We start from the raw sequence: 57671 nt of genomic DNA, 5'->3' as shown, positions 1-57671 counted from the left end.
TCATTTTGTGCATCACCAAAAGAAATACAGTCTGATGCATTATATCCGATTTTTTGTAAAGCTATATCTAAACCTTTTGCTTTATCTATCCCTAACATAGTATATTCATAATAGAAAGGTGCAGTAAACATACAGTTTAAATCATCAAATGGTTCTTTCATTTGAGAATAGACTTTTCGGAGATATTCCGGCTGCCCGCTGGTCAGTACTTTATTTGTTTCCCAGTCTAAATATGCTTCTAAATTATCTACCTCAATCATATTTAATCCGGCCAGTTTTGCTTCATGGTCTGCCATATAAGCATTCCTGTCTTCTACATAAAGATTATTTTCTTTATAAACCATTGGATTAACATCAAACTTTTTAACATGATGTAAGACTTTCTTTGCTTTTTCTATAGTCATTGGAGCATTAAATAAAATCTCCTGATTCGTTAAATCAATGATCTGACTTCCATTAAAGCAAAGAAGAAGTCCATAATATTTTTCCATTTCTAATTCTGAAGCAATGTAATAAAGACCGCTAGCCGGTCTACCGGAAGCTAAAACAAGGATACATCCTTGTTTTTGCGCTTTCATCAATGCCTCTTTAGTAAGAGGCATTATTTCTTTATAATCATTATAAAGTGTTCCATCTATGTCTAATACTATTATCTTTGGTTCTTTCATGCTCTCTCCCTTATATTCATAATCATAATAATTGTTCCTATTATACTTAATATCATCCCTATCATTAATGTTGTATGAATATTAAGTTTCTGGATCATAAAGCCTCCTGACAGGGAAGCGATTGTTCCTGCAACAGTCGTTGCTGTAGGAACAAGTGACTGTCCCTGTGTCGTATCTTCTTTATCAAATAATGCATTAACATAATAGACTGAAGCAGGAATAAATAGTGCATATGCAAAAATTTGTAAAAACTGAGCCAGATACAATACTGTAATAGAAGAAGCAAAAAATGTAAGTATATGCTTAACTGTAAACATCACTGCTGATATTTTTAATAAGGCAGTTATTTTAATTGTCTTAGAAATTCTTTCAAATAAACTCATAGCCGGTAATTCTACAAAGGCTGCTATAAATACTGCCTGTCCCATCTGGCTTGATGTTCCATGTAAATAATCAATTTCATAAATCATAAAATTATTAATGATAATATGAGGTATAAAAACCAAAATAAATCCTATTAAAAAGATCATAAAGTAATGATATTTACTAAAAAAATTCACTTTCTTGAGTTCTTTTTTTTCCGGATTATCAATTTTAATAGTAAATGATTTAATCACCGGAATAATGGTTAGGAAGATCATCATATAATATAAAGGAAGATATCTGACATCTGTTAGCTGGATGATATAGCCTAATAATAATGATGTGATTGCATATGAAAAGCTTCCTGCTCCCCTGGCTAATCCAAATGATAGATGAATATTCTGTTTCTGATAACTAAAAGCTAATGAATTAGCAAGAGGAATAAAGCCATGAACTAAAGCAATCATCAGAATAAATAGAAAAGCAGCCAAAATATAAATCTGATGAAATAAATAAAGTGCTAATGCAGCTATGGATGATATTCCCATGAGAGTTATTAATAATGAACCAATAGAAATATGTTTCTTATCTACTAATGCAGCAAGAGGAGGCTGAATCAAAGTAGAGGCTAAATTTCCTAATGAAAGAATCATACCTATAAGCCCTGCTTCAATACCAATTCCTTTAAAATAATTAGATGAAAAGCCTAAAAGCATACAATAGGTACTATAAAATAGTACCTGAATAAGAATATATTTTTTATTTAATGATTTTTCCATAAAATTACTTGGTTTTCTCTATTCTGCTATCACAATAGTAACAGCGATATATACGTTTAGAAGCATTTGCCAGATAGAATTTCTGATCCAAATGATGTTCTTTAGAAGTAATGCATCGAGGATTCTTACATTTTTCTATATTAATAATCATTCGAGGAAGATTAAGATGCATCTTTTTTTGTGTTTTCTGATCTTTTATAAATGAAACTGTAATACTTGGATCTATATAACCTAATACATCAAGATTAATATCTATTTCATGATCTATTTTTAAGATATCTTTTGATCCCATTTTCTGACTCTTAACATTCTTTAAGATCGCAATTGAACAATTCAGCTTATCTAATTCTAAAGCATCATAGACTTCCATAACCTTGCCTGCCGGAATATGATCAATCACAATACCATTCACAATACTATCTATTTTCATAATCTTTCTACCTCATGATCTAATCCTAATAAGCTTAATATTAAAGCCATTCTTATAAAACGTCCATTCTTTGTCTGTTTAAAATAACAGGCTCTCGGATCTTCATCCACTTCAGTCTGTATTTCATTAACACGCGGTAAAGGATGAAGGATAGACAAATCTTTCTTTGCAACTTGCAGTTTCTTTAAATCAAGAATATAAGTATCTTTGAGTCTAATATAGTCTTCTTCATTAAAGAATCTTTCTTTCTGTACTCTTGTCATATAGAGAACATCTAATTCACCGATTACTTCTTCTAGTGTTTCTACTTCTTTATATTGAATATTCATTGGCTCTAAAAGATCTTCTTTTAAATATTCCGGGATCCTTAATTCTTTGGGAGAAATAAAAATAAACTTAACGTTTTCATATCTTGACATAGCTTTTAAAAGCGAATGAACTGTTCTACCAAATTTTAAATCTCCGCAGAAACCTATTGTCATATGATTTAAGCGTCCTTTTTCATTTTGGATAGTTAATAAATCAGTAAGTGTCTGAGTAGGATGATTATGTCCTCCATCACCGGCATTAATTAAAGGAACTTCACATTTCTCACTCGCAACCATTGGTGCTCCTTCTAAAGGATGTCTCATAGCAATAATATCACAGTATCCTGAAACAACCTGTATTGTATCTCTGACTGTTTCTCCTTTAGTTGAGCTTGAAGAAGCGGCTTCACTAAAACCTAAAACCTGCCCTCCCAATGAAAGCATCGCACTTTCAAAAGAAAGTCTTGTACGTGTACTTGGTTCAAAGAAAAGCGTAGCCATAATCTTATGATTACAGATATCCTGATAGCGAGTTCTATCTTTCTTAATATCATTTGCAAGTAAGACTAAATCGTCAATCTCATCAACTGTTAAATCAATTGGATCAATTATATATTTATTCATAGAATACTTCCTTTCATGATTATTATAGTATAAATAAAACCAAAAGCAAAAAACTTTCCTAATATTAGGAAAGTTTATTTACCGCCCGGTATATATCTGCCAATTGTACCGGCAAGAGAGCTGATAGGCATCGTCTGAATAATGATATGCCCCGGTCCGGTTACTACCGTATTGAATAATCCTTCTCCACCTAAGAAGATATTCTTCATACCTTTTATTCTTTGTATATCCATTTTACAAGTATCGCTCATAGCAGCTAAATAACCGCTATCAATAATCATCTGCTGACCGGCAGCCAAATCATATTCAACAGCCGTTCCATCAATCTCTAAGAATAATAATCCCGGACCAATATATCTGCTCATAATAAATCCTTCACCGCCAAATAATCCGGTACTGAATTTTCTTGAGAAGAACACTTCTCTTGAAACACCAGTTGTAGAAGCTAAAAATGCAGATTTCTGTAACACAATTCCTTGTCCCGGCTGCAACTGAACAGCTCTAATTTCTCCGGGAAAACTTGAAGAAAAAGCAATCTGACCATCAGCCATAGCAGTATATTTATTAATAAATAATGTTTCTCCGGAAAAAGCACGACCCAAAGCCTTTCCTACACCGCCATTAGATGTCGTTTCCATCTGAATCCCGGGCGTCATCCAAGCCATTGCTCCGCTATCTGAAAGCATAGACTCTCCCTGATTTAGATTAAGTAATACTGCAGGAAACGGACTTCCTTTAATCTCATATTTCATAATTATTCCTCCTAAGAATATTCTATCATAAAATAAATAGTTCGACTATATTTTTATTTATATATTTAATTGTTCCAGTATTTCAGCGATACCATCCTGATCCGGATCATTAAAGAAGTATGTTCCTAGTGCTTTTACTTTGCTAGGTGCTTTTTTTGAAACAACTGATGTGTGACATATTTCAAGCATCTGATAATCATTCATACTGTCACCAAAGCCAATTGTCTCTTCTATATCTCCATGAAGATAATCAAGAATTCTTTTAACGCCATGAGCCTTTGTACATGATCTTAATATCAGTTCTCCATTAATAAAATCATCATCAGGTGATGAAAACGTGACAATATTAAAATAAGCACTTAAATATTTTACAATATCTAAGAATTCAAATTTATTAACCGCAATAAACTGTACCTTAGCAACTGTTGTCTTATTAATATTAAAATCATTAATAGACAATCTATTTTCTGCTCTTCTCTTTAATTCAAAAAATCTTTGTAATTCTACATTTTCACCAAATTCTCTATGATGTTTCATATCAAAGAATTCGTTCACTCCCGGACTCTGGTAAATAGCTTTTTCAGTTTCTAAAGCATAAAGAACATGATGATTCACAAATAAGGTTAAAACTTCCTGTAAGATATGAGGATCAATACTATTTCTAAATATCATCGTATCTCCTATCTTAATATAGCCTCCTGCACTCGCAATAAAGCCATCAGAGGGTACATCTTCTAAAGATCCTCCATTAATGCTTGTAGGTGCTCTGCCTGTACAGATAAAGATATGATGCCCTTTATTCTTTATTTCAAAAAGCTTATCCAATGTTTTTCTGGTAATCTGACGTGACTTTCCAATCAAAGTTCCATCAATATCAAAAAATAAGTATTTCATTTTCTTTACTCCTTTGCTAGATTATATCAAAATCATCTTATGACTTTCATTAAAAGTGCAATAATTGAAAAAAGCTTTTAAACAAGAATATCAACTTAAATAATCTCTTAATAAACGAAGACAAATGAAAGATTCAAAGTATCAGGATATTATCTAATACTAACAATATAAACATGATATAAGAGTCAGTATAGCAAGACCGCCTTGCACAAACAAAATTTTAGGCTGACTTGTAATACTTCCATATAAAGCTACAGCTATAATATAGCCCATTAATGACATCATCATTATCTTATCAGCAAAGATAAAGACAGATAAGATAATCAACACAGAGATTAATCCATTATAGATTCCCTGATTTTTTAAAAAGAACATTCACAGAATCTCTTTGAAGTTCTTTTTGGCTCATATTAAAGACCTGTGATGTCTTTAATGAAGATGTTGCGATTGTTTCTAAATACATAATATATAAAAACTCACAAGCGACTAAGATAGCTAATATTTTTGTAATAATACTCATTTTTATCCCTCTTTCTTAATTGACTATTATTAACATGAAAAGAATGAATGTCAAATGAATTAAACTGAGATTATTTCTTATTTAATTGTTTTAGAATACCTTCTTTTTCTTTAATGAGATTTTTATTCTCAGGATGAGTAAGTTCCATAATAACAGAAACCTCATCATAGGCTTCTAATGCTAATAAAGATTCCATAATATTAATCTTCCATAAATCAATCGCATTTTCATTAGCTGAAAGAGTTTGTATCTGCATTAATTGATTCAATAGTAAAGAAGCATCATGATTATCATGATAAGCATAAACAGCCTGATTCATAGCATCAATAAACTGCTGATCCTGTTTTCTGCCGATAAGAAAGATAATCCATCCACATATCAACAGTAATCCAATTAATGTGGCTACCAGTAAAAAAGTTAATGCAAACAGATTTTTTATTGTCATAATTAATAGAATGACTATGATTCCATAGATGCCTATAAGATAATAGCTTAATTGTTTCCCTTTTTTAGCTGCTGTTTCTCTATTTTCTTCTAAAGACTCAATCTTCTTTAAGATATCTTCTATTTTTATCATATAGCCTCTCTTTCTTTAAAAGTATCTGATTTAAACTGTTCAGCAACATACTTTGCATAAGTCTTATGACTCTTAACCAATTCTAAATGATTTCCGCTGCCGGTAATCATACCTTTTTCTATAAAATAGATTCGATCACTATCTACAATAGTAGATAAACGATGAGCAATCACTAAAACCGTTCGGCCTTTCATCAATTTTTCTAAGGCTTTTTGAACCATTGCTTCTGATTCTGAATCAAGGTTTGCTGTTGCTTCATCAAGCATGAGAATTTTAGGATTCCTTAAGAATGCTCTTGCGATAGCTAACCTTTGCTTTTGCCCTCCTGATATTTTGCTTCCTCGTTCACCGACTTCAGTTTCCAACTGATTAGGCATTTCTTCTACAAATGTCTTTGCATAAGCCATTTCTAAAACATCCCAAAGCTGTTTGTCACTATAATATCCTTCTAAGCCATAAGTAAGATTATCACGAACTGTTCCAGCCATAATCGCTGAATCTTGTGAAACAAAGCCGATCTGAGAACGATAATAAGAAAGATTAATACCTTCTATATTATAATCTCCCAGTTTAATAACTCCATTAACAGGTTGATAAAAACGTTCAATAAGACTGAATATCGTTGATTTACCGCCACCGCTGGGACCGGCAAAAGCAATCACTTCATTAGGCTTAACTTCAAATGAAATATCTTTTAAAATAAGCTGAGAAGGATCATCTTGGTAATAAAAATGAATATATTCTGCTTTTAATGAAAGTCCTTTAATATCAATTATTTTCCCTGATATATAATCCTCATTTTCTGTTTTTAACAGTTCTACAACTCTGCTTGTGGAACCGGCAGCTTTTGCCAGTTCTGAAAAAAGAGTTCCTATCATTGGCATAGCTCCCATCAGATTAAAAAGATACATAAGAAAACTCATCAGTATACCAATCGACATTTCTCCTTTGGCTATACGTGCCATCCCATAAGCTAATAATCCAAACATCATAGACATCATAGCCAGAGTCATAATTGGTTGCATAGCAGCATCAAAAATAGCCTCTTTTCTACCTAGTCGATAAAGATTTCCAGTCTCCTTATCAGCACTTTCCTGTGCCTGTTTTTCTGCATTAGAAGTTTTAACCAATCTGATTTCATTAAGTGTTTCTGTAATGATGCCATTAAAACGGCTCATCGCATCTTGTCTGGCATGACTGATTTTTATACCAAATCTAATAATAGGAATAAAGATTAAGAGTACTGAGGGAACAGTAATAACCATTAATAAACTCATCTTCCAATCCATAAGAAACATCATATAGACAGTCCCTACTACAGTAATAACACTGGCAATTGTATGAGGAAATGTTGATGAAACAAGCTGTTTAATCTGACTTGTATCATTAGTTACTCTACTTGTCAATTCTCCTGACTTAATACTGTCAAAGTAAGGAATCCTTAATAAGATCAATTGATGCCAAAGTTCTATTCTTAAATTTCTGATAATCCGTTCACCAAAGATTCCTAATACTGTACCTCCTATTCCTGAAAACAATGCTGATACTAAAAACAATCCTACTACCCGGATCAATAATTCTTTATCTACTCCTTTTTGAAACTGATTAACTAAAGAAGATGCTATTTTTGGAACATAAACCTGTATAGCTGATGAAATAATCAGGCAGATAAGACCTATGATAAATAATAAATATTTAGGATGTGTTCTTCTAATCAGTCTTAAAAGTTCTTTTAATGAGAATTTTACTTTATTTTTTTTATCATCCATATTCATAATCCTCTCTTTTCTAAAAATACTCTTTAAAAATATACTTGTCAAAAAATATCTATTAAGGTACTGCTAAAAAAGAGAATTCGTACGAATTCTCTTTTTTTGATTATTGAATTTTCCAGCTAATCGCTTCTACACGCGATTCTATAAATTTCTTATAAAGACCTTCTTCCTTAATCAGTTCTTCATGTGTGCCTTTTTGAATAATTTGTCCTTTATCAATCACAAAGATACAATCTGCATGACGAACAGTTTTAAGACGATGGGCGATCATAAGAATTGTTTTCTCTTTAGTGAGTTCATAGATTGCTTCAATAAGCTCTTTTTCATTTTCAGGGTCTACATTGGCTGTTGCTTCATCTAAGATAATGATAGGAGCATCTTTCATAATTGCTCGAGCAATAGACAATCTTTGTTTCTCACCGCCCGAGAGACTGTCTCCTCCCTCACCAATAACTGTATCATATCCTTGAGGAAGTGACATGATAAATTCATGACATCTGGCTTTTTTTGCTGCCCTGATAACGTCTTCCGTATCGGCATCATCTTGTCCGAATTTAATATTATTTGCGATTGTATCATGGAATAGATAAACATTCTGGAAAACAAAGCTATAATTTTTCATCAATGAATCCATGCTATAATTCTTAACATTTCTATGATCAAGTGTTACACGTCCTTGATTAACATCCCAGAAACGAGCAGCCAGATGACATAAAGTAGTTTTACCGCCGCCGCTGGGACCAACAAAAGCAGCTGTTGTATGTTCTTTAATAGAAAGATTGATATTATTAATAATCTTTTTAGTATGATATGAGAAATCAACATTTTCCATAGCAATATCATAAGATTCGGGAATTATATTCTGTCCGTTAATATCCATAGGCTTCAATTCTAAAATCTCATTAGCTCTATTCATAGAAAGATCAGTAACTCGTAGCAAAGCAGAATAGCCTCCGGCAGAATCTAAGGCATTGAAGATCATAAACGATGATATAATCATAACTACAGCAACAGAAAGAGTCATTGTATGATTTAAATAGAAATATAGTGAAGAACAGAGAATTGCGATACTGCACATCTTAATTAGCCAATTCTGTAAGCTGATTAAAGGAACAAAAGCCATTTCCATTTCAATATTAATATTACTTGCACGATCAATAGCTCGGTTAGCTTTTTCATTGCTTCTGCCAATGTTATAGTTTTTGATTTCAGCAATACCTTGAATATATTCTAAGACTTCTTCAACAATTTTTGTATCAGCTTCTACTTTCTTATGAGAAAGAGCTTCAGATTTTCTTTGTATAAGTGAATTTGTAATAAAGAAGAAGATAATTCCAATAACTGTAATTATACCAATACGCCAATCAAAAAACAAAAGGTATACAGCAATCAAAGATGCATTAATAATCCCTTGTGTTGTCATCATGACCACACGTGTAGCAATATCAGCTAAGCCTTCCATTGTATTGGTTGTAATACTGGTAATAGAACCTAGAGAGTTTTTATTAAAATAGCCCATAGGTAAATAACGTAAATGTAAAGCAATTTCCATACGTTTTGAAGCACATGTCAAATAACCTGCTTCTGTTTGAAGCATTTTAGATTTACCGGAGATTATCATTTGAATCACAATACCCAAAACAAGTAATCCAAAAGAAAATAAAACAGTCTGTAATGTTAGTGTTTTATTAATCATACCATCAGCTATTAAATAAATAGCAGGAATTCTTAATGCCAGTGCAAATGCTTCAATCGCATTTAAAAACAATGATAATTGCAATTTTTTACGATTTTCCGGACCGGAAAACACAAAGAATTTCTTTAATATCTTAATCATGATAAACCTCCTCATCGCTATCTTTACCATCAATATGAGCAAGCCACATTTTCTTATAAAGCCCATTCATTGCTAAAAGTTCTTCATGCGTACCTCTACTATCAACCTGACCATTATTAATAACAATAATCTGTGAAGCATCTCTAATAGTAGATAATCTATGTGCAATCACAATCAATGTTTTTCCTGAAGTTATCCGAGCCAGAGACCTTTGAATAAGAGCTTCATTTTCAGGATCTGTATAGGCAGTTGCTTCATCCAGAATAATAATAGGCGCATCTTTAAGCATTGCTCTCGCAATACTGATTCTTTGACGTTCACCACCGGAAAGATGTCCGCCGCTATTTCCTACCAATGTTTCATAGCCACTTTCAAGACTCATTATAAACTCATGGCAACCACATTTTTTTGCTGCTTCTTCAACTTCTTCATCACCGGCATTTTTATTTCCCATACGAATATTTTCTCTAATAGTTGTATTGAAAAGATAATTATTCTGAGAAACATAAGCAATCTGCCGATTATAATCTTCTAAACTCATATTTTTAATATTAACACCGCCAATTTCAATTATTCCGGAATCAGCATCCCACAATGAAGCAATCAGTCTTGCGATTGTAGACTTGCCTGAGCCGCTGGGGCCAACAAAAGCATTAACAGTATTAGGTTTTATTTCAATATCAATACCATGTAGTATTTCTTTATCCTTTAAATATGAGAAATGAATATCTTTTAAAGAAATAGACGTATCTTTAGGATAATCAAGAGATTGCATCGGACGACTAAGATCTTTCATTTTTAATATACCATCTATTTCTTCAAATATTGTATTTGCCTTAGTAAGATCATCGCCATAAGACATTACAGTAATTAACGGAGTCATCAAACTCATCGCAAGAATAATCACAACAATAAATTCTGTAGATGCTAAATGACCATTGAGATACATAATTCCCCCAACAGGTATAACCGCCAGCAATGTAGCAGGAGCGATCGCCATAGCAGCAGTAAAATAAATAATAGTTGCTTTCATCCAGTCAATAAAACAGTAGGCACCTTCTTTAGCTGCTTTGGTAAAGCTCTCATAGGATGATTCGCTTTTCCCAAAAGCTTTGATCACTTCAATACCATTAATATATTCAACAGCTGTATCATTAAGGTTTTTAGTTTTTACGACACAATTTTCCCATCTTTCTGCTGAATCTTTCATTACTGCCGCCATACATAAGAAAGCAACAGGTAAAGTTATTAAAGAAGCTAAAGCCAGTTTCCAGCTGATTGTACAAATATAAATAAACAACAGAAAAGGTGCTGCTAAATTAGCAGTGAACTCAGGTACAATATGGGCAAGAGTCGTTTCCATTGAATCTACTCTTTCTACAATAATATTTTTTAAAGATCCTGATGAGATACTCATAACATCACCTAAGGGTACTTTCATTAACTTAATCAATAAAGCTTTTCTGATATTCGCAAGAACTGTAAAAGTTGCTTTATGAGAAAGAGCTGTAGAAAAAGAATGAAAAATAATACGTAATGTCCAGAAAATAAAAATATTAATAATATCCATTTGATAACCGGATAATTGATTAACCCCGTTAATCAGTTTTTCAATGATTCTGCCCGTAAAATAATAAGGTATAAGTGAGCATATGACCCCTAAAAAAGCAAAAATCACACTGGAAATATAATAATTCTTCTTAGATGCTGAATATTCAGTTATCCAAGATAATAAGGATTTTTTAGTTGTTTGACTATCCATAAGTTTCCTCCTTAAAAGTTAGTTTATTCTAACTATCAATAGTATATCACTACTCCTTCTGCTATAAAAGAAAAAACTGATGAAATTTATAATTTCACCAGTATACAAACTTATTTTAAATCCTCAGCTGTCAGCAGAGCTTCAATTAATTTTGGTCTTTCCACTTTCTCTTTAGAAAAACGATAAGCGTCTAAAATTTCTTTTCTAAGTTCTTCTTTTAATCCGTTATTGGTATGAACCGTTAGTAAAGAATCTCCCTTTTTTACATAATCTCCTATCTTTTTATGGAGAACAAGACCAACACTATAATCTATCTGATCTTCAATTTTAGCACGTCCTCCTCCTAATTTCATAGAAACAAGACCTAACGACAAGGCTTCTAATGAAGAAATGTATCCTTCCTCTTTACTATAAACTTCAATCTTTTCTTTAGCTTCCGCAAATAATTCAGGATGTCTGATATATTCCGAAGCTCCTCCCTGTGACTGAACCATTAAAGCAAGAGATTCTAAAGCTTTCCCATTATCAATAACTTCCCGAACCATTTTTTGAGCTTCTTCTAAGGAAGAAACCTTTTTAGCCATGAGAAGCATTGTTGATGCAGCTTCATAACATAACTCTCTGAAATCTGTCGGTCCATTTCCTTTTAATGTTTCAATAGCTTCCTTAACTTCTAATGAATTGCCAATCGCATTTCCTAAAGGCTGATTCATATTGGAAATCGTTGCTCTGGTATCTTTGCCAAGATGAGAACCAATAGAAATCATCGTTTTTGCTAATGTTTTTGCTTCTTCTACCGTTTTCATAAAAGCTCCATCACCATATTTTACATCTAATAAAATAGCATCAGTTCCGGCCGCCAGTTTTTTTGACATAATAGATGAAGCAATTAAAGGAATAGAATTAACCGTACCTGTCACATCTCTTAGTGCATACATCTTCTTGTCCGCAGGATCTAAACTTCCGGTCTGTCCGATAATCGCAATTTTAATATTATTAACCTGCTGAATAAAATCTTCTTCACTTACTGAAACACTTAATCCCGGTATAGATTCCAGTTTATCAAGGGTACCTCCGGTATGCCCCAGACCACGTCCGCTCATTTTTGCGACCGGAATACCGCATGCTGCTACGATAGGTCCTACCGCAATAGATGTCTTATCCCCAACACCTCCGGTAGAATGTTTATCAACTTTAATACCTTTAATAGCACTTAAATCTAAAACATCACCGCTATGAAGCATCTCCTGAGTTAAGATGGCTGTTTCCAGTGATGACATACCATTAAAATAAACAGCCATCATAAAAGCACTCATCTGATAATCAGGAATAGACCCTTTGGTATATCCGTCAATTAAGAAATGAATCTCCTCTCTTGATAATTCTTCATTACATTTCTTCTTTTCAATAATATCTACTACTCTCATAACAATTCTCCAAAAACTTCTCCTGTTTCAAACATACATTGACCATTCATGTAATCTTTAACAGTCATTCGCTTTTTACCTGCTATCTGTAATTCTGTAATTAAATAAACGCCATCCATTACCTTGACACCGATAGCATCTTTAAATAACTTAATAATGGTACCATTTGCTTCATGCCCATGATGAATTATTGCATTCTGACAATGATGAATCTTACCGCCCCATATTTTCACAATCGTTCCATGATAAACCGTATAACTGACAGGCCATGGTACTGTTCCCCTTACTCTATTATAAATAGCTTTAACCGGTTGATTCCAGTCTAATCGTTCATCTTCTCTTTTGATAATAGGTGCATAAGTAACATATCTTTCATCCTGTGCATAACGATTATTTGTTCCTTTTAAGATAGACGGTAGAGTTCTTGATAATAATCTAGCTCCTACATGTGATAATCTGTCATATAAAATACCTGTATTATCATCTTCTTCAATAGAGACTATCTCTTGTGAAATAATATCTCCGGCATCCATTTTTTCAGCCATATACATGATTGTTACTCCTGTTTTATCTTCACCGTTAATAATAGCATAATGGACAGGTGCTCCTCCTCTTAGTTTAGGAAGCAATGAAGCATGTACATTAATACATCCTAATTGAGGAGCTTCTAATATTTCCTTAGGAACAATCTGTCCATAAGCAGCTGTAATAATAAGATCAGGCTTTAAAGCTAAAACTTCATCAAAATCATTTTTGATTCGTGATGGCTGAATCACCGGAATATCATGTGCTATTGCCAGCTGTTTCACTTCCGACATCGTTAATATTTTCTTACGTCCAACATAACGATCAGGCTGAGTCACAACTCCCACAATATTATAATTCTCTTCTAAAAGCATTTTTAATACTTCCAAAGAAAAAGAAGCCGTTCCCATAAATACTATTCTTTCATTCATTATTTTCACTCGCTTTCCTGCTTAATTATTATATCATATTCTTAATATTATGTGATAAAAATATTTTTTGTATTTATTCTCTATAAAACAAAAAATTACTGTCGCAACTGGCTTTAGAATTCTTGAAGTCTTTTTATAACCTTATTATTTACTAGTATAATATATCTTCATTCTGATAAAACATATAAAACGTCATTTTCGATAGTCTCTACATAGTAATTTCTTTTTCTTTCATTATTCATTTTATTTTCTTCATATTAATCTTTATCCTATACACATTCTTAATACTATGTGATAAAAAACTATTGCATTCATGTGTTCTTTTTGGTATTATGGTTCGGTAAATGAAAGGATAAGGTGAAAAAAATGGCACATATGAAACAGCAGATTAAACGCTATAAAAACGATTATAAAAAACATTTAATAAATGCTGCATTTAAATCTGCATTAAAAACTGAAATTAAAAAAGTTCTTGCTGCAATAGAAGCCGGTAATAAAGAAGAAGCATTAAAAGCTTATAATTCTTGTGTAAGTAAGTTAGATTCATCAGTATCTAAAGGTATTCATCATAAAAACTATGCAAGCAGACAAAAATCAAGATTACAAAAGAAAATTAACTCTATTGGCTAAGCTAATGGAGTTTTCTTTTTGACTTTAAACTCATAGAATAATAAAATGATTCCAGGAGGTTTTTATTATGGAAAGAAATGAAGTTGAATTACAATATAAATGGGATTTATCACTTATCTATAAAAATCAGAAAGAATTTGATAAAGACTTAAATAAAGCAAAAAATATATTAAAAGTATTAACTGATATGAAAGATAGCTTTACAGATACAAAAGAAAATTTTTTAAAGTTTAATCAGGAATCTGTTCATTTATCTCGTCTACTTAATAAAACATATGTCTATGCACATTTAAATACTGATGTTGAACCTGAAAATCAGACATATCAGTATTTATTGTCTTCAATATTAGCTTTTTCTCAGCAGGTTTCTAATGCATTAGATTTTGTCGAATTAGAGATTATTAAAAATAAAGAACAGGTTAAAGACTACTTAACAGATGATCAATTAAAAGTCTATCAATTTAACATTGAAAATATTCTAAGAGAAGAAAAACACCTTCTATCACAGGAGATGGAAACTCTATTAAGCAAGGTTTCTTCTATCAGTAATACTGCTGAAAATGTTTTTGAGGCTTTTCGTTTAGATTATGAAGATGTTCTTGTGGATGGAGAAAAGAAAACATTAAATAGTGCAACATTAAGTGAATTCTTAAAAAATAAAGATCCCAAAGTAAGAGAAATGGCTTATCATAATTTTTTTAAAGAATATAAAAAATATGAAAATGTCTTTGCCGCTATGCTTTCCGGTCAAATGAATAAAGATGCATTCTATGCAGATGTGAGAAAGTTTCCTACTCCCTTATCCGCTTCTCAATGGAATGATGATGTCCCGGAAGCATTATTCTATAAAATATTAGAAAAAGCTAATAAACAGTATCGTCCTTTATTCCATCGTTATAATGTCTTAAAAAAGAAAATATTAAAGCTCGATACCTTACATAATTATGATTTAAATGTTCCGCTAACAGATGATATTACTAAGAAATATACAGTTGAAGAATGCTGGGATATTATCTTAGATGTTGTTAGTGTGTATGGAGAGGAATATATAAATATTATCAAACAGGCAAGACAAGAAAGATGGATAGATTTTTATCCTACTAAAGGAAAAAGAATTGGCGGTTATAGCAGCGGATGCTATGATACAAGACCTTATATTTTACTAAATTTTATTGGTGAATATGATTCTTTAAGTACCATGATTCACGAATTAGGACATAGTGCCCATACTTACCTTTCAAGCAAATATCAAGATCCGGCTAATAGTGATTATCGTATCTTTGTTGCTGAGGTAGCTTCTACAGTTAATGAAACATTATTAATTAATTATATGCTTGATCATGCTTCTTCTAAAAAAGAAAAAGCATATTATATCTATGAATTCTTAGAAAATTGTGTCGGTCTTATCTTTAGACAGCCTATGTATGCAGAGTTTGAAGATACATTACATAAGTGGGCAAGCAATCATGAACCAATGAACGCTTCTCGTATTACTGACCTTTATGCTTCTTTAAATAAAGATTATTATGGCGAAGCAGTAGAATTAGATAACTTAGCCGGTCATTCATGTTTTTATATTCCTCATTTTTATTACAATTATTATGTTTATAAATATACTTTAGGTATGACTGCCGCTTTAGCAATAGTTTCCCGAATCAGAAATAAAACAGAACATCAAATAGAGAATTATTTATCTTTCTTAAAGAGTGGAGGCAGCATGACACCTGTTGAATTACTAAAAAAAGCAGGTATTGATCCATTAGAGGATAGTATCTATGATGATGCTTTTCATTATTTTGAAGAATTATTAAATACATTTGAAGAACTTATGGAGGACTAGTATGCTTAGAAATCAGACACGCAGTGTTCATGTTGGACCATTGACTATCGGCGGTAATGATCATGTAGTCATTCAAAGTATGTGTAATACTAAAACTAAGGACATAGAAGCAACAGTCAGACAAATTCATGCTTTAGAAAAAGCAGGATGTGAATTAGTCAGGGTAGCTGTATTTGATCAGATAGATGCTAAAGCTATTAAAGATATTAAGGAACAGATTTCTATTCCTTTGATTGCTGATATTCATTTTGATTACCGTCTTGCTTTAACTGCCATCCAATCAGGAATTGATAAAATTAGAATTAATCCCGGTAATATTGGTTCGGTAGAAAAAACAAAAGCTGTTGTTGAAGCATGTAAAGAAAAGCATATTCCTATTAGAATAGGTGTTAATGGCGGATCATTAGAAAAAGATATCCTTAATAAATATGGTAAGCCAACGGCTCAAGGTATGGTTGAAAGTGCTCAAAGACATGTTAAGATACTTGAAGATTTAGATTTTCATGATATTGTGATTTCTTTAAAATCATCACATACACTTTTGACTATTGAAGCTTATAAGCTTGCCAGTGAAACATTCCCTTATCCTTTACATATAGGAGTCACTGAAGCAGGAACCGCATTAGGCGGTACAGTAAAAAGTGCCTTAGGTATTGGTACTCTCTTATATCAAGGTATTGGTGACACAATCAGAGTATCTTTAAGCGATGAACCTGTAGAAGAAATAAGAGTTGCTAAAATCTTATTAAAAGAGCTTAATCTTATTCATAATATTCCAACTCTTGTTTCCTGTCCTACCTGTGGTCGTATTCAATATAATATGATCCCTATTGCTCAAAAAATGGAAAAATGGCTGGAAGAAAACGTCCATACAGATATAACTGTAGCAATTATGGGATGTGCTGTTAATGGTCCGGGAGAAGCTAAAAATGCTGATATTGGCATTGCCGGCGGAGTTGGTGAAGGGCTTCTGATCAAGAATGGCGAAATTATCAGACGTGTTAAAGAAGAGCATATGCTTGAAGAACTGCAAAAAGAAATACTAAAGCTGGTAAAAGAAAGAGTCTCTTACTAATAAATCACCGGCTATTGTAATATCCAATTTTATGGATCCACTGCAATAGTCGGTGATATTTAATTTGTATTGGAATTTCTTATTATCTAAACATCCTTTTAAATAAAGAAAAATTTTAGAAACAAATATTAGCTGCAACAAATGATCTGATAATTACGCTATCTCTTTATTATATTTTTCATGGGATAAAGCCACATAAATATAAAGACATTGATAAAAATTAAAAATTTTCTATTAAATTCCTTACCTTTAATAACCTATTATCTTCTATATGATTAACAGTATATCAGGTTTTAATTTTCTTTACTATCGTTATTTCTTTTTCTAACTTCAAAAGAGAATCTAATTACAGATGAAAGTAATATTTGTATTTTATAATTAACTATGCTACTCTAACGATAGGTGGGAAATATGAATCAGAGACAAACTAAAATATTAGAATATTTACTAAAGCATCAAAAAGTAGAAGTAGTCAGACTTGCTGAACTCTTTAAAGTTTCTCAGGTGACAATCAGAAAAGATCTTACTTTTTTAGAAGCTGAGAATATGATTATTAGAGAGCATGGTTTTGCCAGACTTAATAATAATGATGATCTGAATACCAGACTTGCTTATCATTATAATGAAAAACAGATGATTGCTTTAAAAGCTATTGAAAATGTAAAAGATGGTGAAACTGTAATGATTGAATCCGGATCTTGCTGTGCATTGGTTGCTAAAGCATTAGCTGTTCATCGTAAAGATATTACTATTATTACTAATTCGGCTTTTATTTGTGATTATGTTAGAAAAGAAAGTCTTTCTCTTATTCTTTTAGGAGGACAATACCAAAAAGAATCACAGGTAATGGTAGGACCTCTTACTAGAGAAAATGTATCACATTTCTTTGTTGATAAATTATTTATTGGTACTGATGGCTTTACAAAGCAGTCAGGATTTACAGGCAAAGATTATTTAAGAAGTGAAACTGTAAAAGATATGTCTAAACAAGCAAAAGAAGTTATTATCGTTACAGAAAGTGAAAAGTTCGGTTTACAGGGAACTGTTAATCTTATTGCTTTATCAAGAATTTCTAAAATTATTACTGATAAATTTATTTCTAATGAATACAAAGATTATTTTTTATCAAAAACTATAACAATTATTGAATCTTAGGAGATTATTATGAATTTTGATCAGCTAAAAAGAAAAGCTTCAGAATTATTATCTAATCAGAGTATTAGAATCAGTTTTCTGACAACCCTTATCATTTGTGCCCTTATCCAGTATTTACCTGGTATTATTTTTTATAGAAAGAATAATACTGAAAATATTCTTTTTTCAATTATCTTTATTATCCTTGAAATACTTGTAATGCCCTTTGGCTATGCAGCTTATAGTCATGGTACCGATATTATTGAATCCAATTCAAAAAACAGGAAAGATTATTTAATAGAAATACGTGATCATTTCACAGATCTTCTTGCTGTTTACTTTCTTGCTTTTATTATTACTGTTTGTCCTGTTTTCTGTATTTTAACCCCTATATTTTTAGGTTTATTATTTAATAGCTTTGAAAGTATTATTTTACTAATGATTCCTTTTACTGTTTTTAGTATTGTTGTTATTATTTATATCATATTAAGATTATCTGTATTTCCTTATTTATTTAAATTAGGTGATCATAATGCAATCAGTCTTTTAAAAAGATCATGGGCACTCACAAAAAATGAAACAGGAACATTGTTTAGCATTGCCTTAAAATCTCTTATTTTTCCTATTATTTTCGCTATCTTTATAGGTGTCATTCAAATTTATCTTCCTGCTTATTTTTCTACCATACTGGGTATTATTTACACAACTATGATTAATTACTTTTTTATGCCTCATTTTTATCTTCATATGATTCTCTATTATCAGTATTTAATTAAATATAAAACAACTGAATATTAATATATTTAAAAAGCTTTCACTAGTATATGATATGTACCCTCTTTACTGGACAATCAGTAAGGAGGGTATTTTTATGCGTTATAGCTATGAATTTAAGAAAAAATGTGTTGAAATGTATTATCAAGGAATTTATCCTGATACTCCTGAGGGGATCGATACCAAAATCTTTCGAAATAAGGTTAGAGAATGGGTTCGAATTGAAGAGGCAAACGGATCGGATGCTCTTCGCCATAAGGCTCACAACAAAAATTGGACTCCGGAAGCTAAACTTGAACTTGTGGCTAAAGTGATTGCAGGTGAATCATACAAATCAGTGGCATTTAATGCTGGAATTAGTGATGGTATGTTATATCAGTGGGTTCGCAAATATAAGATTTTTGGTTATAATGGACTTATCAATAAAAAGAAAGGTCGAAAATCAAAGAATCCGGATATGAAAAAAATAGGTACTAGAAAACCACCAAAACCAAATGAATCTGAATATGAAGAATTAATCAGATTAAGAGCTGAAAACGAATATATGAAAGCAGAAATAGAAGTAATAAAAAAAGAGATCGCCTTGAGAGAAGAAAAGGAAGCTGCGCGACTCAAGGCGAAAAAGCAGCAATCATCAAAGAACTCCGCAAGAATGGATACAAATTAAAGTATCTCCTTAAAGCTGTGCCTATGGCTAAATCTACCTATTATTTTGAACTTAACAGAAAAGATGTTGTTGCTGAACGTAATCAAGAATTACTAGAAGAAATCAAAAGTATTTTTGAAGAGAACAAACGTAGATACGGAGTAAGACGAGTTCATCAAGAACTTGTAAATCGTGGACACAAGATAAACCATAAGCGAGTTCAGCGTCTTATGCATGAAGCCAGCTTGTCCGGAAAACGTCCAAAGCAAAAATATCACTCATACAAAGGCAAAGTTGGAAAGATTGCAGATAACATAATAGATAGAGATTTCACAACAACTGCACCATTACAGAAATGGACAACAGATATATCTCAGTTCAATTTTTCATGGGGAAAGTGTTATATATCGCCGGTACTAGACATGAATACAAACGAGATTGTTTCATATGATTTATCAACTACTCCAAATCTTGAACAGATAGTAAGAATGCTGGATAGAGCTTTAGATAAGTTTCCCAATGTTGAAGATCTTATATTTCATTCGGATCAAGGTTGGCAATATCAACATGCTTATTTCAGAAATATTTTACAGGAACACGGAATTATCCAATCAATGTCACGAAAAGGGAATTGCTATGATAATTGTATTATGGAGTCATTCTTTGGAAGGTTAAAAAACGAGATGTATTATGGTCATGAAAAGGACTATTCTTCTTTTGAAGAATTCTCGAAGGCTGTTGCAGAGTATATAGATTATTATAACAACAAAAGAATTCAGGCGAAAACAAAATGGATGCCACCTGTAAAATACAGGATAACATCCATGTGTTCAGCCTAGCTCATAAATATGTGTCCAGAATTCTGGGTACATATCAATATAACTAGGAAAGCTTTTTATTATTAATGATGTGCTCTTTGTCTAGACATCCATTTCCAACAGTTTAACCATCCTTCATGATTCTTATTATTATCATAATAAATCCATGACCAATGCCCTGAATATTCATATGGGACTGATGTCTTAGTATCTGATAATACTGTCGGATTTCCTTCTATGCCATAGAAACGTCCTGTTGTGTCATGAACATCTTTATATGCTGATACATGAATATTTCCGGCACCCAACTTCTTTAATCTCTTAATTGTTGGTTCTGAATAGATCTTAGGATCTAATGTTGTATCAGTCTTAGCATAAGTAAACCAGATAGGCATATTAACAATCTTTTTCAGTTGCTTGTTTGTAATATACTTATCAGCATATCCTTCACAAATTGGATAAGCAGCGGCAAAATATTTTGGATGTTTCATAATCAGATTCATTGTCATATATCCGCCGTTTGAACATCCGCCAATAATAACTCTATTTGGATCAATATCCTTATGATTTTTAACATATTTCTTAATAAACTCAAAGAGACTCTTTTCAAACTTAGCAGCTGTTTGTCCTGTAGTAGAACCGCCATTTACTGATTCCATCCAGAATGTTGGTGTCTGAGGAACAAGAATATAAGCACCTTTAAAATATGACTGGAACTTTTTACTTGAATATGCAGTAACTTTATTCGCAAGTAATGGAATTGTTGTATCAGTTCCGCCTTCTCCACCGCCATGAAGCCAGATTACTAAAGCATTCTTTTTATTATCTCTCTTAGGAACATACTGTGCATAACGATACTGTGTTCCATCAGATGCTTTATAAGTCAAATCTAAATCCCAGTAATCAAGTTGAGGTATGATCCGGTCAGTCATCATATCAATAGATGGAGTTACATTTAATAAGCTATACCTTCTACCGTTACTTGTTAGTGTATTACCGGAAGTCAGCTGTACTTTCAGTGAATAATTCTTTACCCATTCATTACGAAATGCCGTAGCATTCCAGTGGAATGCACTACCGTCTCTAGGAGAACTATATAATCTGACTGTTACATAATAAGAATTATAACGTACTTTTCTGCCATATGAATCTGAAGTATAGGCAGCAATAACTTTACGTGATTTATCTGTTACGTCCTGACTATTTTCAACAACAGAAAAATCCTTTTTAGCCACTGAACGCCAGTCAATACGTTTATTGAAATGAATGACTGTTCCTGTAACAGCTGCTCCCCAGTCATCTCCTTCAACATATGCTTTCTGCGTACCGGTTAAGACATTGCTTGCAAAAGCAAGCTGCGATGATGTAGCTAATACCATAAGAAAAGCTATCATCTCTGCAAATAGTTTCTTTACTCTCATAACACTTCCTCCTTTTCTTATATTATAATGAGAAAGCGTTTTCAAATCACGCCGGTTTATCTATTCTTATTAGTCATTTTGTCCACTGTATTTTCTATATTCGCTAGGTGTCATATGATAATAAGCTTTAAATCTTGTGTTGAATGTCTTTAGTGACTTAAAACCATTATTTAAAGCTGTCTCTAAAATTGTATGCTGACTTTGATTTAATTCTAAAGCTGCATATAAAATTCTAATATTCGTTAAATACTGTTTCATTGTCAGCTCTGTCTTTTCTTTAAAAAGAAAAGACAAGTAGCTTTTAGAAATATTAAAAAGATAAGCTAACTGTGATAATGAAAGATCTTCTTTATAATAAATATTCAAAAAATTAATAACTTCATCTATAATCTCTTCTTTTTTAATCTGTGAGCTTTCTTCCTTTTTTTCTCCATACTTTGAATATAAGTGATAAAGAAGCCTATCTACATGTTCTTTTAATCTAAATATTATAAATTCATCATTCTTATGATAAATACTGATAATCTTATTAATTTCATCAAAGATTAGTTCTCTAAAATGATCATTTGGCTGTCTGATAGTATACTGATGAGCATAACGCAAATTTTCATTAATATAGTATTCATTAATAAACAAAATAAGACCATAATATGCTTTCTTTTTATAATTAGGATAAAATTTATAAGAGATATTCTGATTAATAATATAAAAATCATTAGCATGTATGGTTCTTTTATGATGATTTTCTTTAAAATTTAAAGTAATATTCTTAGGAAGAACAATTTTTAAATCCTGTTTGTAGTGTTCTATTAATTCAGTAAACTGAGAAAGATGTTCAATATGACTAAGATGTATTGGAAAATAAAGATACTGATCCATGAATCACTCCTCCTTTTTTTCATTCTATCAGTATCTTTTTATTATTTTATTAATCTTTCTAGATTAGAAAAAGTTGATTATTTCTTTTTTAGCTTATCTAAAATAGTTGGATTAAGAAAATAAAAATGTACTCTGTCTATAAAATAGAAAGTATAATCAATCTAATATTATTCATCAACAATACTTCAATAAATAGGATCCTTATATTGATAATATTTAACATAATTATTAAAAAGTTTAATAGACTGATTCCTCTCATATTCTATATGGTATAGAAATATAAGTCCGGTTAAAATAACAATCAAAAGAAATAAAGAGATTTAATAATCTTATTAATATTAAAGAAAGTTCTATCAAAACAGTTATACTGCTCTCAAAACGAGTAGTTGTAGAAAGAATACAGGCATTGAATAATATAATAATCTTCTAAATAACACTCTTCTTGGCAGTTTTTTCTAAGAATAATCGTATAAATTATCTTATTATATTTAGAAATATCTTTAACTTCTAATACTGCTGAAATAAGCACCGGAATAGAATCTATCTGATCTTTGTCATTATTATTTATTTCTAATAAAAAGAATCATTGTATGATTCTTTTTATAAGTCTAATATACTTTTGTTTTCTCCATAGACAGAATACCAGTCTTTATTAAATGTATCTACCGCATTTGATATATTTGGGTTATTAAAGATTGTTTTTAGTATCTCATAAGGAGCTGTTACACTTTCTGCTCCTGCTCCAAACGCTGCCTCTACCTGTCCTAAAGCATGAAAACTTGCCGCTAAGATCTTACAGTCATATCCTCCTTCTACAATCTGTGTTGTAACATCAGCAATCAATTCTGTAGGATTCCCGCCAAGGTTAGAGATTCTATTAAAATACGGAGCAATATAATCAGCACCTGCTTCTAATGCCATATAAGCCTGCATAGTTGTATAAACAGCTGTTGCAGTTACATTCCTTCCTTCTTCTTTAAGAAGCTTCATTGCTTTAACACCTTCATATGTCGTTGGAATCTTTACATAAACATCTTCATCTACTTCTTTAAAAAGACGATATGCTTCTTTGATCATATCCTCTGATTTTAAAGCAACCAGCTGGATATGCAGACTTCTTTCTCTCCCTATCACTTTTCTAATTGTTCTCATGTGTTCAAAAAAATCTTTTGGTGATGTTTTTTTAACAATTGTCGGATTTGATGTAATACCGGTAATCGGCATATGATCCACTCCATCTTTTATTTCTTCTAAGTCAATTGTATCCAAAATAAATTCCATATCTTTTCCTCCTATAATGACTGTTCTGTCCTTCCAATAATATCATCTTGTGTTGCTTTTGATAAGACATTAAAGAATGCTGAATAACCTGCTACTCGCACAATTAAATCTTTATGCTTTTCCGGATGAGCTTGTGCATCTAATAATGTTTCTTTAGAAACAATATTATATTGAACATGATAACCATGCAATCTATTAAAGAATGTACGTATCAACATTTCCAGTTTTTGTTTATTCTCTTCTGTTGAAAGCATTGATGGCGTCATTTTCTGATTTAACAGAACACCTCCCGTTATTTTTTCTGTTCTTAGCTTAGACACTGATTTAAATACAGCAGTTGGTCCATTTTTATCAGTATTATGAGCCGGTGAACATCCTTCGGCCAATGGTTCATGTGCTTTTCTTCCATCAGGAGTTGCCATAGTTCCCATCCCCTGACCAACATTAGCTGATATAGATGATGTTCCTCCATATCTAATACCGCCAATTGGTCCTCTATTATATCTCGTATTCGGATACTTCTTAATTTCATCCAAATAAGAATCATAAGCTGCCACAACAAGCTGATCTACATCATCATTATCATTACCATATTTAGGAGCATCATTAATTAACATGTTCTGAATCTTCTGACTGTCTTCACTTGTAAAATCATCTATGATAGCATCCCATAACTGTGATGGAGTCAGTTTCTTTTCATCAAATACAAGTTTTTTAATAGCAGCTAAACTGTCTGCCATATTAGCAATACCAACTTGTAATCCGGAAATGAAGTCATAGACAGCTCCACCTTCTTTAATAGTCTTTCCTCTGCCTAAGCAATCATCGGTTAATGTTGAACATAAAATATCCGGAACATCTCTTTCACTGGCTTTATCAATCGCATTCTCGACAATAACACTATAACGTGTCAACTCTCTAACTGTTTTATCCCATACAGCAAGTAATTCTTCATAGGATGTCATATCTTTAAAGTATCCATAGCCTTTAGTAAATCTCTTACCTGTTGTCATATCAACACCATTATTCATTGCAGCAAGAAGAATACGAGGAAAATTCATATAACTCATTCCTGTACATCGATATCCCCATTTACCGGGAATAGCTGTTTCTACACAGCCAATTGCTGAATAATCATAAGCATCTTCTTCTTTTACACCAAAATCAATAAATGAAGGAATAATAATTTCATCATTATTTAAAGCCGGCATACCAAATCCAAGCTTCATAACTTCAATACATTCATCAAAGAAATGCTTATTAAGATTTGCATGATATCTGACTGTCAGATTAGGCTGAGTCAGTCTTGTCTGAGCAACAGACTGTAATACTGCAAATGATAACTCATTAACAGCATCTTTCTTATCTCTAGTTTGACCGCCAATAGTGACATTCTGGTACATTGGTGATCCGGCACTTGATAGTGTATGTGACTGAGATCTAACCTTATTAATAGTTAATGTTTTAATCCATAGATTACCAAGTAATTCAATAGCTTCTTCTTTAGTAATCTTACCTAATTCAATATCCTTCTTATAATAAGGATACATATACTGGTCAAAACGTCCATATGATAAAGAATGCCCATTAGATTCAATCTGGAGAATCAGCTGAATAAACCATACCGATTGTACAGCTTCTTTAAATGAAGAAGCTTTTTGATAAGGAACTTTAGAACAAATATCAGCAATTTCCAGAAGCTCTTTTTTACGTTGTCCTAATGCTTGAGAAGCTTCTTCTAAAGCAAGCTTAGCAAAACGATCAGCATAAGTTTTAACTGCTTCAATAGTAATAAGAACTGCTTTATAGAAAATATTCTTATCAATAGAATCCGGATCTGTCAAGTCTAAATCCTTTTTTAACGCTCTAGCTCTTTTTTCATAGCCTTCTAATCCATATTCTAATACTTTCTGATAATTAACAGCTAAATGAGCATCACCGGCATTTAGTTTTCCTTCCATCCCAAAGAATCCCGTTTCCATAAAAACATCTACTTCTTCAGGAAGCAAGGCCGCTCCTCTTGCTCTTAAATTATTATTTTCCCAGAAAGGTGCAATCTCTCGTAACTGTCTTTTTGTTTCCTCAGTAATATAAAATACATCACCATCTCTTTTTTCAAACAAATCTAATTCATTCATTACAAATTCCATTGTATACTCAGGAAATATCGGAGCATTACAATTCTTTGTTGCCTGATTGCCCACAATTAATGTTTTATCTTCAATATAAAGATCCATATTTTCTAATATCTTTTTTAGCATTAATGCTCTTAACATCACTCTTGGCTGATTTCTATGTTGTTTATACACCTCTGTTGCAAGTACTGCTCTCTGAGCATCAATATAAGGCTTTTCATCTAATACTTCTTCTCTAAAAGCCTGCATTCTCTCTGTCAATTGACCAAAGTGCTGAGTATTTTCCATTTTATCTTCTCCTTAGTTTCATTTGAAAGTAATTATTAATTATTTTTACAATTTTATCATATCATCAAGTGAATATAAGGTCAATATTTATTATTAAAAATATTAAATAGTTTCATTTGAAACTTTTTATTTACTTTTTTAGTTTCTAATGTTACCATATAACTGGTGATGATAATATGAAGGGTAATATATTTAATATTCAAAAATTTAGTATTCATGATGGTCCCGGTATTCGTACCACAGTTTTTCTAAAAGGATGTCCATTAAGATGCTTATGGTGTGCTAATCCTGAATCTCAGGATTATAATATTCAGCTGCTTTATGATGCTGATAAGTGCATTCACTGTCAGTCATGTGTAAAAGCCTGTAAAAGCGGAGCATTAACACATGAAAATAATAGAATAGTTGTAGATTATTCAAAGTTTGATGGTAATCTCGACTGTGTGAAAATCTGTCCTACTCATGCTTTAACTAATGAAGGTGCGTATATGAGTGTTGAAGATGTTGTTAAAGTATGCTTACAGGATAAAGATTTCTATGAAGAATCTGATGGAGGTATTACAATTTCCGGCGGTGAAGGCATGAGTCAACCGGCTTTTCTTAAAGAGCTGATCCCTGTATTAAAATCATTTGGTCTGCATACAGCCATTGAAACAACAGGATATATTCATAAAGAGACTTTTAAAGAACTGGCAGTATTGTTTGATTTATTACTTTTCGATATTAAACATTATGATAGTAAAAAACATTTTCTAGGTACTCATGTTTATAATGAACTTATTATTGAGAATCTTACATGGGCTATTGAACAACATTTAAATATTCTTCCTAGAATTCCGGTTATTCCTCATTTTAATGCCTCTTTAGAAGATGCTAAGGGATTGGCTGATTTAATAAGTAATCTTGGTCTTCAGAAAGTTCAATTGCTTCCTTTTCATCAAATGGGTGAAAAAAAGTATCAGCTTCTCAATAGAAAATATGAATTTAAAAATGTAAAAGCTTTATATCCGGAAGATTTACAGGATTACCGGAAAGTATTCTTAGATAAAAATCTGGATTGTTTTTTCTAAATACTGCGAAAGCAGTATTTTAAATGATCCAATCTCATTGTCTTAATATCATCAGCCCTAATGAATTTAAGTAAATTCTATTATTAAATAATATTGTTGTAGATGAAAAACTCAGATTAAATTTCTAAGAGCCTTAAAAAAATAATATTTTTGCTTTATCTGACAAATACTATACTGCAAAAAAGTCTTCTAAAATAAAAAGATGAGCTTGCTAGCTCATCTTTTTGAGATCAGAATTAAATATCTGTGTTCTAAACATTTGAATTTCTTCCTTATAAGGAGCTTTATTATCAATATAAGGCGTTTCCAGTATTTTAGGTACATTTTCTAAGCGTTTATTATGGACGATTGCATTTAAGATATCAAAGCCAATCGTTCCATAACCAATATTCTCATGTCTATCTTTATGAGCACCTCTAGGATTTTTTGAATCATTGACATGAACAACAAGAACTTTATCAAGTCCTATTTTTTGATCAATCTCATCTAAAATTTCATCAAACAATGATAAATCATAACCGGCATCATTCAAGTGACAAGTATCTAAACAAATACCAAGTTTATCCTTATAAAAAACATGATCAATAATATAAGCCAGCTGATCAATAGAAATACCTAATTCACTGCCCTTTCCTGCCATTGTTTCCAGACATACAACAACATTCTGATTTTCTGTTAAAACATCATTAAGTCCCGAAATGATAGAGTTTATGCCGGCTTCCTCCCCTGCCTTGACATGTGAACCCGGATGAAGAACCAGCCTTCTCATTCCTATTTCTTCTACTCTTTGTATTTCTTCTCTGAGAAAAGAAACCGCCAGTTCATAAGTCTCTTTCTTTAAAGTATTAGCAAGATTAATAATATAAGGGGCATGAACAACTATATTATTCTTATCTATTCCATTTTCTTTCATAAGTGCAAGAGCTTCCTGAATTTTCATCCGGGAAACAGGCTTTCTTTTAGTATTCTGAGGTGCTCCGGTATAAAACATGAATGTATTGGCATTATATGACAATGCTTCTTTGACACTGCCAAGAAGCATGTCTTTACCGGTTAATGAGACATGTGACCCTATTAATAATTCCATGTGTCATCTCTCTCCTGATTTTTTTGCCTTTGTGCTTCTTTATATCTTTCTTTTCTTTGACGTTTTATATCTTCTCTGATGATTTCTCTTTTCCTCTTAGAATAAAGTTTAGCGACTTCTTTCTTACGTTTCTTTTTATAGCCGGGCTTTACTTTAACAGGTTTCCTAATAATTTTAGCAACTTCTTTTTCTAATGCATTGGGCTGATGTATTCTGCTTTTTCTTTTTAAACGTTCTCCGGCATCAGTTAAAGTATTATTCTTGACATCTTTTAAAAGAAAATGAATACCTTTTTTCTCCAAAGATTCAACCATTGCCTGATTACTTGTATCATACATAGAATAGCACTCACCGATATATTTACCTCTTCCACATCTTCCTGAACGATGAATATAAAAATCCTTTTCCTTTGGAAACTCCATATTAATAACATGACTGACACCGTCTATATCAATACCTCTGGCAGCAATATCAGTTGCAATAATATATTGATATTCATTATTATGAATACGTCTCATCACCTGTTTTCTTTCACGCGGTTCTAAATCACCATGAATTTCTCCAACTTTATAACCATCATCATACAGTTTGCGAGCAAGATTTGAAGCTTCTGATCTGGTATTACAGAAGACAATACAGATATAAGGATCAATCATATTCATGATTGAGGTGAGAATCTCATAGCGGTCTTTATGTTTAGTAGAGATAAGATAATGATTAATATGAGTGCTTGATACTTCTTTTTCATCTATCTGAATAAGCTTTGGGTTTTTCATATATTTTCTTAAGAATACCTGTAATTCCTGTGGTATTGTTGCTGAAAAGACAAGCATCTGAAGATCATCTTTCATTTTACCCAGCACAGCATCTAAGTCTTCTAAATAACCAAAATCCAGTGTCATATCTGCTTCATCAATCACAAAAATATCAGCTGTTGTAATCATTAAAGCCTGTTCATTCAAAGAGAGATCCTTAATTCTTCCCGGTGTTCCAATAACTATATGAGGTTGATGATTTAATTTTGAAATAGTCTTTTGCTTATCACTGCCACCAATGATCAAAGAGACTCTCAGATTTTTATTATATTTTTTGAATACTTTTGCATTTTCATAAATTTGTGAAGCAAGCTCTCTTGTTGGAGCCGCAATAACTGCCTGTACATAATCTTTTGATGTATCAATCAAATTCATAATAGGAAATAAAAAAGCATGTGTTTTTCCTGTTCCTGTTTGAGAAATACCAATAATATCTCTCTTCTTCTTTATCAAAGGAATGACTTTCTCTTGTATTTTTGTAGGTTTATCAAAGTGCATATGATGGATTGTTTGATTCACGAAATCCTGAAATTGATAATTGTTAAATAAACTCATATTCTCGCCTCCTTTAAAAGCTCATTGATTATATCATAATTATCAAAAAAATCAAAAACAATATCAAATAAGTATATTGTCTTTACTTGCAGATACTAGAAAAAATGTGTATCTTAATATGGAAGGAGAGTATATATGAAAGTCACCGGAATTACCCCTCGCGGTTATTGTAAGGGTGTTGTCAGAGCTATTAATATAGTCAGGAAAGCAGCCAATAGTTCACAAAGACCTCTATATATATTAGGTATGATTGTTCATAATGAATATATTGTGAATGCATTAAAAGAACTTGGTGCTGTTACTGTTGAAGACGCTTCTAAAACAAGAATGGAATTACTTGATTCTATTAATCAAGGAACCGTTATAATCACCGCTCATGGAGCAGGAGAACAGGTTATGACTAAGGCTAAAGAAAAAGGCCTTAATATTATTGATGCTTCTTGCTTAGATGTCATCAAAACTCATGACCTGATTAAGCAAAGACTGCTTGAAGGCTATGAAATTCTTTATATTGGTAAAAAGAATCATCCTGAAAGTGAAGGAGCAATGATGATTGATTCTGATCATATGCATTTGATTACGGAAAAGAAAGATTTATTATCATTAAACCCGAACATAAAGTATTTAATAACCTCTCAGACTACAATGTCTTTATTTGATGTCTATGAGTTATGTGAATATGCTAAAAAGATACTGCCAAACTTAATTGTTGAGCAAGAAATCTGTAATGCTACTCGAATAAGACAAGAGGCTATTTCAAAAATGGATCCTGATATTGATATAGTATTTATAGTTGGCGATCCGCATTCAAATAATACCGCAAAGCTTGCTTCTATTGCTAAAAACAAAGCAGGAAAAGAAACCTATATGATTGAATCAATTGAAGACTTAAAAATTGAATGGCTTGAACATAAACATCATGCAGCTGTTTCTAGCGGTGCTTCTACACCTACTTCGCTTACAAATCAGGTTATTGATTTTTTAAAACAATTTGAATGGAATGATCTACAAACACACAACAAACCAAATGTTGATTACTCAAATATCTTATAATAAAATCACTTATCCTTATTGAATAAAGATAAGTGATTTTTTACTGCTTTATAAATAGAATTTATAATAATCAGGGGAATGGCTTTCAATAATCTCAACTGAGATTCTTTCTTGAAGATAAGCTTTTAATTTAGGAACCATAATTTTCTCAATATGATGTCCTACATCTATCAAAAGCTTATTTGTATTATATGCTTCTTCTCCGATATGGTACTTTGTATCACCTGTAATATAGGCATCTGTATCTGTTTCTAAGAAAAATTCACTGCCACTTCCACCACAGATAGATATAGTCTGAATTTCTTTTTTTAAGCCGGCATACTTAATTATTTCCACAGAATAAGTTTCTTTTACAAGTTTTAAGAAATCCTTTAAACCAAGAGGAGTTATTAATCTTGCTGATCTGACAAACTCATTAGGAGAAGAAACATCTTTGACCGGAAGCTTTTCAATCAGCCATTCATTCATATCTACTTTATCCAATGGAGTATGTGATGAATAAATAGAAAGACTATTTTTTATTGCAAGAGAAATCATTTCTCCTGTAGATGTCTGAGCATCTAATGATATTTCTTTAAACAGAAGAGGATGGTGCGTAATTAAAAGATTACATTCGTTTTCAACAGCTTCTTTAATAGTCCGTTTATCACAATCTAAAGCTATCATAATCTTTTTAACTTCCTGTTCTCTGTCTCCACACTGAAATCCGGAATGATCCCATTCTTCTTGCAAAGAAAGCGGATAACGCTGTTCTATGATTTCTATAACTTCTTTAACCTTCATAACATTAGCTCCTTTTCTATCATCTCAGCAAGGGTCTTTACTTCTAAATATTTTGGATGCTTATCAGATAATGACTTAAGAATCTTTTTTTGAATATTTAATTGTCTTTGCCATTTTTCTATAAAAAGTAATTCTTTCTTTCTTCTTAGTACAGGACCAAAAAGAATATCTTCATCTGATAATATTTGTTTCCCTTGCCTTGCGATTATCATTTCATAAATATGCTTTCCTTCTTTTACCATCTCTTCATCTATTATTTCAAGATGATGCTTATTCAGATAGCTTCTAAGTAAATCTATAGCAGTATTAGCCTGTAAAATAAACAAATGATTATTAAGCTGTTCCTGATGTTTATTTAGAATTTCTGTTATGAGAAGTCCTCCCATACCGCAAATAGAAATCATATCCGTTTTTTTATCACTGATTGGATCTAATCCATCTCCAAGCAACGGGATAACTTTTCCTTGAAGATGTTCTTTATTAATGGTTTCTTCTGAATTGCCCAATGGTCCTTTTGCAGCATCGCAGGCATATGCCTGACTAATTGATCCTTCAGTTAATAGAAAACAAGGCAGATACGCATGATCAGTGCCAATATCTGCCAAAATTTCTCCGTTTTTATGTTTTTGAATTAATTGAGCAATTTTCTTTAGTCGAATAGAATGTAAATACATTATCTATCAAGAAAATCCTTTAATCGTTTAGAACGTGATGGATGTTTAAGCTTTCTTAATGCCTTAGCTTCTATTTGTCTGATTCTTTCTCTAGTCACATTGAATTCTTTACCAACTTCTTCCAATGTTCTTGTTCGTCCATCATCTATCCCAAAACGTAATCTTAACACTTTTTCTTCACGATCCGTCAATTCCAGCAATACTTCATTTAATTCATCTTTTAATAGTTCATTAGATGCATAATCATCAGGACTCATTGCCCCTTCATCTTCTAAAAAATCTCCTAAATGAGAATCATCTTCTTCGCCGATAGGAGTTTCCAAAGAAACAGGTTCCAAAGATATTTTCTGAATATCTCTGACTTTTTCAGGTGTCATACCTTCCATTTTATCAGCAATTTCTTCAGCTGTTGGTTCTCTTCCTAATTCCTGAATAAGCTGTCTTTGAATTCTTGTCAGCTTATTAATTGTTTCAACCATATGGACAGGAATGCGAATTGTTCGTGCCTGATCAGCTATTGCTCTGGTAATAGCCTGTCTAATCCACCAAGTAGCATAAGTGGAGAACTTAAAGCCCTTTGTATAATCAAATTTTTCTACCGCTTTAATTAACCCCATATTTCCTTCTTGAATCAAATCAAGGAAAAGCATCCCTCTTCCTACATATCTTTTTGCAATAGAAACAACAAGTCTCAGATTTGCAGCCGCAAGCCTCTTTTTAGCATTATCATCACCATCTTTAATCTTCATGGCTAATTCTACTTCCTGCTCCTGAGTAAGAAGATCAACTGTTCCTATTTCTTTTAGATACATTTTAACCGGATCATTAATCTTTACATTACTGCCAAGCTGATCACTATCATCTTCTTTTGATGATTCTTCAATCATTGAAAAAGTATCATCAAGATCCAATCCGGCATCAAAGTCCATATTAGGCGTATCATCTGTATCGTCAACATCCAAATCAAGATCTAAATCATCCAGCGGATCTTCTTCAATCAAAATATCATCATCACTTAATTCATCTAAACTGCTATCTTCTAATGTAATATCAGGATGATCATTAATAAAATTTGTCAGATCCTCAATCGATTCATCATCAAGATCAAATTTTGCAAAGAATTCATCCAAAGTATCTGATGAAAGTCTTCCCTCATTTGATTTTGCATTTTCCAATACCATTTCTTTAATATCATCTAGAGTTACTACTTTATTACTTTTCTTTGGGCTCATTATTTTGCCTCCTTTTTAAGATTATTTATTTCCTGAACAATTTCAGCTTGCATCTGTGGATCCAAAACATGCTTAAACTGTTCTAAAAGCTGCTGTTTTTTTAACTTAACCGCATTCAATGAAATAGTTCTAATATAGTCATCAATAGCCTGCTGCTGTGATGAAGCGGGCAAAGGCAATTTCATTGATGCAATTTCTGTTAAAAGAGAAATCAGAATATTCTTTTTTTGATCATTGATACGATCATTAAGTATTCTATCTATCAAATCTGCTTCTTCCATAATATTATGATGACGATAATAATCCACAATATAGCTTGCCAGTATACGATAACTGTCATTATACATAAATCCTGCCTTGCTTTGATAAAGCATAGCTGTATTGCGATCATTAAGCATATAAAAAATTAAATTTTTTTCAGCTATCAGATATTTATCCACAATAGTCTGAGTCTCCCTAATCTGATAGGCAACGTCAGAATAAGATGGTTCTCGCTTTTTAGATTCTTTCGCTTTAATACGTCTTACAATAAGATCTCTTGAAAATTGCGTCAAAGATGATAGTTTTCTAATACTGTCATCTCTCTGCTTATCATCATCTATCAGATTAATAGCAGCAATGCCCTTATCAAACAGCTGACTGCGATCATCATAATTTCTTAAATCTAAATGACTTGATTCATAAGTTAAAAGAAAATCAAATGGTGTTAATTCATCTGAAAGAACTCTGTCCAAAGCATTTTTCCCATCTTCCATATAAATCTCATCCGGATCTTTTCCTTCAGGTAATAAGATAATTCTTACCGTAAAGCCATGAGATGATAAGAAATCTGTTGCTTTCATTGCAGCATTCTGTCCGGCATTATCACCATCTAAACAAATGACAATCTTCTTTGTCATACGTCTTAAAAGCTGTAGATGTCCATTTGTAAGAGCTGTTCCCATCAAAGCAATCACATTATCATAACCTGCTCGATGCATTGCGATTACATCCATAAATCCTTCATTAAGATAAACAAAACCTGCATCTCTCGCCGGCTTTAAAGCACGATGATAATTATAAAGCATATCTCCTTTAATAAAAATATCCGATTCCGGAGAGTTCATATACTTAGCGCCTTCATCATTAGCTTTATAAATTCTTCCGGAAAAGCCAACCACCTGACCATTTGAATTATGTAATGGAAACATAATACGATCACTAAATCTGTCATAATGTCTAGATGATTCAATAACAAGACCTGAATTTTCCATTTCAACAGGTTGATAACCAAGCTTAGTAAATGCTTCGTAAAGAATAGACTTCACAGGCGCATAACCTATTCCAAACATTTTAATAACTTCATCATCAAAGCCTCTGCCTTTTAGATAGTCCATAGCAAGTATGCCTAATTTTGTTTGTAAATAATAAGAATAGATTTTAAATGCTTCCTCATGCATATCATAATAAGGCTTTAATTTATCATTTACCCGGAAAACCGGTGCATCTAAATGATACCCTGTTATATCCACATGACCTAACAAAGCAACTTCTTTAACAGACTCAAGATAAGAAATATGAAGATATTCCTGCAAGAACTTAAAAACATTACCACCATTATGACACACAAAACACATATAAATCTGTTTTGATTCTGAAATAGATAATGAAGGATGTGTATCCTGATGAAATGGACATATAGCAACATAATTTCTTCCCTTTTTGGTAAGTGAAAGATACTGCCCCATAACATCAACAATATTGACACTATTTCTTATTTCATCAATTTTTTCCTGAGGAATTCTCGCCATAGAATCACTCCTTATTCAAATGAGATCTTCTTAGAAATATAATCTTTAAGTTCACTTATTGATATTCTCACCTGTTCCATTGTATCGCGGTCACGAACAGTCACGGACTGATCAGATGCAGTATCAAAATCTATTGTGATACATAATGGTGTACCGATTGCATCCTGTCTTCTATAACGCTTGCCAATTTTGCCGGCAGCATCATATTCACAATTAAAATCCTTACATAAATCTCTATATATAGCTTCTGCTTCATTAGACTGTTTTTTAGTAAGAGGAAGAATAGCGGCTTTAACAGGTGCTAAAGCAGGGTGAAAATGCATAACAATACGGCTATCATTTTCTAAGTCCTCTTCATCATAAGCATCAGCAATAACTGATAAAAACAAACGATCGGCACCTACAGAAGGTTCAACCACAAAAGGAACATACTTTTCATTTGTATTAGGATCAAGATAAGATAAATCCTTTTTAGAATATTCCATATGCCTCTTTAAATCATAATCCGTTCTATCAGCAATTCCCCATAATTCTCCCCATCCAAAAGGATATAAGAATTCAATATCTGTCGTTGCTTTAGAATAGAAAGATAATTCTTTTTGATCATGATCTCTAAAACGTAAATTTTCCGGTTTTAAGCCAATATCAGTCAAAAACTTCATACACTCACTACGCCAATATTCAAACCACTCTAAATCAGTATCCGGCTTAGTGAAGAATTCCAATTCCATCTGTTCAAATTCTCTTGTACGGAAAATGAAATTACCGGGTGTAATCTCATTTCTAAATGACTTACCTATTTGTCCAATCCCAAAAGGCACTTTCTTTCTAGATGTTCTCTGAACATTCTTGAAATTCACAAAGATGCCCTGAGCTGTTTCAGGACGCAAATAAACAGTATTCTTAGCATCTGAAACAACACCCATAGATGTTTCAAACATTAATTCAAATTTTCTAATATCAGTAAAATCATGACTTCCACAATGAGGACAAGGTACATTATGCTCTTTAATATAGGCCATCAATTCCTCAGGCGTCATGCCATCAGCATGAACTTCGCTATCAAAGTCTTCAATCAGCTTATCAGCACGATGTCTTGTCTTACACTGCTTACAGTCAATTAAAGGATCATTAAAATTACCAATATGTCCGCTAGCCATCCAAACTTTTGGATTCATAAAAATAGCTGAATCAATACCGACATTATATATAGACTCCTGAATGAATCTCTTCCACCATGCATTCTTAATATTATTCTTTAATTGAACTCCTAAAGGTCCATAGTCCCATGTATTCGCAAGTCCATCATATATTTCTGAACCTTGGTAAACGAATCCCTGACTTTTTGCATGGGCAATTAGTTTTTCCATTTCTATCTTTACCATAATTCCTCCTATTATAAATAAAAAAACCTAGCATTAGTAAGCTAAGTCAATCTATTTCAAATATCATTATTAATACACTTATAGTGGTTAATTGTCAACCAACAATAAGTGTATTAAAGATAGGTACGTTGATTAAGAAAATCAAGTATATCCTTAAATACTTTCCTTTTCTTCTCACTCTTTAATAGCTGATGTCCACCTTCCGGATAAAGACATACAGTCACATCTTCTACACCAATACTCTGATAACTGCGAGCAATATCTTCAGTATCTTTTCCCCGATGTATCATCAAATCATTCTTTCCCCCAAGCAATAAAATCTGTAAATGCTTTGGTGTTGAAACAATGGTTTTTTGAGTATTAGCGGTAGTAATAATACGATAAATATCTTTATAGCCTTTAACCGTATAACTAAAAGGATGTAATCCGATATCCTTATGATGCTTATTTATTTTTAAATACTTGATATTTGGATGATATTTATCACCTTTGACTTTTCCCATAATTTTAAGAATTAATGATTTAGATGCATGATTATTAAGCTTAGCTAAACTAGAAACAAGAATCATTCCCTGTATATATTCTCCATAAACAGAAGCATAAAGACGAATCAAACTTGCTCCTAACCCTACTCCCAGAAAAAAATAAGGTACATCATTATAATCCTCAAAAATAAGATGATGCAGGTGATGCAAATCTTCAACCAGTCTTGGCAAAGTTTCTTCTTTACCAAAATAACCTTGTTCAAAATCAATAAGTGATTGTCCATGTCCCGGCAAATCACTCACCACAACAACATATCCCTGATTCAGTAAATAAGAAGCTAAGGCATCATAATGAGAAAGATTTTCAGTTAAATCATGTTCAATAATCACAACTGCTTTAACTCTCAAAATAACTTTCGGCTCATAAATCATAAAATGTACATGAGTACGAAGTCTTGATGTATAACTATCTTCACGCTTCATAATGCTGCTCCTTTTTATAATATAGTCTGAATAAATATTTTTGCTTTTAAATGGATACCACAGTATTCATCAATATAATAATCTAATATAGGCAGAATATCCTTCACTTCATTTCCTAAATGAAGCTCATGTATTCTTTCCGGCGGACATTTATAGATATGCCTCAATGCTTTTAAAGCTATTGGCATTAAAACTTTATCTTCTCCTAAAGTATGCCGATAACAAACAAACCCACCTTTATCAGCACTAAAAGCATGAACATGGCTGTTTTTACAGACAGTACAGCCATCCACAAATAATGACACACCATTAGTTTTAAGAATATAACAGTTAATCAATGCATAAACAGTCAGATAAGAATAACCTTCATCCAGCGCTGAAAGCATTGTCTCTAAAAACTGATAAGCTACCTTTGATGGACTATTTTCTTCAACATAACGATAATAGTATTCTAAAAGATAATCAGCTACAATTTCATATTCAATGGAATCCTTAATATGCCGATAATAATTAAGAGCTGTTCCTTTAATCAAAGGACAGAGTCCTTTTTTAAGGTTAATGATAAATTCACTATATGTCAGACTTTGAATACTGGGAGCATTCTTACTGGTAAGTTTTTTTGTCCCTTTAGCAACCAAAGTAATCTTCCCATAATCGTAAGAATAAACCGTAACCAGCTTATCGGCTTCTTTATAAGGCATTGTCTTTAAAACAATACCCTTTGTTTCACTAAGAGTAGTCATCCTGATTATAACCGAACTCTTTTAGATACTTTGCCTTATTACGCCAGTTACTTTCCACTTTCACAAAAAGCTCTAAATGAACTGTTTTTCCTACAAACCTGGTCATCTGCCTTCTTGACTGTTCACGTATTTTCTTAATCATCGTCCCTTGTTTACCAATGATAATACCTTTTTGTGACTTACGGTCTACCACAATAGCTGCCATAATAGAAATATCATGTTCCGTTTCTTTCCAGTCTTCTACTACAATCGCAACATTATGAGGAACTTCTTCTCTAGTAAAATAAAGAATCCTCTCTCTGATAAATTCAGAAAGAATGAATTGCTCGGGATGATCTGTAATCATATCCTTAGGATAAACCGCTTCACCTTCAGGAAGTAATTCTTTTACTGCCTTCAATAACTCGTCAACATTGTCACCATGTAAAGCACTAATCGGGATAATCTGATTAAAAGAAAATAACTTCTGCCATTCCAATATCTTTTTTGCTAATTCCTCTTTCGTTAAAAGATCGCTCTTGTTAAGCAAAAGAAAAACCGGACAATCAGCATTCTCTAAACGACTGACAATAAAACGATCTCCTTTTCCTATTATCTCATCAGCCGGAGCAACAAACAAAACAAGATCCATATCCTGAATACTATTAAGAGCATTACTATTCATAAAAGAACCTAAGCCATCCTGCGGCTTATGAATACCCGGTGTATCTAAAAACACAATCTGAGCATCATCATCAGTATAAATTCCTTGTACACTATTACGTGTTGTCTGAGCAGTAGCAGAAGTAATAACCAGCTTAGTTCCTAAAATCTGATTCAAAAGTGTACTTTTCCCTGCATTAGGTCTTCCGACAATACTCACAAATCCAGATTTATACATACAAATCCTCCCCTAAAAACATTCTTGGCATAAGTTCTTTCATATTTGTCACTTCATAGTAATCATGAGACCCCAAAATAACAGGTGTTAAAGGATCAAGAAGTTCTGCTAAAGCCTGGCGGCAGGCACCACAGGGAGAAATAAGCTTTGGTCCTTCGCCCACAATCGCAAGTGCTTTAATATCTTCTTTATGATAACCTCTACAATAAGCTCCAAAAACCGCGTTACGTTCAGCACACATTGTTGTTCCATAAGCAGCATTTTCAATATTACAGCCATGTATAAATGTTCCGTCCTTTAATTCTATACAAGCTCCTACAGGAAAATGAGAATAAGGAATATAAGCATGCTTAGATGCTTTAAATGCTTCATCCACTAAATACCGGTAATCCATACCATCACCCTCTTCTAATATCTAAATAATCTAAAATTCTATCTTGCAAAGCAAACATAATTTTCTCATCTTCTAATGTCATATGATCATATCCAAGCAAATGACATAACCCATGAGTAAATAGAAAACACATTTCTCTTCTTAAACTATGCCCATATTCAGTTGCCTGTGCTTTTGCATGATCCACAGAAATAAATATATCACCAAGACTCCTTGGCATTCCCTCCACAAAGAAAGAGTCATTATCTTCCATTGCAAAACTAATAACATCGGTACTGTAATCAATATCCCTATATTCCTTATTAATCTGATGAATTCTCTGATCATCAGTTAAGATAGCACTCACTTCCACATCATCATGAATATCCAGCAGATTGAGTGCTGTTTCAATAATACTATAAAAGTCCTGACTATAGTCTTCTTTAAAATCTTCTATTTCATTTTCATAAACAAAATCAATGTTCATTATCTTCTAACCCTGATATCCTTTACTTTTCCTGTTTCAATTATAACATAAGTATCCCCCTTGTTCATCAAATTATTACGATGAGTCACAATAATAAACAATTTATCAGGATAATGCTCCTTAATGCTCCTAATGATGCGCTTAGCTTTCTTAAAATCAACATGACTAAACGCTTCATCCAGTAAATAAACATCACAGTCATGCAACAAAGCTCTTGCTAAAATAAGGAGCTGCTGCGCTCCGGCAGATAAGGGACTTCCATCTTCTTTTAAAGATATTTCAAGCTGTGTAAATAATTCCGGATAATCAAGAACATGACTGATCTTCTCTATTTTATTTATATCCTCGCACATTAGATTATCAAAAACAGTCCCTTCAATAAACCCATCCTGATGAATATAAGCTATCCTTTGATGCAAAGAAGAATTTTTAATAGTTGTAATATCCTGATTATTAATCAGAATCTTTCCCTTAAAATGAGTATCTTCACCATTAATTAAACGCAAAAAAGTAGACTTCCCTGATCCGTTAGCACCAACAACAAATAAAGACTGATTAATATGCAAATCAAAATGGCTGAGCACCTTCTGATGATATCCATAAGAAAAGCTGACATTATTTAAATAAATATCTTTTACCTTCTCTTCAATAATCTCTTCCTTTAAAGCTTCTCTTTCTAAAAACTCCTTATAGTGCTCATACAAAACAGCAGATTGTTTAAATTGAACAAAGACTGACATGCTGTTCATTACAGATGGAATCATCAAACTATGAAGCATATAAAACATAAAAATATGTCCCATCGATAAAAGACGATGCCGATACAAATACAATCCCATCACTAAAATCATTACTGTTCCTATCAAACTTAACATTTCAATGCTCATAGACATCTTTAAAATCAACATCCTCTGATCTTCTTTAGCATTAGCCTCTTTTTCATAAACCATATCATAATCCTTAATATATTTTGCTTTGCCAAGATAAACTCTACCCAAATTGCGATGCCCAATAAAACTCAAAAGCTTCTGACTATGACAATTATGAGCCTGAAGAAAATGTTTATAAAAAGAAAGAATATCCTTGCTTTTATATTTAACATATAAAATAATCAGCAAAATATCTAAAAGAATCAGACCCGCCAAAGATAAACAGATCAGACACATCCCTGCCATCAGCACAATTATTACCAATAAATCAATAAAAACCGCCTTAAAGAATTCTATTGTATAGCCGGATAAATCATATAAAGAGATAATTTTTGAATGAATCATTCCAATATCCTGATAAAAACAATCTTCAGGAAGATCTAAAATACCCTTAGCACTTTGATAGACATACTCTTTATCTAGAGAGCGATGAAAAAGTATAGAATTCTTTTCCTTTGTACGTTCCAGAAGAATTTTCATCACATTCAAAAGAAAATAAGACATACACACAATTAAACTCATAACTATCGGCGAATCCGTATGAATAAAATCAATCATAAAAGAATACAATCCTGTAATAATGTAGCTAATAACCGCAATCAGTAAAGAAACCTTTATCATTTGATGTATTTCCCTTTTATAAAGCTTATAAAGACCTTTCAAAAATGACCCATAGGTTCTCTCACTATAATCATAATATCTTCCTAAATGATTAATACTGATTACATTCTGACTATAAATATCCGACAGTTCTTCTCGACTATATTTCACAATGCCAATTGACGGATCACCGATTATATACTGTTCTTTTTTAATTTCATATAAAACTACATAATGTCCTAATTCTCCTTGGATACAATGAAGAATACAAGGCAAAGATAATGTCTCCTCTATATCATCTAAAGATGCTTTATAAGCCATTGATTCAATATTATAAGAATGCAATGCTTCAATCATGCCTTTTATCGTACTGCCGGAACTATCAGGTCTGACTTTCCTTTTTATATTTATAGCATCTTCATTCACTCCATAATACTTAAGTATCATCTTAATACAATAAACACCGCACGATGTCTCATCATCTTGTAAGTATACCGGGTACTTGCTCATAAAAATCCTCCTTACTTATTTATACCCGGAAAATAAAGTGTTTTCTCACTTAAAAAGAAAGAACACTTTATTCTTTCTTAATAATAAGAGCACTATTCATTATGAATAGTGCTCACTCTTATTTCAATGGGGCGGCTGATGGGGTTCGAACCCACGAATGCCGGAGCCACAATCCGGTGTGTTAACCACTTCACCACAGCCGCCATCTTTAACACTAGAGAGTATATCTTAAAAAAACAATCTTGTAAAGGACAAAATAAAAACAAAAATCCTTTTTAGCTCTTATTTTATTGAAAATCATAGATCTTCCTCCTATAATAAACATGAGGAGGGAATTATGAAAATACTAAGTGCAACACTTATTTCCAATACAATTTCATTAAAAAATATACCAACTTCTTGTGAAGATGCTCAGCAAATTCTCTCTTTCTCATCTAATGGAGATGTTAGCTTGCAAAGATATATTTTTGATCATAAACTCATTAAAAATAAAGAAGAAAGCACACACATCGATCACATCGATGAACTTTTTAATTTTATAGTATCCAGTTTTACAAAAACCGTTCCGATAAGTGCAACCTTAATCAATGACCAATGGGAACTGATTTTAAATACTGATGAAGGCTATCAATGGTACAATGGATCGTTAGATGGAGGTCCACTTGTTAATAACAAAAACTTTAGTCGGTATTTAAAGGAACTTTTACCTTTTGAGCATTTAATAGCTTTTGGATAAAGAAAGAAGGAATAAAAATGAAAAAAATAAAAAATATCCTATTACTTAGCTTATGTACCCTTTTATTAAGTGGCTGTATGAAATTCAATATGTCAATAACCGTTGATAAAAACGGAAATACTTCTCTAGCTACCGAGATACTTGTTTCAGAAGATTTAATTAAGACTGCTCAGCAGACAAAAGAATCTTATCTTAAAAGTCTTAAAGAGCAATATCAGAATGAAAATGTTACTATTAAAGAAATCTCTAAAAAAGATAAAGATGGTACAAATTATATAGGTATATCAGCCGTATCGAACAATAATAAATCTTCTCTCAAAGCAGTTAAAAAAGATGGACGTATATCTTTATCCATCCCTGTAAAAGATTTAACCGACTCTTTAAACAATAAAGATTTTAATGACGCTATGAAGACCTATAATTACTCTTTTGGCCAACTAAAAAAACTAGGTGTTCAAATGATTATTACTATTACTATGCCATCATCACCAAAAACAAATATTGGTAAAGTTAGTGGAAATACTGTAACTATTGATTTGCTTGATGAACTATCAAAAGATTCAAATAATCAAATACAAACTATTGAAATATCTTCATCAGCCAACGATTATCGTTATTATTACTATATTGCAGGTGGGATAGTTATAATAGGTGTCATCGGAGCTATAATTATGCTGATAAGAAAAAAGAGAAAACCTTTAAAAGAAGCTTGATAGAGCTTCTTTTAATTCATTTTCAGAGATATCTAAAAAACCTTGCACCATTAGCTTACTGCCTCCTCCTTTAGCACCTTTCTCTTTTAAAAGAGACAGCAGCTCTGATAAATCATTTCCTTTTATAATAAAACGATATCCCCGATGATCATTTCCTACAAAAATAGCTGTTAAAGAATGTGTTATATTATAATGTTCATCCACTAATTCTCTTTGCAGATGAGGAGCTAGTTCATCAATAAATAAACAGCTATTTCTTTTAAGTCTTTCAAAAAGCATTTCTCTTTGCAGGCTATGATATTTTTCTGATAGTTCTTTGTTTGTATTTAAAAGACCTTGTACATAGCTTAATAAAGTCTGATCATTAGCTGAAAGCAGATGATAAAGTTTGACTAACAGCTGATAATCTTTCTGAGCACTTTCTAAGGCACGTTTCCCCCCGGCTATGAAGAAACGAGTTCCTTTCTTCATATTCATTGTCTTAAGAATTTTAAACTGTCCTATTTCACCCGTTCTTAAAACGTGAGGAGCACAGCAGGCACATAAATCGATATCTTCTATTTCTACTAGGCGAACCGGTTCATTCAGTTCCTTTTTACTGCGATAATCAAGAAGAGAAGGATCCTCAGGATAAAAGGCTCTAATCTTTTTATTTTGAAAAATAACTTCATTAACTTTGTTTTCAAGCATCAGAATATCCTCTCTTGAGAAAAAGCCATTAAAATCAGCAGTCATATCTTCTCTTCCTAAATGAAATCCGATATTATCAAACCCAAACAATCTTTTTACAAGACCGGAGAGTATATGTTCACTGCTGTGATTCTGCATGTTAGAAAATCTAATATCAAAGTCAATAATTCCTTTAATAGTCTCCCCCAAATGCAATGAATGATCTTTAACGGTATGATAAATAATTCCCTCTTCAATCTGCACATCGATAACAGGTAGACCACTAATCGTTCCCTGATCACAGGATTGCCCTCCTCCTTCCGGAAAAAAGAGCGTCTGATCAAGAACTATTTTACAATCTATAATATCAATAATCTTGGCATAAAATTCTTTCTGATAAGCATTCTGTTCATATAATTTAACTGTTTTCATAACTATTAAAAAGTAGATCGGAGATCTACTTTCCTTTCACAAACTCCTTAATTTTACGAAAGCTGTCTGCTGACATTGCATGCTCCATACAGCAGGCATCTTCATAAGCAACTGATTCTTCAACGCCCATATCCATTAGCCAATTCATAAAAAACTCATGTCTTTCTAAAATATCTGTACTAATAGCCAGACCCTTCTCTGTTAAAAACAATTCACCGGAATCTTTCTTCTCAATAAACCCCTCAGCAGCAAGTTTAGCCATTGCGACTGAAACGCTGGATTTTCTAAAACCCAGCTTATTTGCAACATCGACAGAACGACAAGTACCCTTTTCTTTTGTAATCATAAGAATAGCTTCTAAATAGTCTTCTGATGACTGATGCATCTTGATCGGTTCATGATTCATATCATCACCCCTTTATATTCTTGCTAAAATTTTACTCATAAATAAAAAATTTGTCAATTTTTAGAATTTAAACTTCATTTTTTTATAATATATAAATTTTATTAGTATATATACATTCTTAATAAAATATGAAAATTATCTTTTTTTATTTCATTACAAAAACTAGTTGAAAAGTCAACTAATTTTTGTAATAATATATCTACATTCAAAAACAATAAAAATAATACACGTGAAGGAGGAAAACAGGATGAAAGTCATTAAGAGAGATCGCAGTCTTGTTGAATTTGATGGTCAAAAAATAGAACAGGCTATTTTAAAAGCAATGAGGTATGGTAGTGGTATTGTCCATGAAGAGACAGCTCATCAAATTGCGGTTGAAATAGAAAACTGGCATAAAAGTTCCGGAGCTAATCAGGTTGATATTTATCGTATTGAAGGTCAGGTATTTGAAAAACTGATTGATAAAGGAGAAATGCTGACAGCTAAAGCTTATGAGGGTTATCGTAAAGTCAGAGAATTCCAAAGAGAAGAAAATACTATCGATAAAGAAATCTACGGCATTATTAAACAGACAAATAAAGAAGCTATGGATGAAAATTCTAATAAGGATGCTGCTGTTTTAGCAACTCAAAGAGATTTAATTGCCGGCGAATTCTCAAAAGATTACTGTCGCAGACTTTTACTTCCTCCTAAAATTGTTCAAGCTCATGATGAAGGACTTATTCATTTTCATGATATGGACTACTTTATCCAAAAGATGTTTAATTGCTGCTTCGTGAATCTCAAAGATATGCTACAAAATGGCACGGTTATTAATGGCAAGCTGATAGAAAGTCCTAAATCATTCCAGACCGCTGCTACTATTGCTACTCAGATTGTTCAGCAGGTTGCCTGCGGACAATATGGAGGACAGACAATTTCTATCGCTCATCTTTCTCCGTTTGTAAGAATTTCTTATGAAAAGCATAAGAAATCCATTATTGATGAAGGTCAATCAGTAGGAATTGAATATACAAATGAGCAGATTGAAAAAATTGCTCATTCAAGATTAAAAGATGAAATTAAAGCAGGTGTACAGACTATTCAGTATCAGATTAATACTTTTTCCACTACTAATGGTCAAGCCCCTTTCTTAAGTGTTTTCATGTATTTAAATGAAGAACCGGATTATGTAAAAGAAACAGGTATGCTGATTGAAGAAATCTTAAGACAAAGATATACCGGCATGAAAAATCCGGTAGGTGCTTATATTACGCCTGCATTCCCTAAGCTTCTTTATGTCTTAGATGAAAATAATGTTCCTGATGATAGTGAATACAGATCTTTAACTGACTTGGCTGTAAAATGTGTATCTAAACGTATGATGCCTGATTTCCTATCAGCTAAAATATTGAAACAGAATTATGAAGGAAATGTTTTTGGTCCAATGGGATGCCGTTCTTTCTTGTCTCCTTGGAAAGATGCTGACGATCATTATAAATTATACGGACGTTTCAACCAAGGTGTTGTGACATTAAATTTAACAGATGTTGGCTTATCTGCTAAAAAGAATCTTGATGATTTCTGGCAGATTCTTGATGAAAGACTTGATTTATGTCATGAAGCTTTAATGCTAAGACACGAAAATCTAAAGAGTACATTATCAGATGTTTCACCTATTCATTGGCAATATGGCGCTATTGCCAGATTAAAGCCAGGTGAAACAATCGATAAGCTTCTAATGAACGGTTATTCTACCTTATCATTAGGTTATATCGGTCTTTATGAATGTGTTGTTGCCCTACTTGGAACAACACATACTCAAGGTGCCGGTGAGGAGCTTGCCGAAAAGATTATGCTTAGATTAAGAAAAGCATGTGATGACTGGAAAGCGGAATCAGGACTTGGATTTGCTTTGTATGGTACACCGGCGGAGTCTACAACATATAAGTTTGCTAGAACTTTAAAGAAAAGATTCGGTTCTATTCCCGGCATTACTGACAAGGATTATATCACAAACTCTTATCATGTTAATGTCAGAGAACATATTGATGCTTTTAAAAAGCTTGGTTTTGAAGCTAAATTCCAGACTATTTCTTCCGGCGGAGCTATCTCATATGTAGAAGTTACTAATATGACAAATAACTTTGAAGCAATGAAGTCTTTAATCAATTATATGTATGATACTATCCAATATGCTGAAATCAATACAAAGAGTGACTATTGCCAGAAATGTGGCTTTGATGGAGAAATTCTATTAGATGATCAAGGTGAATGGTATTGTCCAAACTGTGGCAACAGAAATCATAAGACATTAAATGTTTGTCGCAGAACATGCGGTTATTTAGGGGATAACTTCTGGAATAAAGGACGTACACAGGAAATACAAGAGCGATTTGTTCATCTGGACAATCGTATCTACAACACAAAATAAGAAAAGCCCTTTAAAGGGTTTTTCTTTAGGAGTCAGATATGCATTACGCACAAATAAGAGATATAGATATAGCAAATGGTGAAGGTATTAGAGTCTCTCTCTACACACAAGGATGTCATATTCATTGTCCTGGCTGTTTTAATGAAGAAACATGGGATTTTAATAGAGGTGAAGTCTTTACTGACAGTATTAAAAAACAGCTTATTGATTTAATTAACAAACCCCATATCGATGGTTTTACCTTACTCGGCGGTGAACCCATGTCTCCAGAAAATACTGAAGTAATAGATCAGCTGCTTAAAGATATTAGAGAACAATGTCCTAATAAAACAATCTGGTTATATTCATCTTATCTATATGAGATATTATTAAGAAATAGAAAAAATGCTTTAAAATATGTTGATGTTTTAATAGACGGTCCCTTTATTGAAGATCTCAAAGACCTTAAATTAAAATTTAGAGGATCAACCAACCAAAGAGTTATTGATGTTCAGGAGTCTTTAAAAACAAACACTATTGTATTACATAAGTTTAAAGAAATTTAAAGGAGCGGTTATCCGCTCCTTATTTATTAAAAAATACTTCTTTACAAACCTTAAAGAAATTTGTCTTATTGCCATAATTTAATGTTCCCCAGCGATAAATACGGATAGAAATATAAGCAAACAGACAGATAAAGACAATAATAAATGCTGTTGAGCCCAGAATCTCAAATAATGAAACACTTGTAAGTGCATATCGAATAGGCATGACCATAACTGAGAAAAATGGGATCCATGAACCTATTACCAATATCGGACCACTCTGTCCTTGGAGAGCAAACGTTGAAATAATATATGCTGCAACAAACAAGAAAGTAACCGGCATTATCGCACTTGCAAGATCTTCCAGTTTTGACACAACAGAACCTAAGGCAGAGAATATAAACATATACAAGAATAATCCTAATATAAAATATAGAATATACATTCCCAACAATGAGAAATTCATCATCATTTTTAATGCACTTAATAATCCTGCAGGATACATTGATGAGAAAATCATAAAGGAAGCTGCAAATGATGCAATAATAATAGCAAACTGTGCTACTGACGATAAAGTAATAGCTAATACTTTACCAACAATAAGTTCTTTCGGATCAGCTGTTGTAATCAGTAATTCCATTGTGCGATTATCTTTTTCTCTAGCAACAGCAGTTGCTACAGTCTGACCATAGAAAATAATAACAGTATACATGAGTATCATAAATATATAAGCCATTAAATACTGTGTAGCAGTATCTCTCCCAAGAATCTTAAAATCAGATTGAATCTGTACAGATTGAAGTTCCTGATAATCTTTGCGATTTATTTTCTTTTCCTGAAGCTTAGCCTCAATAACCAGCTGCTTTAAAATAGACTCAAGAGCTTCTGATTTACCATTATCTCGAAGACCTTTATCATTATAAACCGTTGTATAAGAATTAATACTATGAATAACATATCCAACAGGTTCTTTACCTTTCTTAACTGCTTTATTTAAATCTTCTACATTTGCATAAAGGTGTTTCTTTGCAACAGGAAGCTGCTTCTGTAATGCCTCATTATCAAAAACAAAGCCGCCTTCTACTGAATCACTAATTGTCTGAGTCTTTTCTTCAATTTTATTACTTTCTGCTATCTTATTAACTACAACAGGTATTAAAGGCAAGGCAAAAGCTATCAATGACAAAATAACAGTTGTCACAATAACAGCCTTCTTTTTAAACTGCTGAACAAACTCAAACCTAAAAATAGTTCCTATGTTTTTCATTATTCTCCACCTGCCTTGCTTACAAATATATCCTGAAGACTTGGTCTATACTGTCCAATAGAAATAATAGAATCTAATTTATCTACCAGTATTGTCATCATTTGTTGATAAGTATATTTTGGATGCTTTTCAATAATATAGCGCTGAGCCCGTTTAGAATAAACAGCATCAATTGTCTTAAGAAAAGATTCTGTTGAAGCATCATCATTTGTTTCTAATGCAATCTTATGGCCGCCTTCTTCTTTCTTAATAGCTTCAAGATCACCGCTGACAATAATCTCTCCTTTATTAATAAGTATAATCTGATCACACATTTCCTCTACATAGGCCATCTGATGAGATGAAAATATAACCAGTTTTTCCTTATCTACCATACTGCGAATAGTATCTTTAAACACCTGTGCATTTACAGGATCAAGTCCTGAGAATGGCTCATCAAGAATAATAATATCCGGATCATTCAAGAAAGCCTGAGCAATCTGAATCTTTTGCTGATTTCCTTTCGATAATGTTTCCAGTTTTTTATTTTTATATTCATCTAAGTTAAAATATGAAATCCAATACAAAGCTTCCTGTTCAGCTTCTTTTTTATCGGCACCTTTTAGTATAGAAAAATACATAAGCTGATCCTTAACAGTGATTTTTCCATACATGCCTCTTTCTTCAGGAAGATAACCAATGCGATGCTTTTTTAAATCAAGAAGTTTACCATCAAGTAAAAACTTCCCTGAATCTTGATTAAAAACATTCATCAAACAGCGAAAAGTTGTTGTTTTCCCTGCTCCATTCCTACCTAAAAAACCCATTGCTTTACCGCTTTCAACTTGAAAATTAATGGAATGGAGTATTTCTTTTTTATTAAACGCTTTAACAATTCCTCTTGCTTCTAATATCATAGTTTTTCTCCTTTATGAAACTATTTTATCATATTTCAAAAAAATTTTAAAGTTTTATATTCAAATCATCTACATATAACTTGATAAAAAAGACTGCTAAGCAGTCTTACCCAGTTGTGCCTGTACAGCCGTTATTGCTACAACACCAACAATATCATCAGCATAACATCCTCTTGACAAATCATTAACCGGCATAGCTAAACCTTGTAAAACCGGTCCATAAGCATTTGCCTTAGCAAGTCTCTGAACAAGCTTATAGCCAATATTGCCCGCCTCTAGACTTGGAAAAATAAGTGTATTAGCGTGTCCTGCAACAGCAGAATCAGGAGCCTTTAATTGAGCAACTGTCAAATCTAAAGCAGCATCAAGTTGCATTTCTCCATCCAATTCAATATCAGGATACTTTTCATGAGCAATCCTTACCGCTTCAGATACTTTATCCACATCACTATGCTTTGCACTTCCTTTTGTAGAATAAGAAAGTAATGCCGCCTTAGCTTTATGACCAACAAATAATTCAAATGACTGTGCTGATAAAGCAGCAATTTCAGCTAATTTTTCAGAATCAAAATCAACATTTACTGCACAATCAGCAAAAACAAACAAACCATTATCCCCTAGGGTACAGTTAGGAACTTCCATTAAAAAGAAACCTGAAACACTCTTAACACCCGGTTTTGTCTTTAAAAGCTGTAAAGCCGGTCTGATAGTATTCCCTGTAGAATGACATGCTCCTGATACTACTCCATCAGCATCACCGCATTTACACATGAGACAGGCATAATACATATAATCCTGTTCCATCTGTTTTTTTGCATCTTCAGCAGTTAATCCTTTACTGGCGCGTAATTCTACAAATTTATCAATATACTTCTGCTTATTAGGATCAGTAAAAGGATCCACAATAACCGCCTGACTAATATCAAAACCTGTACTATTTTCTTCAATCTCTTCTTTTGCTCCAATAAGAATAATATCAGCAATTCCTTCTTTTAATACTTTTTCAGCAGCCTCAAATGTCCTTTTATCCATTGTTTCAGGCAAAACAATAGTCTTCTTATCACTCTTTGCTTTTTCTATTAATTTGTCAAGAATACCCATTATTCATTTATCTCCTTTTCTATACATAAAACTTAAAATATTCTATTTATTATTTTACGCTCATTTAGGCATTCTATCAACTCTAAAATAAAGCACTTACATATATCCAATAATATATTCTGTACTATATCATAAAAAAGAACTAATAATTAAAAAACCTTGATTAAATCAAGGTATTTTTAAGATGGTGCTCAAGATGGGATTTGAACCCACACGACATAAGTCACTAGTACCTGAAACTAGCGTGTCTACCATTCCACCACTTGAGCATATAAAGAATAATACTACAAAGAGAAATAATTTGTCAATACAAGATAAAATAGTTGAAAAAGAAAAGTTAATAAGATAAGATTTATGCATATTTATATAAGGGAAAACCGTTATACATTTTTAATAGGAGGGATTTTATGGCAGAAATAGAAATTAAAAATCTATCTAAACACTTTTATAGTACACAAGGAAAAGTAGAAGCACTTAAAAATGTTAATTTAGAAATAGAAAAAGGAGATATCTTTGGAATCATCGGTATGAGCGGTGCCGGCAAAAGTACTCTTGTCAGATGTCTAAACTTCTTAGAGAAACCCACTTATGGTGATGTCATTATTCAGGGAATTCATTTAAAAAACTTAACAGAGAAAGAATTAAGAGCAGAGCGAAAAAAAATTACAATGATTTTTCAGAACTTTAACTTACTCATGCAAAAAACTGTTATTGATAATGTATGCTTTCCATTAAGAATATCAGGTATCAGTAAAAATGATGCCTATAAGAAAGCTATTGATTACTTAAAGATCGTTGGTCTTGAAGATAAGGCAAAAAGCTATCCTGCTATGCTTTCAGGAGGACAGAAGCAAAGAGTTGCGATTGCTCGTGCTTTAGCATGTGATCCGGAAATACTGCTTTGTGATGAAGCTACAAGTGCCTTAGATCCTGCAACAACATCTTCTATCTTAGCTTTATTATCAAAGATTAATGAAGAAATGGGTATCACCATAGTTATTATTACTCATCAGATGTCCGTTATTCAGGATATCTGTAAAAATGTTGCAATCATGGAAGATGGAACTGTTCAGGAAACAGGAACTGTTGAAGAAATCTTTAAGAATCCCCAAAGTAAGGTGGGAAAAAGACTGATTTTATCCGATGATATAAGAACTACTGATGAATTAAAATCCAATGTTCAGTATCGTATTGTATTTAATGAACAGTCTTCATTTGAACCGGTTATCGCAAATTTAATCTTAAAATTTAAAAAACCCGTTAATATTCTCTATGCAAATACAAGAGATGTACATGGTTCAGCTATGGGAGATATGATTGTTGACTTTGGTGAAGGTGATCCATCTGAAATGATTGCTTTTCTTAAAGAAAGAGGTCTTTCAGTAAAGGAGGTTAATCAGTAATGAATTTTTATGAAATATTACAACTTATAATTCCTGAAACAGGAAATACGCTAATTATGGTTGCTGTCAGTACAATCTTAGGATATGCTTTCGGTCTTCCATTAGGCATTATTCTTACTTTAACTGATAAGAATGGTTTAAAGCCTAATAAAGCTGTTTATACTATACTGGATATTATTGTCAACATATTTAGATCCATACCATTTGTGATTTTACTAGTATGGATGATTCCTTTCACTAAAGCTCTTGTTTATACCAGTATCGGTGTTAAAGGCGCTATTGTGCCTTTAACGGTAAGTGCTATTCCATTTATAGCTCGTATGATTGAACAGTCTTTAAAAGAAGTAGATCCCGGCGTTATTGAAGCGGCTCAGGCAATGGGTGCTTCAACATGGCAGATTGTAATGAAAGTATTGCTTGTTGAATCAAGATCATCTCTTGTACTTGGAACAACCATTGTCTTTTCTTCAATCATCGGCTATGTAGCTATGGCAGGCATGGTTGGAGCCGGAGGCTTAGGTGATGTTGCGATTAGATATGGTTATTTAAGATATGTTAAAGAAGTTATGCTGGCAGCTATTATTGTGGTTATAATTATTGTACAAATATTCCAGCTTGCAGGAAATTATCTTGCTAAAAAAGTAGATAAACGACAATAAAAAGGAAGTAAAAGCTTCCTTTTTATTTATGATATGTTTCATGATTAATGATTTTAAAACTACGATAAATTTGTTCAACAAGCATAAGTCTAAAAAGTTGGTGAGGAAATGTCATCGGACTAACAGATACTTTTATTTGTGCTCTATGATATAGTTCTTCACTATGACCTAATGATCCGCCAATCACAAAAACAATTGTACTATAACCGTTAATCATTTGATTTTCTATCATTTCTGAGAATTGAACAGAATCATAGGTTTTGCTTTTAACATCCATGAGGATCATATAATCTTTATTATCTTTAATATATTTTAATATCTTTTCTCCTTCTTTATTCTTAATCATGATTTGCTGTGATAAAGAAGGATTATCAGGTATCTTTTCATCAGCTACTTCTATAATTTTAAGCTTACAATAAGCCGATAATCTCTTTTGATACTCCTCAATTCCTGCTTTTAAATATTTCTCTTTGATCTTGCCTACACATATTAGCTTAATTGTCATTTCTTCCACCTGTTAATATTTTAAACTGGTCTGCACATCTAATTTTCTTTTTATCAAAAGAATTATGAAGCTCATCAAAAACATCATAATAAGTATGTAAAGCTAATTCCTTTGTATTAGCTTCCTGTGATAAATGAGCTAAGATAATTTCTTTCGTATTCTCTCCCATAATCTCATTCATTAAGCGAGCACTATATTCATTATTGAGATGTCCTAAATCTCCTAATATCCTATTTTTCAAGAATAAAGGTCTCCTTGTATTCATCAGCATTTCTATATCATGATTTGCTTCAATCACATAATAATTCAAATCCTGAATATACTGTCTATTCTTCCTAGAAACATATCCTGTATCCGTCATATAAAGAAAAGATTCTTCTCCTCTTATCACAAATCCTACAGTATTTGTTGCATCATGAGATAATTTTAATACAAAAATATGAAAATGACCCATCTGATATTCCTGATAAGGTATAAGCTCATGTTCCTGATCTAATTCTTTAATATTGCCTTTTGCAGTATAAACAATATCTTTATCAAAGATACCAATATTCTTATTATGATCATTATGATCATGCGTTAATAAAACATAACTGATATCATCCTGACTATACCCTAATTCATCAAGTTTAAATAACAGCTGTTTTCTGGTAATACCACAATCTATTAATACACCTGTATTATTCTCATATATAAAGGCTGCATTACCTTTTGATCCGCTTGCTAAAATATGATATTTCATATATTTCTCCTAATATGTGCATTATATCATGAAATATTTTTGATGCAATTATATAAAAATAAGACTTTTTCTCTTATTTTGTGATAAAATAAAGAAAAGCAGGAGGTATAGACATGACTAAAATCATTACAATTGCTAGAGAGTATGGCTCTGGAGGAAGAATTATTGCCCAAAAAACAGCTGAAAAGTTAGATCTTGTTTACTATGATAATCAGATTATTGACTTAGCTGCTCAGGAATTAGGTTTTAATATTGATACTATCAGACGTGCTGCTCAGGAAAGAAGTTCAGGATTCTTATATTCTATGGTAGGTGGAAGCTTTCAAATGCCTTTAAATGATCAAGTCTTTGCGACTCAATCTAAAGTTATTAGACATCTTGCTTCTAATGAATCATGTATTATTGTTAATGGCTGTGCTGACTATATTCTTGAAGATTTTGATAATGTTTTAAAGGTATTTATTCATGCACCATTAGAATCTCGTATGAGAAGAGTATCTGAAGAGTATCATGAAGATGAAGGAGATGCTAAGAAAAAGATTATCTCTATGGATAAGAAGCGTTCTAACTATTATAACTACTATACTACTAATAAATGGGGACATCTAAAAAACTTTGATTTAACTATTAATAGCGATTTTGGATTAGATGAGACTGCTGATATTATTGCTGAAATGTATAGAAAACTATAAAAGAGGCATTGCCTCTTTTTTAATACTGACTCTTTTCTCCACAAACCTTAATAATATAAATACCTTTCTTATCTAATTATCTTTATATTTCTCTAAAACAGCTGTCTGAATAACTCTCTCTTGCAAATAATAGACAGTCTGATAACCAATTTTCTTTTCATTTAAATTGTAAAAAAAGGAGCCTAAGCTCCTTGAAGTCTTACTTAAGACCATATTTTTTATTGAACTTCTCTACTCTTCCATCTGCACTCGCAAATCTCTGTTTACCGGTATAAAATGGATGGCAGTTTGAACAAGTGTCTACACGAATCTCATCTAACACTGAACCTGTTTCAAATTCAGTACCGCAAGATGTGCAAACAACTTTTACCTTCTTGTAATTAGGATGAATTCCCTGTTTCATAGTTGTCTCTCCTTCCGCCTTGAAATATATGCTACTCCAAAGTAAGTTGCTCTAGTATAATAGCACTAATAATTTAATAATACAATAGTTTTTAAAATTATTTTATCAGTCTTCTACCATATAACGTGAAATCTGAGCACCTAAGGCAATCAGCTTACGATCAATACTATCATATCCTCTATCAATATGGTAAACATTACTTATCTCAGTAACACCCTCTGCCATTAATCCTGCTACAACTAAGGCCGCACCACATCTTAAGTCAGTGGCTTCTACACGTGCTCCATGTAATGGTGTCTTCCCATTAATATAACAACAAGCATCACCTAAAGTGATATCAGCACCCATTCTATTTAACTGTTCACAATGCTTAAAGCGTGCTGTATAAATAGTATCAGTGACTTTTGACTGTCCATAGGCCTGTGTTAATAAACTTGTAAGAGGCTGCTGTAAATCAGTTGCAAAGCCCGGATAAATCTGTGTTTTTACTCTTATTGGTTTAAAATTATCAAGTCCGCCAAATACTAAAATAGTATCACCGATAATTTCCATACCAACCCCCATCTCTCTTAATTTAGAAAGCAAGGCATCCAGATGCTGTGGTATCACATTTTGCACTAAAACCATTGTTCCGATAGCAGCAGCAATAATCAGAAATGTTCCCGCTTCGATACGATCAGGAATAATCTCATGATTAGCACCCCCCATATAATCAACACCTTCTATAGTAATAGTATCAGTCCCAACGCCTCTTATTTTAGCTCCCATTTTAGTTAAAAGATTAGCTACATCAATAATTTCCGGTTCTTTAGCAGCATTTTCAATAATTGTTCTTCCATTTGCTTTTACTGCTGCCAACATAATATTAATAGTAGCTCCAACACTCGCAAAATCCAAATAAATATGAGCACCCTCAAGATTATCCGCTTTTAAATGATATTCTCCTGTTTCATTATGATATTCAATAACAGCTCCTAATGCTTCAAATCCCTTTAAATGAAGATCAATAGGGCGTGGTCCAAGATAACATCCGCCAGGCATCTTAATTGTTACTTCCCCATATTTACCCAATAATGCTCCCATAAAATAATATGAAGCCCTTAATTTATCTACTGCTTCACTAGTTAAAGGATTATTTTTCATATGTGTAGGATCTACTCTTAAAGTATCACCCTCTAACTCCACTTCACAATTCAATTCTCTCAATAAAATTACTAAGGCTTCAACATCCGATATTTCCGGAACACCGCATATTTCCACCGGCTCCTGTGCTAAAACAACCGAAGGAATCAAAGCTACTGTTGCATTCTTAGCTCCACTGATTCTTACAGTTCCTTTTAATTTATGTCCACCCTCAATCGCAATTACTTCTTTTGCCATCTTATTTCTCCTAATATATCAAAACATTCATAGAATGTGACCCTCGTACTTATTCCAATTATAATAGATTCATAAAAAAAATCAAAATATATCCGCCTTTTTTTAAAACTAATATTTTACTTATCTATGAATTGTGCTATACTAACACCACATGGTCCGTTGGTGAAGTGGTCAACACACTTGGTTCTCATCCAAGCATTCAG

General features: G+C 32.3%; 55 protein-coding genes, 3 tRNA genes and 1 pseudogene (2 of these 59 cut by a window edge). 17 read left to right on the top strand and 42 right to left on the bottom strand.

Annotation, left to right across the window (positions count from 1 at the left end):
- The 14 genes from HMPREF9943_RS06190 to fmt all read right to left on the bottom strand — a co-directional run.
- Positions 1-668, bottom strand: the 5' portion of a protein-coding gene (locus HMPREF9943_RS06190) for a Cof-type HAD-IIB family hydrolase (RefSeq protein WP_004803151.1). Its footprint begins 145 nt before the window's first position; 668 of the gene's 813 nt are visible here — the first part of the coding sequence; its start codon is at positions 666-668; the stop codon falls past the left edge of the window.
- Entirely contained in the window at positions 665-1810 is a 1146-nt protein-coding gene (locus HMPREF9943_RS06185) for an MFS transporter (protein ID WP_004803149.1), read from the bottom strand. Before HMPREF9943_RS06185 ends, HMPREF9943_RS06190 begins: the two co-directional genes overlap by 4 nt.
- A gap of 4 nt (positions 1811-1814) precedes the next feature.
- The gene (locus tag HMPREF9943_RS06180) at positions 1815-2240 is read right to left on the bottom strand and encodes an aspartate carbamoyltransferase regulatory subunit (RefSeq protein ID WP_004803147.1); all 426 of its coding nucleotides are present in this window, start codon (positions 2238-2240) and stop codon (positions 1815-1817) included.
- Positions 2237-3172, bottom strand: a complete 936-nt coding sequence (gene pyrB / locus HMPREF9943_RS06175) for an aspartate carbamoyltransferase (protein ID WP_004803145.1) — start codon at positions 3170-3172, stop codon at positions 2237-2239. The genes HMPREF9943_RS06180 and pyrB overlap by 4 nt, the downstream gene beginning before the upstream one ends.
- Positions 3173-3246: 74 nt before the next feature.
- Positions 3247-3924 (bottom strand): TIGR00266 family protein, encoded by a 678-nt coding sequence (locus HMPREF9943_RS06170; protein WP_004803143.1) that lies wholly within the window; start codon positions 3922-3924, stop codon positions 3247-3249.
- 57 nt (positions 3925-3981) lie between these two features.
- Positions 3982-4818: an HAD-IIB family hydrolase gene (locus HMPREF9943_RS06165; RefSeq protein WP_004803141.1), complete on the bottom strand. Its 837-nt coding sequence runs from the start codon at positions 4816-4818 to the stop codon at positions 3982-3984.
- Positions 4819-4977: 159 nt separating this feature from the next.
- Positions 4978-5193 carry a DUF1304 domain-containing protein gene (locus HMPREF9943_RS06160; RefSeq protein WP_004803139.1) on the bottom strand — a complete coding sequence of 72 codons (216 nt, stop codon included), beginning with the start codon at positions 5191-5193 and terminating at the stop codon, positions 4978-4980.
- Positions 5162-5338: a DUF1304 family protein gene (locus HMPREF9943_RS10370; protein ID WP_004803137.1), complete on the bottom strand. Its 177-nt coding sequence runs from the start codon at positions 5336-5338 to the stop codon at positions 5162-5164. Before HMPREF9943_RS10370 ends, HMPREF9943_RS06160 begins: the two co-directional genes overlap by 32 nt.
- Before the next feature lie 70 nt (positions 5339-5408).
- Positions 5409-5915 carry a hypothetical protein gene (locus HMPREF9943_RS06155; RefSeq protein ID WP_004803135.1) on the bottom strand — a complete coding sequence of 169 codons (507 nt, stop codon included), beginning with the start codon at positions 5913-5915 and terminating at the stop codon, positions 5409-5411.
- On the bottom strand, positions 5912-7684 hold the full coding sequence (locus tag HMPREF9943_RS06150; RefSeq protein ID WP_004803133.1) for an ABC transporter ATP-binding protein: 1773 nt from the start codon (positions 7682-7684) through the stop codon (positions 5912-5914). The genes HMPREF9943_RS06155 and HMPREF9943_RS06150 overlap by 4 nt, the downstream gene beginning before the upstream one ends.
- A gap of 109 nt (positions 7685-7793) precedes the next feature.
- Positions 7794-9527: an ABC transporter ATP-binding protein gene (locus tag HMPREF9943_RS06145; RefSeq protein WP_004803132.1), complete on the bottom strand. Its 1734-nt coding sequence runs from the start codon at positions 9525-9527 to the stop codon at positions 7794-7796.
- Positions 9520-11289 carry an ABC transporter ATP-binding protein gene (locus HMPREF9943_RS06140; protein ID WP_004803130.1) on the bottom strand — a complete coding sequence of 590 codons (1770 nt, stop codon included), beginning with the start codon at positions 11287-11289 and terminating at the stop codon, positions 9520-9522. The genes HMPREF9943_RS06145 and HMPREF9943_RS06140 overlap by 8 nt, the downstream gene beginning before the upstream one ends.
- Before the next feature lie 110 nt (positions 11290-11399).
- Positions 11400-12716, bottom strand: a complete 1317-nt coding sequence (locus HMPREF9943_RS06135; RefSeq protein ID WP_004803128.1) for a pyrimidine-nucleoside phosphorylase — start codon at positions 12714-12716, stop codon at positions 11400-11402.
- Positions 12713-13672 carry a methionyl-tRNA formyltransferase gene (fmt, locus tag HMPREF9943_RS06130; protein WP_004803127.1) on the bottom strand — a complete coding sequence of 320 codons (960 nt, stop codon included), beginning with the start codon at positions 13670-13672 and terminating at the stop codon, positions 12713-12715. The genes HMPREF9943_RS06135 and fmt overlap by 4 nt, the downstream gene beginning before the upstream one ends.
- Positions 13673-14038: 366 nt before the next feature.
- Here fmt and rpsT point away from each other — a divergent pair, with 366 nt between their 5' ends.
- The 7 genes and pseudogenes from rpsT to HMPREF9943_RS06095 all read left to right on the top strand — a co-directional run.
- Positions 14039-14302 carry a 30S ribosomal protein S20 gene (gene rpsT / locus HMPREF9943_RS06125; RefSeq protein WP_004803125.1) on the top strand — a complete coding sequence of 88 codons (264 nt, stop codon included), beginning with the start codon at positions 14039-14041 and terminating at the stop codon, positions 14300-14302.
- Positions 14303-14369: 67 nt separating this feature from the next.
- Positions 14370-16142, top strand: coding sequence for an oligoendopeptidase F (pepF, locus tag HMPREF9943_RS06120; protein ID WP_004803123.1), 1773 nt, complete (start codon positions 14370-14372; stop codon positions 16140-16142).
- 1 nt (position 16143) lies between these two features.
- Positions 16144-17217: a flavodoxin-dependent (E)-4-hydroxy-3-methylbut-2-enyl-diphosphate synthase gene (gene ispG, locus HMPREF9943_RS06115; RefSeq protein WP_004803120.1), complete on the top strand. Its 1074-nt coding sequence runs from the start codon at positions 16144-16146 to the stop codon at positions 17215-17217.
- Between the two features lie 411 nt (positions 17218-17628).
- The gene (locus HMPREF9943_RS06110; protein ID WP_004803117.1) at positions 17629-18372 is read left to right on the top strand and encodes a DeoR/GlpR family DNA-binding transcription regulator; all 744 of its coding nucleotides are present in this window, start codon (positions 17629-17631) and stop codon (positions 18370-18372) included.
- Positions 18373-18381: 9 nt separating this feature from the next.
- Positions 18382-19149: a hypothetical protein gene (locus HMPREF9943_RS06105; RefSeq protein ID WP_004803116.1), complete on the top strand. Its 768-nt coding sequence runs from the start codon at positions 18382-18384 to the stop codon at positions 19147-19149.
- Between the two features lie 73 nt (positions 19150-19222).
- The gene (locus HMPREF9943_RS06100) at positions 19223-19792 is read left to right on the top strand and encodes a helix-turn-helix domain-containing protein (RefSeq protein WP_004801377.1); all 570 of its coding nucleotides are present in this window, start codon (positions 19223-19225) and stop codon (positions 19790-19792) included.
- Positions 19747-20610 (top strand): annotated as a pseudogene (locus tag HMPREF9943_RS06095) (IS3 family transposase); the annotation flags it as partial. The gene HMPREF9943_RS06100 and the pseudogene HMPREF9943_RS06095, both read left to right, overlap by 46 nt.
- A 62-nt stretch (positions 20611-20672) precedes the next feature.
- Here HMPREF9943_RS06095 and HMPREF9943_RS06090 read toward each other — a convergent pair.
- From HMPREF9943_RS06090 to HMPREF9943_RS06075, 4 genes are all read right to left on the bottom strand, one after another.
- On the bottom strand, positions 20673-22010 hold the full coding sequence (locus HMPREF9943_RS06090) for a prolyl oligopeptidase family serine peptidase (RefSeq protein WP_004803114.1): 1338 nt from the start codon (positions 22008-22010) through the stop codon (positions 20673-20675).
- 69 nt (positions 22011-22079) lie between these two features.
- Entirely contained in the window at positions 22080-22889 is an 810-nt protein-coding gene (locus HMPREF9943_RS06085) for a helix-turn-helix transcriptional regulator (RefSeq protein ID WP_004803112.1), read from the bottom strand.
- A gap of 600 nt (positions 22890-23489) precedes the next feature.
- The gene (locus HMPREF9943_RS06080; RefSeq protein WP_004803110.1) at positions 23490-24170 is read right to left on the bottom strand and encodes a fructose-6-phosphate aldolase; all 681 of its coding nucleotides are present in this window, start codon (positions 24168-24170) and stop codon (positions 23490-23492) included.
- An 11-nt stretch (positions 24171-24181) separates the two neighbouring features.
- Entirely contained in the window at positions 24182-26593 is a 2412-nt protein-coding gene (locus HMPREF9943_RS06075; RefSeq protein ID WP_004803108.1) for a glycyl radical protein, read from the bottom strand.
- Positions 26594-26769: 176 nt separating this feature from the next.
- Between HMPREF9943_RS06075 and HMPREF9943_RS06070 the strand changes: the two genes are divergently transcribed.
- Positions 26770-27663 carry a glycyl-radical enzyme activating protein gene (locus tag HMPREF9943_RS06070; RefSeq protein WP_004803106.1) on the top strand — a complete coding sequence of 298 codons (894 nt, stop codon included), beginning with the start codon at positions 26770-26772 and terminating at the stop codon, positions 27661-27663.
- A gap of 211 nt (positions 27664-27874) precedes the next feature.
- On the opposite strand, the gene HMPREF9943_RS06065 is transcribed toward HMPREF9943_RS06070, so the two are convergent.
- Positions 27875-28750: a deoxyribonuclease IV gene (locus HMPREF9943_RS06065; RefSeq protein WP_004803105.1), complete on the bottom strand. Its 876-nt coding sequence runs from the start codon at positions 28748-28750 to the stop codon at positions 27875-27877.
- The gene (locus tag HMPREF9943_RS06060) at positions 28738-30120 is read right to left on the bottom strand and encodes a DEAD/DEAH box helicase (protein WP_004803102.1); all 1383 of its coding nucleotides are present in this window, start codon (positions 30118-30120) and stop codon (positions 28738-28740) included. Before HMPREF9943_RS06060 ends, HMPREF9943_RS06065 begins: the two co-directional genes overlap by 13 nt.
- A gap of 135 nt (positions 30121-30255) precedes the next feature.
- Between HMPREF9943_RS06060 and HMPREF9943_RS06055 the strand changes: the two genes are divergently transcribed.
- Positions 30256-31173 carry a 4-hydroxy-3-methylbut-2-enyl diphosphate reductase gene (locus HMPREF9943_RS06055; protein WP_004803100.1) on the top strand — a complete coding sequence of 306 codons (918 nt, stop codon included), beginning with the start codon at positions 30256-30258 and terminating at the stop codon, positions 31171-31173.
- A gap of 48 nt (positions 31174-31221) precedes the next feature.
- Here the strand turns inward: HMPREF9943_RS06055 and HMPREF9943_RS06050 are convergent, their stop codons facing one another.
- The 12 genes from HMPREF9943_RS06050 to HMPREF9943_RS05995 all read right to left on the bottom strand — a co-directional run bounded on the left by HMPREF9943_RS06050 (position 31222) and on the right by HMPREF9943_RS05995 (position 42730).
- Positions 31222-31956: a Nif3-like dinuclear metal center hexameric protein gene (locus HMPREF9943_RS06050; RefSeq protein WP_004803098.1), complete on the bottom strand. Its 735-nt coding sequence runs from the start codon at positions 31954-31956 to the stop codon at positions 31222-31224.
- A complete protein-coding gene (locus HMPREF9943_RS06045; RefSeq protein WP_004803096.1) occupies positions 31953-32630 on the bottom strand; it encodes a tRNA (adenine(22)-N(1))-methyltransferase in 678 nt (225 codons plus the stop codon). Before HMPREF9943_RS06045 ends, HMPREF9943_RS06050 begins: the two co-directional genes overlap by 4 nt.
- Complete coding sequence (rpoD, locus tag HMPREF9943_RS06040; protein ID WP_004803094.1) at positions 32630-33862, bottom strand: RNA polymerase sigma factor RpoD; 1233 nt, start codon at positions 33860-33862, stop codon at positions 32630-32632. Before rpoD ends, HMPREF9943_RS06045 begins: the two co-directional genes overlap by 1 nt.
- A complete protein-coding gene (dnaG, locus tag HMPREF9943_RS06035) occupies positions 33862-35652 on the bottom strand; it encodes a DNA primase (RefSeq protein ID WP_004803092.1) in 1791 nt (596 codons plus the stop codon). The genes rpoD and dnaG overlap by 1 nt, the downstream gene beginning before the upstream one ends.
- Before the next feature lie 11 nt (positions 35653-35663).
- Positions 35664-37037, bottom strand: a complete 1374-nt coding sequence (locus tag HMPREF9943_RS06030; protein WP_004803091.1) for a glycine--tRNA ligase — start codon at positions 37035-37037, stop codon at positions 35664-35666.
- 113 nt (positions 37038-37150) lie between these two features.
- The gene (locus HMPREF9943_RS09715; RefSeq protein WP_004803089.1) at positions 37151-38005 is read right to left on the bottom strand and encodes an alpha/beta hydrolase; all 855 of its coding nucleotides are present in this window, start codon (positions 38003-38005) and stop codon (positions 37151-37153) included.
- Positions 38006-38019: 14 nt separating this feature from the next.
- Positions 38020-38748: a DNA repair protein RecO gene (gene recO, locus HMPREF9943_RS06020; RefSeq protein WP_004803086.1), complete on the bottom strand. Its 729-nt coding sequence runs from the start codon at positions 38746-38748 to the stop codon at positions 38020-38022.
- On the bottom strand, positions 38735-39628 hold the full coding sequence (gene era, locus HMPREF9943_RS06015) for a GTPase Era (RefSeq protein ID WP_004803084.1): 894 nt from the start codon (positions 39626-39628) through the stop codon (positions 38735-38737). Before era ends, recO begins: the two co-directional genes overlap by 14 nt.
- Positions 39621-40022: a cytidine deaminase gene (locus HMPREF9943_RS06010; protein WP_004803081.1), complete on the bottom strand. Its 402-nt coding sequence runs from the start codon at positions 40020-40022 to the stop codon at positions 39621-39623. The genes era and HMPREF9943_RS06010 overlap by 8 nt, the downstream gene beginning before the upstream one ends.
- A 4-nt stretch (positions 40023-40026) precedes the next feature.
- Positions 40027-40488, bottom strand: a complete 462-nt coding sequence (gene ybeY, locus HMPREF9943_RS06005) for an rRNA maturation RNase YbeY (RefSeq protein WP_004803080.1) — start codon at positions 40486-40488, stop codon at positions 40027-40029.
- Positions 40488-42527: a cysteine peptidase family C39 domain-containing protein gene (locus HMPREF9943_RS06000; protein ID WP_004803078.1), complete on the bottom strand. Its 2040-nt coding sequence runs from the start codon at positions 42525-42527 to the stop codon at positions 40488-40490. The genes ybeY and HMPREF9943_RS06000 overlap by 1 nt, the downstream gene beginning before the upstream one ends.
- Before the next feature lie 127 nt (positions 42528-42654).
- Positions 42655-42730, bottom strand: a tRNA-His gene (locus HMPREF9943_RS05995).
- Positions 42731-42864: 134 nt separating this feature from the next.
- Here HMPREF9943_RS05995 and HMPREF9943_RS05990 point away from each other — a divergent pair.
- Together HMPREF9943_RS05990 and HMPREF9943_RS05985 are read left to right on the top strand one after the other, a co-directional pair.
- Positions 42865-43263, top strand: coding sequence for a hypothetical protein (locus tag HMPREF9943_RS05990; RefSeq protein ID WP_004803077.1), 399 nt, complete (start codon positions 42865-42867; stop codon positions 43261-43263).
- A gap of 17 nt (positions 43264-43280) precedes the next feature.
- Complete coding sequence (locus HMPREF9943_RS05985; RefSeq protein WP_004803074.1) at positions 43281-43976, top strand: DUF3153 domain-containing protein; 696 nt, start codon at positions 43281-43283, stop codon at positions 43974-43976.
- Here the strand turns inward: HMPREF9943_RS05985 and HMPREF9943_RS05980 are convergent.
- Together HMPREF9943_RS05980 and HMPREF9943_RS05975 are read right to left on the bottom strand one after the other, a co-directional pair.
- Entirely contained in the window at positions 43962-45077 is a 1116-nt protein-coding gene (locus HMPREF9943_RS05980; protein WP_004803073.1) for an alanyl-tRNA editing protein, read from the bottom strand. The two genes, HMPREF9943_RS05985 and HMPREF9943_RS05980, sit on opposite strands and share 15 nt — an antisense overlap.
- Before the next feature lie 25 nt (positions 45078-45102).
- Entirely contained in the window at positions 45103-45483 is a 381-nt protein-coding gene (locus tag HMPREF9943_RS05975; RefSeq protein WP_004803071.1) for a metal-dependent transcriptional regulator, read from the bottom strand.
- Positions 45484-45730: 247 nt separating this feature from the next.
- On the opposite strand from HMPREF9943_RS05975, the gene nrdD reads away from it, so the two are divergent.
- Entirely contained in the window at positions 45731-47896 is a 2166-nt protein-coding gene (gene nrdD / locus HMPREF9943_RS05970; RefSeq protein ID WP_004803069.1) for an anaerobic ribonucleoside-triphosphate reductase, read from the top strand.
- Between the two features lie 38 nt (positions 47897-47934).
- Positions 47935-48441 (top strand): anaerobic ribonucleoside-triphosphate reductase activating protein, encoded by a 507-nt coding sequence (nrdG, locus tag HMPREF9943_RS05965; RefSeq protein WP_004803067.1) that lies wholly within the window; start codon positions 47935-47937, stop codon positions 48439-48441.
- 19 nt (positions 48442-48460) lie between these two features.
- On the opposite strand, the gene HMPREF9943_RS05960 is transcribed toward nrdG, so the two are convergent.
- From HMPREF9943_RS05960 to HMPREF9943_RS05945, 4 genes are all read right to left on the bottom strand, one after another.
- Positions 48461-49687, bottom strand: coding sequence for an ABC transporter permease (locus tag HMPREF9943_RS05960; protein ID WP_004803065.1), 1227 nt, complete (start codon positions 49685-49687; stop codon positions 48461-48463).
- Positions 49687-50583 (bottom strand): ABC transporter ATP-binding protein, encoded by an 897-nt coding sequence (locus HMPREF9943_RS05955; RefSeq protein ID WP_004803063.1) that lies wholly within the window; start codon positions 50581-50583, stop codon positions 49687-49689. Before HMPREF9943_RS05955 ends, HMPREF9943_RS05960 begins: the two co-directional genes overlap by 1 nt.
- 96 nt (positions 50584-50679) lie before the next feature.
- Entirely contained in the window at positions 50680-51684 is a 1005-nt protein-coding gene (gene pta, locus HMPREF9943_RS05950; protein ID WP_004803060.1) for a phosphate acetyltransferase, read from the bottom strand.
- Between the two features lie 185 nt (positions 51685-51869).
- Positions 51870-51953: transfer RNA gene (locus HMPREF9943_RS05945), tRNA-Leu, on the bottom strand.
- A 138-nt stretch (positions 51954-52091) separates the two neighbouring features.
- Between HMPREF9943_RS05945 and HMPREF9943_RS05940 the strand changes: the two genes are divergently transcribed.
- Both HMPREF9943_RS05940 and HMPREF9943_RS05935 read left to right on the top strand, forming a co-directional pair.
- Complete coding sequence (locus HMPREF9943_RS05940; RefSeq protein WP_004803059.1) at positions 52092-53087, top strand: methionine ABC transporter ATP-binding protein; 996 nt, start codon at positions 52092-52094, stop codon at positions 53085-53087.
- A complete protein-coding gene (locus HMPREF9943_RS05935; protein WP_004803056.1) occupies positions 53087-53746 on the top strand; it encodes a methionine ABC transporter permease in 660 nt (219 codons plus the stop codon). The genes HMPREF9943_RS05940 and HMPREF9943_RS05935 overlap by 1 nt, the downstream gene beginning before the upstream one ends.
- A 22-nt stretch (positions 53747-53768) precedes the next feature.
- Here HMPREF9943_RS05935 and rlmH read toward each other — a convergent pair whose 3' ends face one another.
- Both rlmH and HMPREF9943_RS05925 read right to left on the bottom strand, forming a co-directional pair.
- Complete coding sequence (rlmH, locus tag HMPREF9943_RS05930; RefSeq protein ID WP_004803054.1) at positions 53769-54251, bottom strand: 23S rRNA (pseudouridine(1915)-N(3))-methyltransferase RlmH; 483 nt, start codon at positions 54249-54251, stop codon at positions 53769-53771.
- Positions 54241-54993, bottom strand: a complete 753-nt coding sequence (locus HMPREF9943_RS05925; protein WP_004803053.1) for an MBL fold metallo-hydrolase — start codon at positions 54991-54993, stop codon at positions 54241-54243. Before HMPREF9943_RS05925 ends, rlmH begins: the two co-directional genes overlap by 11 nt.
- A 113-nt stretch (positions 54994-55106) precedes the next feature.
- On the opposite strand from HMPREF9943_RS05925, the gene HMPREF9943_RS05920 reads away from it, so the two are divergent.
- Positions 55107-55685: a cytidylate kinase-like family protein gene (locus HMPREF9943_RS05920; protein ID WP_004803050.1), complete on the top strand. Its 579-nt coding sequence runs from the start codon at positions 55107-55109 to the stop codon at positions 55683-55685.
- A 199-nt stretch (positions 55686-55884) separates the two neighbouring features.
- Here the strand turns inward: HMPREF9943_RS05920 and rpmE are convergent, their stop codons facing one another.
- Positions 55885-56088: a 50S ribosomal protein L31 gene (gene rpmE, locus HMPREF9943_RS05915; protein WP_004803048.1), complete on the bottom strand. Its 204-nt coding sequence runs from the start codon at positions 56086-56088 to the stop codon at positions 55885-55887.
- Positions 56089-56193: 105 nt separating this feature from the next.
- Positions 56194-57468 (bottom strand): UDP-N-acetylglucosamine 1-carboxyvinyltransferase, encoded by a 1275-nt coding sequence (locus tag HMPREF9943_RS05910; protein WP_004803046.1) that lies wholly within the window; start codon positions 57466-57468, stop codon positions 56194-56196.
- Between the two features lie 153 nt (positions 57469-57621).
- On the opposite strand from HMPREF9943_RS05910, the gene HMPREF9943_RS05905 reads away from it, so the two are divergent.
- Positions 57622-57671: transfer RNA gene (locus HMPREF9943_RS05905), tRNA-Glu, on the top strand; it runs 26 nt beyond the window's last position.

The organism is Eggerthia catenaformis OT 569 = DSM 20559, assembly GCF_000340375.1.
Lineage (GTDB): Bacteria > Bacillota_I > Bacilli_A > Erysipelotrichales > Coprobacillaceae > Eggerthia > Eggerthia catenaformis.
Note: the sequence above shows the minus strand (reverse complement) of the source record. Positions and strands in the feature narration are given on the sequence as shown.

Excerpts from the sequence above, each read along its gene's own strand:
- HMPREF9943_RS06185 (WP_004803149.1), bottom strand. The coding sequence starts at position 1,810 with ATGGAAAAATCATTAAATAAAAAATATATTCTTATTCAGGTACTATTT.
- HMPREF9943_RS06180 (WP_004803147.1), bottom strand. The coding sequence starts at position 2,240 with ATGAAAATAGATAGTATTGTGAATGGTATTGTGATTGATCATATTCCG.
- pyrB (WP_004803145.1), bottom strand. The coding sequence starts at position 3,172 with ATGAATAAATATATAATTGATCCAATTGATTTAACAGTTGATGAGATT.
- HMPREF9943_RS06170 (WP_004803143.1), bottom strand. The coding sequence starts at position 3,924 with ATGAAATATGAGATTAAAGGAAGTCCGTTTCCTGCAGTATTACTTAAT.
- HMPREF9943_RS06165 (WP_004803141.1), bottom strand. The coding sequence starts at position 4,818 with ATGAAATACTTATTTTTTGATATTGATGGAACTTTGATTGGAAAGTCA.
- HMPREF9943_RS06160 (WP_004803139.1), bottom strand. The coding sequence starts at position 5,193 with ATGTTCTTTTTAAAAAATCAGGGAATCTATAATGGATTAATCTCTGTG.
- HMPREF9943_RS10370 (WP_004803137.1), bottom strand. The coding sequence starts at position 5,338 with ATGAGTATTATTACAAAAATATTAGCTATCTTAGTCGCTTGTGAGTTT.
- HMPREF9943_RS06155 (WP_004803135.1), bottom strand. The coding sequence starts at position 5,915 with ATGATAAAAATAGAAGATATCTTAAAGAAGATTGAGTCTTTAGAAGAA.
- HMPREF9943_RS06150 (WP_004803133.1), bottom strand. The coding sequence starts at position 7,684 with ATGGATGATAAAAAAAATAAAGTAAAATTCTCATTAAAAGAACTTTTA.
- HMPREF9943_RS06145 (WP_004803132.1), bottom strand. The coding sequence starts at position 9,527 with ATGATTAAGATATTAAAGAAATTCTTTGTGTTTTCCGGTCCGGAAAAT.
- HMPREF9943_RS06140 (WP_004803130.1), bottom strand. The coding sequence starts at position 11,289 with ATGGATAGTCAAACAACTAAAAAATCCTTATTATCTTGGATAACTGAA.
- HMPREF9943_RS06135 (WP_004803128.1), bottom strand. The coding sequence starts at position 12,716 with ATGAGAGTAGTAGATATTATTGAAAAGAAGAAATGTAATGAAGAATTA.
- fmt (WP_004803127.1), bottom strand. The coding sequence starts at position 13,672 with ATGAATGAAAGAATAGTATTTATGGGAACGGCTTCTTTTTCTTTGGAA.
- rpsT (WP_004803125.1), top strand. The coding sequence starts at position 14,039 with ATGGCACATATGAAACAGCAGATTAAACGCTATAAAAACGATTATAAA.
- pepF (WP_004803123.1), top strand. The coding sequence starts at position 14,370 with ATGGAAAGAAATGAAGTTGAATTACAATATAAATGGGATTTATCACTT.
- ispG (WP_004803120.1), top strand. The coding sequence starts at position 16,144 with ATGCTTAGAAATCAGACACGCAGTGTTCATGTTGGACCATTGACTATC.
- HMPREF9943_RS06110 (WP_004803117.1), top strand. The coding sequence starts at position 17,629 with ATGAATCAGAGACAAACTAAAATATTAGAATATTTACTAAAGCATCAA.
- HMPREF9943_RS06105 (WP_004803116.1), top strand. The coding sequence starts at position 18,382 with ATGAATTTTGATCAGCTAAAAAGAAAAGCTTCAGAATTATTATCTAAT.
- HMPREF9943_RS06100 (WP_004801377.1), top strand. The coding sequence starts at position 19,223 with ATGCGTTATAGCTATGAATTTAAGAAAAAATGTGTTGAAATGTATTAT.
- HMPREF9943_RS06090 (WP_004803114.1), bottom strand. The coding sequence starts at position 22,010 with ATGAGAGTAAAGAAACTATTTGCAGAGATGATAGCTTTTCTTATGGTA.
- HMPREF9943_RS06085 (WP_004803112.1), bottom strand. The coding sequence starts at position 22,889 with ATGGATCAGTATCTTTATTTTCCAATACATCTTAGTCATATTGAACAT.
- HMPREF9943_RS06080 (WP_004803110.1), bottom strand. The coding sequence starts at position 24,170 with ATGGAATTTATTTTGGATACAATTGACTTAGAAGAAATAAAAGATGGA.
- HMPREF9943_RS06075 (WP_004803108.1), bottom strand. The coding sequence starts at position 26,593 with ATGGAAAATACTCAGCACTTTGGTCAATTGACAGAGAGAATGCAGGCT.
- HMPREF9943_RS06070 (WP_004803106.1), top strand. The coding sequence starts at position 26,770 with ATGAAGGGTAATATATTTAATATTCAAAAATTTAGTATTCATGATGGT.
- HMPREF9943_RS06065 (WP_004803105.1), bottom strand. The coding sequence starts at position 28,750 with ATGGAATTATTAATAGGGTCACATGTCTCATTAACCGGTAAAGACATG.
- HMPREF9943_RS06060 (WP_004803102.1), bottom strand. The coding sequence starts at position 30,120 with ATGAGTTTATTTAACAATTATCAATTTCAGGATTTCGTGAATCAAACA.
- HMPREF9943_RS06055 (WP_004803100.1), top strand. The coding sequence starts at position 30,256 with ATGAAAGTCACCGGAATTACCCCTCGCGGTTATTGTAAGGGTGTTGTC.
- HMPREF9943_RS06050 (WP_004803098.1), bottom strand. The coding sequence starts at position 31,956 with ATGAAGGTTAAAGAAGTTATAGAAATCATAGAACAGCGTTATCCGCTT.
- HMPREF9943_RS06045 (WP_004803096.1), bottom strand. The coding sequence starts at position 32,630 with ATGTATTTACATTCTATTCGACTAAAGAAAATTGCTCAATTAATTCAA.
- rpoD (WP_004803094.1), bottom strand. The coding sequence starts at position 33,862 with ATGAGCCCAAAGAAAAGTAATAAAGTAGTAACTCTAGATGATATTAAA.
- dnaG (WP_004803092.1), bottom strand. The coding sequence starts at position 35,652 with ATGGCGAGAATTCCTCAGGAAAAAATTGATGAAATAAGAAATAGTGTC.
- HMPREF9943_RS06030 (WP_004803091.1), bottom strand. The coding sequence starts at position 37,037 with ATGGTAAAGATAGAAATGGAAAAACTAATTGCCCATGCAAAAAGTCAG.
- HMPREF9943_RS09715 (WP_004803089.1), bottom strand. The coding sequence starts at position 38,005 with ATGAAGCGTGAAGATAGTTATACATCAAGACTTCGTACTCATGTACAT.
- recO (WP_004803086.1), bottom strand. The coding sequence starts at position 38,748 with ATGACTACTCTTAGTGAAACAAAGGGTATTGTTTTAAAGACAATGCCT.
- era (WP_004803084.1), bottom strand. The coding sequence starts at position 39,628 with ATGTATAAATCTGGATTTGTGAGTATTGTCGGAAGACCTAATGCAGGG.
- HMPREF9943_RS06010 (WP_004803081.1), bottom strand. The coding sequence starts at position 40,022 with ATGGATTACCGGTATTTAGTGGATGAAGCATTTAAAGCATCTAAGCAT.
- ybeY (WP_004803080.1), bottom strand. The coding sequence starts at position 40,488 with ATGAACATTGATTTTGTTTATGAAAATGAAATAGAAGATTTTAAAGAA.
- HMPREF9943_RS06000 (WP_004803078.1), bottom strand. The coding sequence starts at position 42,527 with ATGAGCAAGTACCCGGTATACTTACAAGATGATGAGACATCGTGCGGT.
- HMPREF9943_RS05990 (WP_004803077.1), top strand. The coding sequence starts at position 42,865 with ATGAAAATACTAAGTGCAACACTTATTTCCAATACAATTTCATTAAAA.
- HMPREF9943_RS05985 (WP_004803074.1), top strand. The coding sequence starts at position 43,281 with ATGAAAAAAATAAAAAATATCCTATTACTTAGCTTATGTACCCTTTTA.
- HMPREF9943_RS05980 (WP_004803073.1), bottom strand. The coding sequence starts at position 45,077 with ATGAAAACAGTTAAATTATATGAACAGAATGCTTATCAGAAAGAATTT.
- HMPREF9943_RS05975 (WP_004803071.1), bottom strand. The coding sequence starts at position 45,483 with ATGAATCATGAACCGATCAAGATGCATCAGTCATCAGAAGACTATTTA.
- nrdD (WP_004803069.1), top strand. The coding sequence starts at position 45,731 with ATGAAAGTCATTAAGAGAGATCGCAGTCTTGTTGAATTTGATGGTCAA.
- nrdG (WP_004803067.1), top strand. The coding sequence starts at position 47,935 with ATGCATTACGCACAAATAAGAGATATAGATATAGCAAATGGTGAAGGT.
- HMPREF9943_RS05960 (WP_004803065.1), bottom strand. The coding sequence starts at position 49,687 with ATGAAAAACATAGGAACTATTTTTAGGTTTGAGTTTGTTCAGCAGTTT.
- HMPREF9943_RS05955 (WP_004803063.1), bottom strand. The coding sequence starts at position 50,583 with ATGATATTAGAAGCAAGAGGAATTGTTAAAGCGTTTAATAAAAAAGAA.
- pta (WP_004803060.1), bottom strand. The coding sequence starts at position 51,684 with ATGGGTATTCTTGACAAATTAATAGAAAAAGCAAAGAGTGATAAGAAG.
- HMPREF9943_RS05940 (WP_004803059.1), top strand. The coding sequence starts at position 52,092 with ATGGCAGAAATAGAAATTAAAAATCTATCTAAACACTTTTATAGTACA.
- HMPREF9943_RS05935 (WP_004803056.1), top strand. The coding sequence starts at position 53,087 with ATGAATTTTTATGAAATATTACAACTTATAATTCCTGAAACAGGAAAT.
- rlmH (WP_004803054.1), bottom strand. The coding sequence starts at position 54,251 with ATGACAATTAAGCTAATATGTGTAGGCAAGATCAAAGAGAAATATTTA.
- HMPREF9943_RS05925 (WP_004803053.1), bottom strand. The coding sequence starts at position 54,993 with ATGAAATATCATATTTTAGCAAGCGGATCAAAAGGTAATGCAGCCTTT.
- HMPREF9943_RS05920 (WP_004803050.1), top strand. The coding sequence starts at position 55,107 with ATGACTAAAATCATTACAATTGCTAGAGAGTATGGCTCTGGAGGAAGA.
- rpmE (WP_004803048.1), bottom strand. The coding sequence starts at position 56,088 with ATGAAACAGGGAATTCATCCTAATTACAAGAAGGTAAAAGTTGTTTGC.
- HMPREF9943_RS05910 (WP_004803046.1), bottom strand. The coding sequence starts at position 57,468 with ATGGCAAAAGAAGTAATTGCGATTGAGGGTGGACATAAATTAAAAGGA.